Below are 56,641 nucleotides of genomic sequence, written 5' to 3' on the forward strand. Positions count from 1 at the left end.
GCCGGCTATGAGATGACGAAGGCCGCGATCGCGGCCGGCATCGACGTCGCGCGCATGAACCTGAGCCACGGTGACCACAGCGTCCACGAGGAGGTGTACGCGAACATCCGGAGGGCATCCGACGAGCTCGGCAAGCCCGTCGGCATCCTGGTCGACCTCCAGGGGCCGAAGATCCGCCTCGGCAAGATCCCCGGCGGGCCGTTCGAGCTCCGCGAGGGCGAGCGGTTCACCATCACCACCGACGAGATCGAGGGCGACGGCCGGCGCGCCGGCACGACCTTCAAGGGCCTCCCGGCCGACGTGAGCCCCGGCGACCCGCTGCTCGTCGACGACGGGCGCATCGTGCTGCGCGCGGTCGAGGTCACCGACACCGAGGTCGTGACCGAGGTCGAGGTCGGCGGACCGGTGAGCAGCAACAAGGGCATCAACCTGCCCGGCGTCGCCGTCAACGTGCCCGCGATGAGCGAGAAGGACGAGGACGACCTGCGCTGGGCGCTGAACCTCGGCGCCGACATCATCGCGCTCTCGTTCGTGCGCGACGCGAAGGACATCGAGCGCGTGCACGCGATCATGGACGAGGAGGGCCGCCGGCTCCCCGTCGTCGCGAAGATCGAGAAGCCGCAAGCGGTGCAGAACCTGCCCGACATCATCGACGCGTTCGACGCGATCATGGTCGCGCGCGGCGACCTCGGCGTCGAGCTGCCGCTCGAGCAGGTGCCGCTCGTGCAGAAGCGCGCGATCGAGCTCTCGCGCCGCTGGGCGAAGCCCGTGATCGTCGCGACCCAGGTGCTCGAGTCGATGATCGAGAACCCCCGCCCGACGCGCGCCGAGGCGAGCGACTGCGCGAACGCGATCTTCGACGGGGCGGATGCGGTGATGCTCTCGGGCGAGACGAGCGTCGGCAAGCACGCGATCACCACGATCGAGACGATGGCCCGCATCGTCACGGCGGCGGAGGAGCACGGCCTCGGCCGCATCCCGCCGCTCGGCACGAAGCCGCGCACGCAGGGCGGCGCGATCACGCTCGCCGCGCTCGAGGTCGCCGAGTTCGTGGAGGCGGCGGCGATCGTCGTCTTCACCGAGTCCGGCGACTCCGCGCGGCGCATGGCGCGGCTGCGCACGGCGATCCCGACGTTCGGCTTCACGCCCGACCCCGAGATCGAGTCGCGCATGCAGATGATCTGGGGCATGCAGACGCACCTCGTCGACCGCGTGATGCACACCGACGACATGATCGCGCAGGTCGACGACGTGCTGATCGGCAAGCAGCTCGTGCCGGTCGGCAAGAAGGTCGTCGTGATCTCGGGCATGCCGCCGGGCATCTCCGGATCGACGAACGACATCCGCATCCACGTCGTCGGCGATGTGCACGCCGAGGCCGCGCCCGCGTACCACGGCAAGCGCCGCATCGAGGTGCACCACCAGTCGGCGCCGCACCCCGCAGAGGGCTGAGCCCGCGACGCTCGAGAGCCCGGTCGATCCTCGGATCGCCCGGGCTCTCGCTCGTGCCGGTGGTGGGACTCGAACCCACACTCCTCGCGGAAGCGCATTTTGAGTGCGCCGCGTCTGCCGATTCCGCCACACCGGCTCACGGCCCGGACGATCGCCGGGTCGCTGCGAACACTAGGCTAGTGGCCATGACCGACGACCTCTTCGCCGAGCCCATCATCGACCAGGCTCCTGCCGAGCACGCGACGACCGCGCGCACCGTGCTCGTCGCGGAGGACGAGTCGCTCATCCGCCTCGACATCGTCGAGACGCTGCAGGCCGCGGGCTTCGAGGTCATCGGCGAGGCGGGCGACGGCGAGCGCGCCGTCGAGCTCGCGACCGAGCTCGAGCCCGACCTCGTCGTCATGGACGTCAAGATGCCGAAGATGGACGGCATCAGCGCCGCTGAGAAGATCAGCGCCGCGAAGATCGCGCCCGTCGTGCTGCTCACGGCGTTCAGTCAGAAGGAGCTCGTCGAGCGGGCCGGCGAGGCGGGCGCGCTCGCCTACGTCGTGAAGCCGTTCACGCAGAACGACCTGCTGCCCGCGATCGAGATCGCGCTCGCGCGCTGGGACCAGATCCGCGCGCTCGAGAGCGAGGTCGCCGACCTCGCCGACCGCTTCGAGACGCGCAAGCTCGTCGACCGCGCGAAGGGCCTGCTGAACCAGCGCATGGGCCTCGCCGAGCCGGAGGCGTTCCGCTGGATCCAGAAGGCCTCGATGGACCGCCGCCTGACGATGGCCGAGGTCGCGCAGGCCGTCATCGAGCAGCTGAGCGCCAAGAAGTAGCCCCCACCCCCGCTGAGTGGCGCCTCCCGCCGCTGAGTGGCGCCTCCTGCACCTGAGTGGCGCCTCCTGCACCTGAGTGGCGCCTCCCGCAGGTCAGTGGCGCCTCCCGCACCTGAGTGGCGCCTCCCGCGCCTGAGTGGCGCCTTCCGCAGATCAGTGGCGCTCTCCGCGCCTCAGTGGCGCCGCGGGCATCCGCTCGTCCTGACGTTCTCCACAGCCGATCGCTGCGGGGGAGCAGCGGCGGCCGGGCGGCGTCAGGATGCTCGCCATGCGCAGTCCACATGGCTTCACGGTCCGAGACGGACTCGAGCGCGGGTACTCCGCTGCCGAGCTTCGCTCCATGGCGTTCACGGCTCCTGCGCGAGGCGCGCGGATCACGGCGGCGATCGGCGACGAGAGCCAAGCGCTCCTCGAAGCGGTTCGTGTCGTCGCGCAGGACGACCAGTTCTTCTCGCACACCACCGCCGCGCGCGTCCATGGCATCCCGTTGCCCACGCGCTTCGAGCGCGAAGCTCGGATACACCTCGCGTCTCCGACGGGCCGTTCCCGCATGCAGCGTCCCGGCGTGGTGGGTCATCGGCTCAAGTCGGAGGTCGAGGAGGTCGACGGGATGCGCGTCGAGGCGAGGGCTGACACGTTCGTGCACCTCGCGCCGCTGCTGAGCCTCGAGGAGCTGGTCACCGTTGGCGACTGGCTCGTGTCGACGAAGCGCCGCGATCCGCTGACCGTCGAAGACCTGACCAATGCGCTGCGGCGCTACCCGGGAGTGCGAGGGCTCCACCGCGCACGACAAGCGGTCGCCCTCGTGAGGGTCGGGTCAGAGTCGCCACGCGAGTCTCTGGTGCGTCTGCTGATCATGGGAGCGCTGCCGGAACCAACGCTGCAGCACGAGGTGTTCGACGCGACCGGCCTGTTCGTCGCTCGGCTCGACGCGAGCTGGCCGCACCTCAAGCTCGCCGTAGAGTACGACGGCGAGCACCACACGGATCCGGCCCAGCAGGAGCGAGACCGCATCCGCCGCGGGAAGCTGCGTGCGCTCGGCTGGCAGGTCGTCGTGGTGACGAAGGATGACCTGGAGGACGGCGGCGAGGCGATCCTGCGCGAGATCGTCGCGGCGCACCGGCGCCTGAGCTCGTGGACGGCGGCCTGAAGGGCCCGCGGTGCTATGCGGGAGGCGCCACTCACGTGCGGGAGGCGCCACTCACGTGCGGGAGGCGCCACTCACGTGCGGGAGGCGCCACTCACGTGCGGGAGGCGCCACTCACGTGCGGGAGGCGCCAACCGACCTCGGGCGGGGCTGGGGCGGGCGGGGCGGGTCAGCGGGTCTTGATGAAGTTCGTGATGCGGAGGGTCGAGGCTCGGCGGCCCTCGTCGTCGGTGCAGACGATCTCGTGCACCGTCATGGACCGCCCGAGGTGGACGGCCGTGCACTCGGCCGTCACCCATCCGCTCGTGATCGAGCGCGTGTGGGTCGCGTTGATGTCGGTGCCGACGGCGTAGCGGCCCTCGCCCGCGTGGATGTTCGCGCTCACCGAGCCGAGCGTCTCGGCGATGACGCAGTAGGCGCCGCCGTGCACGAAGCCCGCCGGCTGCCGGTTGCCCTCCGCCGGCATGCGCGCGATCGAGTGCTCGGCCGAGAGCTTGAGGAACTCGATCTGCATGCGCTCGGCGAGCTCCCCCCCCGGCCGCTGCTCGAGCCGCGCGAGCACCGCTCGCGTCGCCTCGTCGACCTCGTGCTCGATCGGCTCCTGGCTCACGCGCGCTCCTCGCTCGGCTGGGGTGTCGGCAGCCCCGGCTAGGCTGACTGCCGTGTCGGATCCGAAGCCTACCCTCATGGTCATCGACGGCCACTCCCTCGCGTTCCGGGCGTTCTTCGCCCTGCCGCTCGAGAACTTCGTCAACAGCGAAGGGCAGCACACGAACGCCATCCACGGCTTCCTGTCGATGCTGCTCAAGCTGCTGCAGGACCACCGGCCCACCCACCTCGCGGTCGCGTTCGACATCTCCCGGTTCTCGTTCCGCACCCGCGAGTACGCCGAGTACAAGGGCACGCGCGACGAGACGCCGAAGGAGTTCAAGGGCCAGGTGCCGCTGCTCGAGGAGGCGCTCCACGCGATGGGCGTGCGCACCCTCTCGAAGGAGGACTACGAGGCCGACGACATCCTCGCGACCCTCTCGGTGCAGGGCGCGAAGGCCGGCATGGACGTCTACGTCGTCTCGGGCGACCGCGACACGATCCAGCTCGTCAACGACGACGTGACGCTGCTCTACCCCTCGGTGCGCGGCGTCTCCGAGCTCAAGCGCTACACGCCCGAGACGGTGCGCGAGCGCTACGGCATCGAGCCGGCGCAGTACCCCGAGATCGCCGCGCTCGTCGGCGAGTCGAGCGACAACCTCATCGGCATCGACAAGGTCGGCGAGAAGACCGCCGTCAAGTGGATCACGCAGTACGGCACGGTCGAGAACCTGCTCGCGCACGCCGACGAGATCAAGGGCGTCGTCGGCAACAACCTGCGCGAGCAGCGCGAGCGCGCCGAGCGCAACCGCCGCCTCAACCAGCTGCTCACCGACGTCGACCTCGGCGTCGAGATCGACGAGCTCGCGCGCGGGCAGGTCGACGAGGCGAAGCTGCGCGAGGTGTTCCAGCGGCTGCAGTTCCGCACGCTGCTCGACCGCGTGCTCAAGCAGGAGGGCAGCGGCGACTCGGCCGCCCCGCTCGAGCCCGACGTGCAGGCGCCCGCGGTGCAGAAGCTCGTCGACGAGGAGCTCGACCTGTGGCTCTCGCGCGCGAAGGGCACGGTCGCCGTCTCGATCGCGCCCGACGGCGCCGGCGGCATCGCGGGCTTCGGCGTCGCGACCGAGGGCGCGAGCGCCTACGTGCCGTTCAAGGCCGGCACGGCCGACTACGACGGATTCGTCGAGTGGCTCGCGTCGGACGCCCCGAAGGCGCTCCACGACGTCAAGGCGTCCATCAAGGTCCTCGAGCGCGCGGGGCTCCGCCTCGGCGGGGCAGCGCACGACACGCGCGTCGCCGCGTGGCTGCAGACGCCCACCGCGCCGCCCAAGACCTTCGAGCTCGACTGGCAGACCGAGGCGCTGCTCGGCGCGACACTCCCGGCGCCCGACCCCAACCAGCTCGTGCCCGAGGTCGAGCCCGAGCAGCTCGGCACCGTCGCGTGGCTCACGGGCGAGCTCTCGCGCGCGCAGCGACCGCGCCTCGACCCCGGCACGCTCGGCGTGCTCGACGACATCGAGCTGCCGCTCATGCCGGTGCTCGTGCGCATGGAGCGCCAGGGCGTGCGCATGGATCGCGACGTGCTGCAGCGCATCCTCGACGAGATGCGGGCGAAGGCCGCGGGGCACGCCGAGGCCGCGTACGCCGAGATCGGCCACGAGGTCAACCTCGGCAGCCCCAAGCAGCTGCAGACGGTGCTGTTCGAAGAGCTCGACATGCCGAAGACGCGCGCGACGAAGACGGGCTACTCGACCGACGCGCAAGCGCTCGCCGACCTGCAGGAGACGAACCCGCACCCGTTCCTCGGGCTGCTGCTGCAGCACCGCGAGACGTCGAAGCTCGCGCAGATCATCGAGGGGCTGCTGCGCGCGATCCAGGACGACGGCCGCATCCGCACCCGCTACGACCAGACCGGCTCGGCCTCCGGCCGCCTCTCGTCGAACGACCCGAACCTGCAGAACATCCCGGTGCGCACGGAGGTGAGCCGCGAGATCCGCTCGGCGTTCGCGCACGGGCCCGAGTTCGAGACGATGCTCACCGCCGACTACTCGCAGATCGAGATGCGCATCATGGCGCACCTCTCGGGCGACGAGGGACTCATCGAGGCGTTCCTCTCGGGCGAGGACCTGCACCGCTTCGTCGGCAGCCGCATCTTCGGCGTCGACCCGAGCGAGGTCACGGCGCTGCAGCGCGTCAAGGTCAAGGCGATGAGCTACGGCCTCGCGTACGGGCTGAGCGCCTTCGGGCTCTCGAAGCAGCTGCGCATCTCGCAAGCCGAGGCGAAGCAGCTCATGCTCGACTACTTCCAGCGCTTCGGCGGCATCCGCGACTACCTCCGCGGCGTCGTGATGCAGGCGAAGGACGACGGCTACACGACCACGATCTTCGGCCGCCGCCGCCCGTTCCCCGACCTGACGTCGTCGAACCGCGTGTTGCGCGAGAACGCCGAGCGGCAGGCGCTCAACTCGCCCATCCAGGGCTCGGCCGCCGACATCATCAAGCGCGCGATGATCGCGATCGACCGCCGCATCGCCGACGAGGGGCTCGGCTCGCGCATGCTGCTGCAGGTGCACGACGAGCTCGTCTTCGAGGTCGCGACCGGCGAGCGCGAGGCGCTCGAGGCGATCGTCCGCGCCGAGATGGGCGGCGCGGCCGAGCTCTCGGTGCCGCTCGAGGTGCAGGTCGGCGTCGGCCCGAACTGGGACGCCGCCGCGCACTGAGCCGCGACCTCCGTGCCCGCCGGGCCCACCGCATCCGTCCCCCAGGGGCCGACGCCTAGGCTGTCGGCATGAACGACTCCGCGCTCCGGTTCGGCCTCTTCGTCCCGCAGGGATGGCGCCTCGACCTCGTCGGCATCGAGCCCGCCGAGCAGTGGGGGCGGATGCTCGAGGTCGCGGAGCGCGCGGACGCCGGCCCCTGGCACTCGGTGTGGGTCTACGACCACTTCCACACCACGCCGCAGCCGACCGATGAGGCGACGCACGAGGCGTGGACGCTCATGGCCGCGCTCGCCGCGAGCACGAGCCGCGTGCGGCTCGGCCAGATGTGCACGTGCATGGGGTACCGGAACCCCGCCTACCTCGCGAAGGTCGCCGCGACCGTCGACGTCATCTCCGGCGGCCGGCTCGAGTTCGGCATCGGCGCCGGCTGGTACGAGCACGAGTGGCGCGCCTACGGCTACGGCTTCCCGGGCGTTGGCGACCGCATCTCGGCGCTCCGCGACGGCGTGCAGATCATCCAGCGGCTGTGGGCCGAGGGTCGCGCGACGCTCGAGTCGGAGTCGTTCTCGGTCGACGGCGCCATCTGCCGGCCGCAGCCGCTGCAGATCGGGCGCGACGGCCGTCCCCGCATCCCCACCTGGATCGCGGGCGGCGGCGAGCAGCGCACGCTCCGCTACGCGGCGAAGTGGGCGGATGCGACGAACTTCGGCGGCTCGCCCGAGCAGTTCGCGCGCAAGCGCGACGTGCTGCTGCGCCACCTCGAGAAGGAGGGGCGCGACCCCGCCGAGGTGCGGCTGACCTCCAACCTCAACATCGTCGTGCGCGAGCGCGAGGCTGAAGCGCGCCGCGTCGTCGACGAGGTCAACGCGCGCGCCGACTCGGCGCTGCCCGCCGAGCACGCCGGCACGGGCTTCTCGGCGCGCGGCGCCGTCGTCGGCACGCCGCAGATGGTCGTCGACCACGTCGGGGCGCTCCGCGAAGCCGGCCTCGGCACGCTCATCGCCTACATGCCGGAGGTCGCGTTCGAGCAGGACGGCATCGAGCTCTTCGAGCGGGAGGTCATGACCGCCCTCCGCTGATGCGTAGGCTTGCGGCATGACTGACGAGAGAGTCGGCGCGACGTCGCGCCAGCAGACCGAGATCGACCGGATCGCGGAGGACTACGTCCACCGCGCTGCCGCCATGAACCCCGAGATCAACGTGTACGTGGGCCTCGAGGGCGACAACGCCGGCTACGGCGACTACTCGCCGAGCGGCCGCGACGCCGACGCCGCGCTCGCGCGCGAGGTGCTCGCCGCCCTCGAGGCCGCCGAGCCCGTCGACGACGTCGACTGGGTGACGAAGACCGACCTCTCGCGCGAGCTGCAGCTCGAGCTCGACGTGCACGACTCCGGCTGGGGCGACCGCGACCTCAACAACCTCGCGAGCCCGGCCTCGGGCATCCGCGACATCTTCGACCTCATGTCGACCGGCAGCGAGGACGACTGGTCGACGATCGCGCAGCGCTTGCGCAACGTGCCCGCCGCGATCGACGGCTACATCGCCTCGCTTCGCAACGGCATCGCCACCGGCAACACGCCCGCGGCGCGCCAGATCGACAACGTGCTCGAGCAGTTCACCGACTACGCGCCAGGCAAGGGCTTCTTCCACGACTTCGCCGCCTCCGCGAAGGCGGGGGACCGGGAGCTGCCCGCCTCGCTCCGCGACGACCTCGCGAAGGCCGCAGGCGAGGCGACCGAGGCGCACGCGCGGTTCGCGGAGTTCCTGCGCACCGAGCTCGCCGCATCCGCCAACCCCGTCGACGCCGTCGGCCGCGACTTCTACTCGCTCATGTCGCGCCGGTTCCTCGGCGCCGCCGTCGACCTCGACGAGACCTACGCGTGGGGCATCGAGGAGCTCGACCGGATGCGCACCGAGCAGGAGGCGATCGCGAACGAGATCCTCCCGGGCGCGACCGTGCAGGAGGCGATCGCGCACCTCGACCAGGACGCGAGCCGCAAGCTCCACGGCACCGACGCGCTCAAGGCGTGGATGCAGGAGACGAGCGACCGCGCGATCGAGGAGCTCGGCCGCACCCACTTCGACATCGCCGAGCCCATCAAGGCGCTCGAGTGCATGATCGCGCCGACGCAGACCGGCGGCATCTACTACACCGGTCCCGCCGACGACTTCTCGCGGCCGGGGCGGATGTGGTGGTCGGTGCCCGAGGGCGTCACCGAGTTCGACACGTGGCGCGAGCTCACGACCGTGTACCACGAGGGTGTGCCGGGCCACCACCTGCAGATCGCGCAGGCGACGTACAACCGCGCGCAGCTCAACCTGTGGCGCCGCGCGTTCGCCGGCACCTCGGGCCACGCCGAGGGCTGGGCGCTCTACGCGGAGCGGCTCATGGAGTCGCTCGGCTACCTCGACGACCCGGCCGACCGGCTCGGGATGCTCGACGGTCAGCGGATGCGCGCGGCGCGCGTCGTGCTCGACATCGGCGTGCACCTCGGCAAGCCGCGCCTCGACGGCACGGGCGAGTGGGACTTCGACTACGCCTTCGAGTTCATGAAGTCGAACGTCAACATGAACGAGCCGTTCGTGCGCTTCGAGGTCAACCGCTACTTCGGCTGGCCGGGCCAGGCGCCGTCCTACAAGATCGGCCAGCGCATCTTCGAGCAGATCCGGGATGCCGCGAAGGAGGCCGAGGGTGACGCGTTCGACCTCAAGCGCTTCCACACCCGAGTGCTCAACATCGGCGGCGTCGGCCTCGACACGCTGCGCGAGGCCGTGCTCCGCAGCTGAGCGCTGGAGCTCCGGTTGTCCGGGATGCCCATCCGCGTATAGGATTGCCGGGCCACTCGTGTGGCGCGCAATCAATCCGAACCGCTGGATGGGCATTCCCATGCCCACAGCCCGACAGACCCCCATAAGGCACCTTGAACTCTATGACCACTGCAACGACCACGGCTCCCAAGCAGGTCGCTGTGAACGACATCGGCTCGGCCGATGACTTCATGGCCGCCGTTGAGAAGACCCTGAAGTTCTTCAACGACGGCGACCTCATCGAGGGCACCGTCGTCAAGATCGACCGCGACGAGGTCCTCCTCGACGTCGGCTACAAGACTGAGGGCGTCATCCCCTCGCGCGAGCTCTCCATCAAGCACGACGTCGACCCCTCCGAGGTCGTCGAGGTCGGCGACACCGTCGAGGCGCTCGTCCTCCAGAAGGAGGACAAGGAGGGTCGCCTGATCCTCTCGAAGAAGCGCGCGCAGTACGAGCGCGCCTGGGGCGATGTCGAGCGCATCAAGGACGAGGACGGCGTCGTCACCGGCACGGTCATCGAGGTGGTCAAGGGCGGCCTCATCGTCGACATCGGCCTCCGTGGCTTCCTGCCGGCCTCGCTCATCGAGCTGCGCCGCGTCCGCGACCTCACGCCGTACCTCGGCCAGGAGATCGAGGCGAAGATCCTCGAGCTCGACAAGAACCGCAACAACGTCGTGCTCTCGCGCCGCGCGCTCCTCGAGGAGACGCAGTCGGCCTCGCGCGGCCAGTTCCTGCAGTCGCTCCAGAAGGGGCAGGTCCGCAAGGGCGTCGTCTCGTCGATCGTCAACTTCGGCGCGTTCGTCGACCTCGGCGGCGTCGACGGCCTCGTGCACGTCTCGGAGCTCTCGTGGAAGCACATCGAGCACGCCTCGGAGGTCGTGGAGGTGGGCCAGGAGGTCACCGTCGAGATCCTCACCGTCGAGCTCGACCGCGAGCGCGTCTCGCTGTCGCTCAAGGCGACGCAGGAGGACCCGTGGCAGATCTTCGCCCGCACGCACGCGATCGGTCAGGTCGCACCGGGCAAGGTCACGAAGCTCGTCACGTTCGGCGCGTTCGTGCGCGTCGCGGACGGCATCGAGGGCCTCGTGCACATCTCGGAGCTCTCGGCGAAGCACGTCGAGACGGCTGACCAGGTCGTCGCGGTCGGCGACGAGGTCTTCGTGAAGATCATCGACATCGACCTCGAGCGCCGCCGCATCTCGCTCTCGCTCAAGCAGGCGAACGAGGGCGTCGACCCCGACGGCACCGACTTCGACCCGGCGCTCTACGGCATGCTCGCCGAGTACGACGAGCAGGGCAACTACAAGTTCCCGGAGGGCTTCGACCCCGAGACGAACGAGTGGAAGGAAGGCTTCGAGTCGCAGCGCGAGGCCTGGGAGGCCGAGTACGCGGCCGCGCAGGCGCGCTGGGAGGCGCACAAGGCGCAGGTCGCGGCGGCCCGCGACGCCGAGCTCACCTCGAACGACGTGCCCTCGGGCGCATCGTCGTTCGGCGGCAGCTCCGACGACTCGGGCGCCGGCACCCTCGCCGACGACGAGGCGCTCGCCGCGCTCCGCGAGAAGCTCACCGGCTCCTCGGAGTAGTCACCACCACCGGTGCGGGCCGTGCCTTCGGGCGCGGCCCGCTCTGCGTTCCCCGGTTGCGACGCCCGGGTTGCGATCCGGTGGCAGGATCGAGGCATGCCCACCGACGACGCGATCACGCACGCCCTCGACTACGCCGACCGCTGGCTCGCCTACCGCCGCTGGCGGCTGCGGGTGCCGGGCGTGCAGCTCGCCGTGCGCATCGGCGGCGAGCTCGTGCTCGAGCGCGCGATCGGTGTCGCCGACGAGGCGACGGGCGAGCCGCTCACGAACGAGCACCGCTTCCGCATCGCCTCCCACTCGAAGGCGCTCGCGGCGATCGCCGCGATGCGGCTCGTCGACGACGGCGCCCTCCGGCTCGACGATCCGCTCGGCGCGCTCGTGCCGGCGCTCACCGGCACCGACGCCGCTGGGCTCACGGTGCGCGAGCTGCTCTCCCACGGGAGCGGCGCGACGCGCGATGGCGACGACGTCGCCTTCTGGCAGCTCGCCGACGACTTCCCGGATGCCGACCGGCTGCGTTCGATCGCGACGTCCGGCGTCGCTCGGCTCGACGCATCCGCCGAGTTCAAGTACTCCAACATCGGCTTCGGCCTGCTCGGCCTCGCGATCGAGGCGGTGACCGCGGAGCCCTACGCCGACGCGCTCGCGCGCCTCGTGCTCGCGCCGCTCGGGCTCGAGGCCACGAGCGCCGACATCGAGGGCGCTTCGCAGCCGCTCGCGACGGGGCACTCCGCGCTGCACTCGAGCGACGTGCGGGCGCCGCTCGGCAGCCCTTCCTCGCGCGCGCTCGCCGCCGCGACGGGCGCCGTCTCGACGGCGGCGGAGCTCTCGGATGCACTCCGCACGATCGCGGACGCCGACGACCGGCTGCTGAGCGGCACGGCACGACGGCGGATGCGGCAGCGCCAGTGGTCGACGTCGGGCCGCGACGGCGCGGTGGCGGGGTACGGCCTCGGGCTCATGCTGCGCGAGATCGACGGGCGCACGTGGCACGGCCACGGCGGGGCGTGGACGGGACAGGCGACGCGCACGCTCGTCGACGCCGAGCGCGACATCGTCGTGAGCGTGCTCGCGAACGCGATCGACGCGCCCGCCGAGGAGCTCGCCGTCGGCGTCGCCCGCATCGTCCAGGCTGCGCTCGAGCCCACGGCCGAGCTCGCGGACGACGACCTCACGCTGGCGCGCTCGTTCGAGGGGTCCTTCGCGAGCATCTGGGGCCGACTCGACGTCGTCGAGCTCGGCGGACGGTTGCTCGGCATCGCGCCGACGGCGGCCGATCCGCTCGCCTCGGTCGACGTGCTCACGCCGCGCGGCACCGGCCGCGTGGTGATCGCCGCCGCGACCGGCATGGGCTCCGGTCACGAGGAGGCGATCGCCGAGCGCGACGAGTCGGGCCGCGTGGTGCGCTGGCGCGGCGCGTGGCACCAGCACGCGGTCGACCCCGTGCCCGCCGAGGCGGGGACGACCGCTTAGTCGGCGCCGTGCCTGTCGGTCGCCGGCCGCAGATCGGCGTTCCGCCGGCGGCGGGCCGAGCGCCACAGCGACCAGCCGAAGAGCCACAGCAGGAGCAAGCCGAGCACGACGAGGATCGGGGCGACGATCGCGAGCAGCGAGAGCCCGATCGCGCTCACGTCCTCGACCGTCGAGATGACCGGCGCCGCCGCGCCCGCGGTCGCGACGTTCGCTGCCGGGCGCACCGCGGTCTTGCCGACGTGGACCGCGAGCGCGATGACCGCGCCGACGACGATGGGCACCCACTGGTTCGAGGCGAAGAACTCGGCGGGGTCGCTGACCGCGACGGTCGAGGCGGTCGAGGACGAGCCGAACACGAGGCCGCCCGCGGCCGGGCGCACGAGCGACTGCAGCACGTCGTTCACGCTGTCGACGGCCGGCACCTTGTCGGCGACGACCTCGACGACGAGCAGCACCGCGACGATGCCGATCACCCACCAGCTCGAGAGCCACGCCCAGCCCTCGGGGAGCGCGAGCAGGCCGGGGAAGAGCCGATCGGCGACCCCGACGACGAGCAGGGGGATGTACGCGTTCATGCCCGCGGCCGCGGCGAGCCCGGCACCGGTCAGGGCCTCCAGCACGATCCCTCCTCCCGCGGCGAGGGGCCGCTCGCGCCGATCGTAGCCCGCTCCCGCACTGCGAGGCGGGGGAATCGCCCCGTGCGCGGTAGCGTCGGAGCATGATGGCGGCGGTCACGACTGCTCGCGCCGATGGCGCGCGCCCCGACCGTACTCGCGAGCGCGCGACGGCCGTCAACCAGCTGCTCTTCGGCGCCGCCGCGCTCGTGGCGTGCGCGCTCATCGTCGTCGTCGCCGACGTGCGCGAGGGTGAGCTGCTCTTCGGCGGCATGCTGCTCGTGTTCGCGCTCACGATCGCCGCGCTCGTCGTGCCGTGGAACCGCCTCCCGGTGCGCTGGAGCGGGATCGTGCCGGTCGGCGACCTCGTCGCGGTGCTGCTGCTGCAGCTCTCGTACCCGGACGGCGAGGCGTGGCTGCTGTGGACGGTGCCGGCGACCTGGCTCGCCACCGCGCTCGGCTGGCGCGGCCTCGTGCTCGGCGCGGGCGGCTCGACGGTGCTCTTCTGGACGGCGCGGCTCGTCACCGACGACCTCGGCGCGGGCATGCGCGACGTGCTCGGCCCGCTCGCGCTCGCCACCGCATCCGTCGTCGCCTTCATCGCCGCGCGCCGCTCCGCGGCGCAGCGGTCGCTGCTCGACGAGCAGGCCGACTACCTCGACCACGCCGTCGAGCGCGCCAGGCGGCAGGAGGACGCGGTGAGCGAGCTGCTCGACGCGGTCGACTTCGGCGTCGTGCGGATCGGCGCCGACGGCAGCATCTCGGTCGAGAACGACGCCCACGCGCGGCTCATGACGCCCGCGGACGACGCGCAGCTGTTCGAGGCGGACGGCGTGACGCCGACCGAGCCGGGAGCCGTGCCGGTCGCGCGCGCCCGGCGAGGCGAGACCTTCGAGAACCTGCTGCACTGGCAGGGGCCGTCCGGCGACCAGCGCCGCGCGCTGCTGTCGACCGCGCGCCGGCTGTTCGACATCAACGGCGCCGACGTGGGCGCGATCCTCGTCACCCGCGACGTGACCGCCGAGCAGCAAGCGGTGCACATCCGCGACGAGCTCGTCGCCTCCGTCTCGCACGAGCTGCGCACGCCGCTCACGAGCGTGCTGGGACATCTCGACCTCGCCCTCGACTCCGGCGACGTCGGGCCCGGGGCGCGGCGCAGCCTCGAGATCGCCGAGCGCAACGCCTCGCGCCTGCTCGTCATCATCGGCGACATCCTCGCCGCGACCGCCGACGGGCCCGGGCGCTTCGACGTGCGTCCCGTGCGCGAGGACCTCGCGCGCGTCGTGCTCGCGTCCGTCGAGGCGCTCGAGCCGCGCGCCGCCGAGCGCAACATCCGCATCGACAGCTCTGGCATCGAGCCGGCGGAGGCGGAGTTCGACCCCAACCGCATCCGGCAGGTGGTCGACAACCTCGTCGGCAATGCCGTCAACTACCACACGGGCGACGGCCTCATCGAGGTCGGCGTCACGGCCGACGACAAGCACGCGTGGCTCGTCGTGCGCGACGACGGGCCGGGCATCGCGGAGGACGCGCTGCCGCGGCTCTTCGAGCGCCGCTATCGAGCCCAGCCCTCCGGCAGGGCGACGGGCACCGGCCTCGGCCTGTCCATCAGCCGCGATCTCGTGCGCGCGCACGGCGGCGAGATCACCGTCCAGAGCGAGCCGGGCGGCGGCGCCACGTTCGTCGTCCAACTGCCTCGCCGCACCACGGGAGCGACCGCATGACCCTCGATCCAGACACCGTCATCCTCATCACCGCGATCGTCGTCCACGTCGCCGGCGGGCTCTTCGTGCTCGAGACGATGGTCCGCAAGGACGATCGCGCCGGCCGCGTCTGGGCGCTCGGCTTCCTCGCCGCGATGGTCGCGACCGAGGCGTTCGTCGTCGAGGCCGTCATCGACGTGGGCGAGTGGCCGGTCGGCATCGGCCAGGGCACGTGGGTCGCGAGCATGGGCCTGCTGTGGATCGGGTGCCGCGTCTTCAACGGCTGCCACAGCGGCCGCGCCTCGCTCGTCGTCACCCTCGTGTCGCTGCTCGCCTTCCTCGCGGTGCTGCTCGTCGGCACGGGCGAGGAGGGCTGGTCGGCGCGCTGGGTGATGTTCGCCGCGAACGCCGCCTTCTCGGGCCTCGGCGCCGCCGAGGCGCTCCGGGGGTCGCTGCGGCGCACGCGCACGGGCGTTGCGCTCGGCGGCGTGCTCGTCGCGGTCGCCGTCTTCCAGCTCGCGCGGCTCCTCGCCGGCGTGACGATGATGAGCGGTCGCGACACGCTGCGCGTGTGGGCGGATCCCGGGGTCGCCGGCATCGCGACGATCGCCCTCACGATCATCGTCGTCGTCGTCACCTCGGTGCTGCGCGCCGAGCAGGTGCGGCTGCGCGGCACCGAGGACTCCTCGCTCATGGCGATCGCGGCCGATGGCGTGCTGCTCGCACCGTCGTTCTCGCGCGTGCTCGGCGGTCGGCTCATGCGCGCGAACCGCCGGGGCGAGCTCTTCGCGGTGCTCGCGGTGCGCATCGACGCCCTCTCGCGCATCTCGACCGCGTTCGGCGTCGACGAGGCCGAGCACGTCCGGCAAGCCGCGCGCGCGGCCGTCCGCCGGCTCGCGCCGACGACCGCCGCGCTCGGCAGCGACGAGCGCGGTCTGCTGCTGCTCGCGTTCCAGCCGTCGTCGCCGGCGGACGCCCGGCAGCTCGCCGCGCGCATGCACCGCGCGATGCTCGACCAGCTCCGCACCGCCGGGGTGCCGGTCGTGCCGCCCATCGGCATGGGCGTCGCGCTCACGAGCATCACCGGCTACGACCGCGATGTGCTCGTCGAGGCCGCGCGCTCCGCCGCGCGGCGCGCGATGCGCAGCGACGACGTCTCGGTCGTCGTCGCCGGGGAGGACGGCGAGGGGGAGGACGCCGAGCGCGGTCAGGCGGTGCGGCGGTAGCCGACGCCGCGGACGGTCTCGATCCAGCGCGGCTCCGACGGCGACTCGCCGAGCTTCCGGCGGAGGTTCGCGACGTGCACCTCGATCGCTCGCGCGTCGTGCTCGCTCAGGAAGTGGTCCGGCTCGCCGCGCTCGCCGCGCAGCATGCCCGCGAGCTGCAGCTTGCTCACGACCCGGCGGCCGGAGCCCAGCAGCATCCGCAGGATGTCGAACTCACTCCGCGTGAGCTCGATCTCCTGGCCGTCGAGCTCGACGACCCGCGCCCCGGGCTCGAGCCGCAGCCCGCGGTGCTCGAGCATCGACTCGTCGGACTCGTCGTCGACCGGCGCGGGCTGCAGACCCGGAGCCGAGGGCGCGCGATGCGCGGCGGGAGCGGCCTGCGGGGGTAGCGGTGCCGACGGATGCGTCGACGCGAGCGCGCGCGGACGGCGCATCATCGCCTCGATCCGAGCGCGCAGCTCGCGCGGCCGGAAGGGCTTGACGACGTAGTCGTCGGCGCCGGCCTGCAGCCCGACGAGCGTGTCGATCTCGTCGCCGCGCGCCGTGATCATGACCATGTAGGCGGTCGTGAGGCTGCGCACCTGGCGAGCGGTCTCGAAGCCGTCCATGCCGGGCATGTTCACGTCGATCGTGACGACGATCGGGTCGTGCTGCCGGACGAGCTCCACACCGCTCGGGCCGTCGGCCGCCGTGTGCACGGTGAAGCCGCCCCGCGTGAGCACCTGCGCCAGCAGCTCACGGATGTCCTCGCCATCCTCGATGACCACCGCGACGTCCTCGTGCATCGGTTCTCCCGCATCCAGCACCGCGCGTCCCGGTGCGATCTCGCCCATGCTAGCGGGCACCGCCGACGTCTCCGGTGCCCCGCCGCCGAGCCGGCGCCCCGGGCGTGCGAGACTCGAGCCATGCCACTCGTCGCGCTCACCGGCGGCATCGCCTCCGGCAAGTCCACGATCGCCGGTCGGCTCGCGGAGCGCGGAGCGGTCGTCGTCGACGCCGATGCGCTCGTGCGCGAGCTCCAGCAGCCCGGCCAGCCGGTGCTCCGCGAGATCGCGGAGGCGTTCGGCGAGCACCTCCTGCTGCCCGACGGGTCGCTCGACCGAGCCGCGCTCGGCGCGCTCGTCTTCGCCGACGACGCCGCGCGGCGGCAGCTCAACGGCATCGTCCACCCGGCGGTCGGCCGCGAGTCCGCGCGCCGCTTCCGCGCGGCGCTCGACGCCGACCCTGAGGCGGTCGTCGTCTACGACGTGCCGCTCCTCGTCGAGTCCCGCGCGAGCGACCCGTGGGAGCTCGTCGTCGTCGCGCACGCCCCCGCCGACGTGCGGGTCGCGCGGCTCGTGGCGCTCCGCGGCATGGACGAGGCGGATGCGCGGGCTCGCGTCGCGTCGCAGGCGAGCGACGAGCAGCGGCTCGCGATCGCCGACGTCGTGATCGACACCGCGGGCGACCTCGAGCAGACGCTCGCGCAGGCCGACGCCCTGTGGGAGCGGCTGCGCGGCGACGCTCGCGGCGGCGGCCCCCACAGCCGCGATGTGGGTGGCCGCTCCTAGGCTGGAGGCATGGAACCCACGCGTGCCGTGCGGCCGTTCGAGGTCGTGAGCGAGTACGAGCCCTCCGGCGATCAGCCGAAGGCCATCCGCGAGCTCGCAGCCGCCCTGGAGCGAGGGGAGACCGACGTCGTGCTGCTCGGCGCGACCGGCACCGGCAAGAGCGCGACGACCGCGTGGCTCGTCGAGCAGGTGCAGCGCCCGACGCTCGTGCTCGCGCACAACAAGACCCTCGCCGCGCAGCTCGCGAACGAGTTCCGCGAGCTCATGCCGAACAATGCCGTCGAGTACTTCGTCTCGTACTACGACTACTACCAGCCCGAGGCGTACGTCCCGCAGACCGACACCTTCATCGAGAAGGACTCGTCGCTCAACGCCGAGGTCGAGCGGCTCCGGCACTCGGCGACGAACGCGCTGCTGTCGCGCCGCGACGTCGTCGTCGTCTCGACCGTCTCGTGCATCTACGGCCTCGGCACGCCCGAGGAGTACCTCGAGGCGATGGTCGCGCTCCAGGTCGGCATGCGCATCGACCGGCAGGCGCTGCTGCGCCGGTTCGTCGCGATGCAGTACCAGCGCAACGACGTCGCGTTCACGCGCGGCACGTTCCGCGTGCGCGGCGACACGATCGAGATCATCCCGATGTACGAGGAGCACGCGATCCGCATCGAGCTCTTCGGCGACGAGATCGAGGCGCTCTCGACCCTGCACCCGCTCACGGGCGAGGTGCTCTCGCGGCACGACGCGGTGTCGATCTTCCCCGGCAGCCACTACGTCGCCGGCACCGAGCGCATGCACCACGCCATGGAGCGCATCCGCACCGAGCTCGAGGAGCGGCTGAAGGTGCTCGAGCGCGAGGGGAAGCTGCTCGAGGCGCAGCGGCTGCGCATGCGCACGAGCTTCGACCTCGAGATGATGGAGCAGATCGGCTTCTGCTCGGGCATCGAGAACTACTCGCGGCACATCGACGGCCGCGAGCAGGGCGAGCCGCCGCACTGCCTGCTCGACTACTTCCCCGACGACTTCCTCGTCGTGATCGACGAGTCGCACGTGACCGTGCCGCAGATCGGGGCGATGTACGAGGGCGACGCGAGCCGCAAGCGCACGCTCGTCGAGCACGGCTTCCGGCTCCCGAGCGCGCTCGACAACCGGCCGCTCAAGTTCGACGAGTTCCTCGAGCGCACGCCGCAGAAGGTCTACCTCTCGGCGACGCCCGCGAAGTACGAGATGTCGCTCGCCGACACCGTGGTCGAGCAGATCATCCGCCCGACGGGGCTCGTCGACCCGAAGCTCGTCGTCAAGCCGACGAAGGGGCAGATCGACGACCTGCTCGAGGAGATCCGTGTGCGCGCGGAGCGCGACGAGCGCGTGCTCGTGACGACGCTCACGAAGAAGATGGCCGAGGAGCTCACCGAGTACTTCACCGAGGCGGGCGTGCGCGTGCGCTACCTGCACTCCGACGTCGACACGCTGCGCCGCGTCGAGCTGCTCACGCAGCTGCGGCAGGGCGTCTTCGACGTGCTCGTGGGCATCAACCTGCTGCGCGAGGGCCTCGACCTGCCCGAGGTCTCGCTCGTCTCCATCCTCGACGCCGACAAGGAGGGCTTCCTGCGCTCGTCGACGTCGCTCATCCAGACGATCGGCCGCGCGGCGCGCAACGTCTCGGGCGAGGTGCACATGTACGCCGATCGCATCACCGACTCGATGCGGAACGCGATCGACGAGACCGAGCGCCGCCGCGCGATCCAGATCGCCTACAACGAGGAGCACGGCATCGACCCGACGCCGCTCCGCAAGCGCATCGCGGACATCACCGACGTGCTCGCGCGAGAGCAGGCCGACACGGCAGAGCTGCTCGCGGGCGGGCGGCGCGGCGCGCCGACGCCGCGGCTCGCGAAGGACCGCTCGAGCCTCGACGGGCCGGCGCAGCTCGAGTCGATCATCGCCGACCTCACGGCGCAGATGACCGAGGCGGCCGCCGAGCTGAAGTTCGAGCTCGCGGCGCGGCTGCGCGACGAGCTCCACGACCTGAAGCGCGACTTGCGGCAGATCCGCGAGGCGAGCTGAGCGCCCGCCGGCCGCTCAGGCCCTGCCGAGCCGCGCGTAGGCGCCCAGGATGCGCCGCTCCGACTCGGTGAGGTAGCGCTCGAGCTCGGCGGCGGCGGCCTCGGGGCCCTCGTCGACGAGCGCATCGAGCACGACGCGGTTGCGGGTGACGAAGGGCCGGTGGAGCGACTCGAAGTCGGCGATGGCGAGGAACGCGAGCCGCAGCTCCGTCGTCCCCGGCGCGCCCGTCGCCCTCGACGACGGCGACGAGCTGCGGATCGGCGCGATCACCGCGGGCCTCCGCGCGCTCGTGACCGTGCGCGGCGGCATCGCACTCGAGTCCGCGCTCGGCAGCCTCGCGACCGACACCCTGGCCGACCTCGGCCCTGAGCCGCTCGCCGCGGGCGACGTGGTGCCGCTCCACGGCCCCGCGGCGGCGCCCTACGCCGTCGAGCCCGTGCCCGAGCCCCTCGCCTCGCCGCCCGCGCCGGGGCAGGAGGTGCGGCTGCGCATCGTGCTCGGCCCGCGGTCCGACTGGTTCACGCCTGCCGCGCTCGAGGCGCTCACGGCCCAGGCCTGGCTCGTCACGCCGCGCTCGGACCGCGTCGGCGTCCGGCTGGAGGGCACGCCGCTCGAGCGTGCGCGCGACGGCGAGCTCCCGAGCGAGGGCGCCGTGACGGGCGCCATCCAGGTGCCGCCCGACGGCCAGCCCGTGCTGTTCCTGCCGGACCACCCGCTCACGGGCGGGTACCCGATCGTCGGCGCCGTCGTCGACGCCGACCTCGACCTCGTCGGCCAGCTGCCGCCCGGCGCCCGCATCCGCTTCGTCCTCGCCGACGACCACCTGATCGACCTCGGAGCCTCCGCATGACCCGCATCCAGACCGTCCTCATCGCCAATCGCGGCGAGATCGCCGTTCGGGTCGCGCGCGCGTGCGCCGAGGCGGGCATCCGCTCGGTCGCGGTGTACGCCGACCAGGACGTCGATGCGATGCACGTGCGGGCGGCCGACGCCGCCGTCGCCCTGGGCGGCTCGACCGCGGCCGAGACGTACCTCGACATCCCCTCGCTGCTCGAGGCGGCGCGCGCATCGGGCGCCGACGCCGTGCACCCCGGCTACGGCTTCCTCTCCGAGAGCGCCGCGTTCGCGCGCGCTGTCGAGGAGGCGGGCCTGACCTGGATCGGGCCGGCGCCCGCGAGCATCGAGGCGCTCGGCGACAAGGTCTCCGCCCGGCGCATCGCGATCGAGGCCGGCGCGCCGCTCGCGCCCGGCATCGACCGCCCGCTCGAGGGTGCGCACGGGGCCGTCGCCTTCGCCGAGGAGCACGGCCTGCCGATCGTCGTGAAGGCGGCGTTCGGCGGCGGCGGGCGCGGCATGCGCATCGCCAGGACGCTCGAGGAGGTTCCGGAGGCCTTCGAAGCCGCCTCTCGCGAGGCCGTCGGCGCCTTCGGCCGCGGCGAGTGCTTCGTCGAGCGCTACCTCGAGCACCCCCGCCACGTCGAGGCGCAGGTGCTCGGCGACGGCGCCGGCCGCGTCGTCGTCGTGGGCGACCGCGACTGCTCGCTCCAGCGTCGCAGCCAGAAGCTGCTCGAGGAGGCGCCCGCGCCGGGCCTCACCGACGAGCAGCGCGCGCGCATCCACGCCGCCGCGCGCGACATCTGCGCGGCCGTCGACTACCGGGGCGCCGGCACGGTCGAGTTCCTGCTCGCCGCCGACGGCACGATCGCCTTCCTCGAGGTGAACACGCGACTGCAGGTCGAGCACCCGGTCACCGAGATGGTGACCGGTGTCGACCTCGTGCGCGAGCAGCTGCGCATCGCCGAGGGCCGCGGCATCTCGTTCGACGCGACGCCCGCGCCGTCCGGCCACGCGATCGAGCTGCGCGTCAACGCCGAGGACCCGGGCCGCGGCTTCCTGCCGAGCCCCGGGGTGGTGTCGGGCCTGCGGGTCCCCGGCGGACCCGGCGTGCGCTGGGACGCCGGCGTCGAGGCGGGCGACCGCGTCGAGGCGGCGTTCGACTCGCTCGCGGCGAAGCTGATCGTCCACGCGCCCGACCGCGACGCGGCCCTCGTGCGGCTCCGCCGCGCGCTCGGCGAGCTCGAGGTCGAGGGCGTCGCCACGGTCGCGCCGTTCGCGCTCGCCGTGCTCGACGAGCCCGCGTTCTCGACCGAGGGCTTCGCGGTGTCGACGCAGTGGATCGAGGCCGAGCTCATGCCGCGCCTCGAGCCGCAGCTGCGCCCGGCGCCCGCGCCCGCCGACGCGCTCCGCCGCGTCGCGATCGAGGTCGACGGGCGCCGCGTGGTGCTCGGCCTGCCCGACGCGCTCCTCGCGGCCGCAGCGGGAGCGGGCGGCGGAGCGCCCGCGGCGCCGGCGCGCGACGAGGCGGCCGTCGAGGCGCCGGTGCCCGGCACGCTCGTGCGGTGGCTCGTCGACGACGGCGCCGAGGTCGCCGAGGGCCAGGAGCTCGCGGTGCTCGACGCGATGAAGATGGAGACGAAGGCACTCGCGCACCGCGCGGGCACCGTCTCGCGGGTCCTCGAGGAGGGCGCGGCGGCCTCGGTGGGGGAGACGATCGCGCGCATCGGCTAGCGGATCCGAGTGCGCCCTGAGCGAAGCCGAGGGATGCGTGTCAGCGGCCGGTCGTAGGCTTCTTCGGTGACATCCACGACCACGAACACCGCCGAGCTGCACGTCCGCGGCGCCCGCGAGCACAACCTCAAGGACGTCGACCTGCGCATCCCGCGCGACTCGCTCGTGGTGTTCACCGGGCTGTCCGGATCCGGCAAGTCGTCGCTCGCCTTCGACACGATCTTCGCCGAGGGGCAGCGCCGCTACGTCGAGTCGCTCTCCGCCTACGCGCGCCAGTTCCTCGGCCAGGTCGACCGGCCCGACGTCGACTTCATCGAGGGCTTGAGCCCCGCCGTGTCGATCGACCAGAAGTCGACGAACCGCAACCCGCGCTCGACGGTCGGCACGATCACCGAGGTGCACGACTACATGCGCCTGCTGTGGGCGCGCATCGGTGTGCCGCACTGCCCGATCTGCGGCGAGCGCATCCAGCGCCAGACGGTGCAGCAGATCGCGGACGAGCTCATGGAGCTGCCGGAGCGCACGCGCTTCCAGATCCTCGCGCCGGTCGTGCAGCAGAAGAAGGGCGAGTTCGCCGACCTGCTGCGCAACCTCGTCGCAACCGGCTACTCGCGCGCCGTCATCGACGACGAGCTCGTGCAGCTCGCCGACGCGCCCGCGCTCAAGAAGCAGAACAAGCACGACATCTCGGTCGTGGTCGACCGCATGGTCGCCGAGCCCGGCATGCTCTCGCGGCTCACCGACTCGCTCGAGACCGCGCTGCGGCTCGCCGACGGGCTCGCGACGATCGACTACGTCGACCTCGAGTCGAGCGACCCCGAGCGCACCCGCACGTTCAGCGAGAAGCTCTCGTGCCCGAATCGCCACCCCGTCTCGCTCACCGAGATCGAGCCGCGCACCTTCTCGTTCAACGCGCCGTTCGGCGCGTGCCCCGAGTGCACCGGCATCGGCACGAAGATGTCGGCCGACCCGGAGCTCGTGATCGCCGACGAGGCGCTCTCGATCCGCGAGGGCGCGATCTTGCCGTGGACGCAGTCGGGCAAGGGCCTCTACACCTACTTCGAGCGGCTCCTCGGAGGCCTCGCGCGCGAGATGGGCTTCTCGCTCGACACCCCGTGGCGCGACCTCGAGACCGAGGTGCGCCAAGTGGTGCTGCACGGCACCGACGGCAACGTCATGGTGCAGTGGCGCAACCGCTACGGGCGCCAGCTGAAGTACGCGACGGGCTACGAGGGCGTCATGCCCTACATCCAGCGCAAGCACGAGGAGGCCGACAGCGACTGGGTGCGCGCGAAGCACGGCGAGTTCCTGCGCGAGGTGCCGTGCCCCGAGTGCGGCGGCGCGCGGCTCAAGCCCGAGGTGCTGAGCGTGCTCGTGCACGGCTCGTCGATCGCGACGGTCTCCGACATGAGCCTCGACGACGCGCACGCCTACATGGAGGGCCTCGACCTCGACGAGCGCGAGGCGACGATCGCGGCGGCGGTGCTGCGCGAGATCCGCGCGCGGCTCGACTTCCTCATCCGCGTCGGGCTCGGCTACCTCTCGCTCTCGCGCGCCGCCGCGACCCTCTCGGGCGGCGAGGCCCAGCGCATCCGCCTCGCCACGCAGATCGGCGCGGGCCTCACCGGCGTGCTGTACGTGCTCGACGAGCCGTCGATCGGCCTCCACCAGCGCGACAACCGCAAGCTCATCGGCACCCTCGAGGCGCTCCGCGACCTCGGGAACACCCTCATCGTCGTCGAGCACGACGAGGACACGATCCGCACCGCCGACTGGATCGTCGACATCGGCCCGGGCGCGGGGGAGCGCGGCGGCGAGGTCGTGCACTCCGGCGGTTTCGAAGAGCTGCTCGAGCACCCGACCTCGCTCACCGGCAAGTACCTCTCGGGTCGAGAGTCGATCCCGACCCCGACCGAGCGGCGAGCGGTCGACCCCGAGCGGATGCTGCGGGTCGAGGGCGCGCGCGCTAACAACCTCAAGCACCTCGACGTCGACATCCCGCTCGGCGTGTTCGTCGCCGTCACCGGCGTCTCGGGCTCGGGCAAGTCGACGCTCGTGAACGACATCCTCCACAAGGTGCTCGCGAACGCCCTCAACGGCGCACGGCAGGTGCCCGCGCGGCACACGCGCGTGACGGGCCTCCACCACCTCGACAAGGTCATCCACGTCGACCAGGGCCCGATCGGGCGCACGCCGCGCTCGAACCCCGCGACCTACACGGGCGTGTTCGACAAGATCCGCAACCTGTTCGCCGAGACTGCGGAGGCGAAGGCGCGCGGCTACCTCGCCGGCCGCTTCTCGTTCAACGTCAAGGGCGGGCGCTGCGAGGCGTGCATGGGCGACGGCACGCTGAAGATCGAGATGAACTTCCTCCCCGACGTCTACGTCGAGTGCGAGGTGTGCCACGGCGCGCGCTACAACCGCGACACGCTCTCGGTGCACTACAAGGGCAAGTCGATCGCCGACGTGCTGCAGATGCCGATCGAGGAGGCCGCCGACTTCTTCGCGCCCATCTCGTCGATCCACCGCTACCTCAAGACGCTCGTCGACGTCGGCCTCGGCTACGTGCGGCTCGGTCAGTCGGCGACGACGCTCTCGGGCGGCGAGGCGCAGCGCGTCAAGCTCGCGACCGAGCTGCAGCGGCGCACGTCGGGCCGCGCCATCTACGTGCTCGACGAGCCGACGACCGGGCTCCACTTCGACGATGTGCGCAAGCTGCTCGAGGTGCTCGACGGACTCGTCCAGAAGGGCAACACCGTGCTGACGATCGAGCACTCGCTCGACGTCATCAAGAGCGCGGACTGGGTGATCGACCTCGGCCCCGAGGGCGGCTCGGGCGGCGGCACGATCGTCGCGACGGGCACGCCCGAGCAGGTCGCCGAGGTCGAGGGCAGCCACACGGGAGCCTTCCTCAAGGAGATCCTGGGCGCGGGAGTGCGATGACCGCGGCACGCGCGCCGCGGACCGTGCCCTACAAGCCGGCGCCCGGGACGATCCCGACGGCGCCCGGCGTCTACCGGTTCCGCGACGAGCACGAGCGGGTGCTGTACGTCGGCAAGGCGAAGAACCTGCGCCAGCGCCTCTCGAACTACTTCCAGCCGCTCGAGGCGCTGCACGAGCGCACGCGCCGCATGGTGCTCACGGCCGTCCGCGTCGAGTGGACGATCGTCGCGAGCGAGTTCGAGGCGCTGCAGCTCGAGTTCACCTGGATCAAGGAGTACGAGCCGCCGTTCAACGTGCAGTTCCGGGACGACAAGTCGTACCCGTACCTGTCGGTGACGATGGGCGAGGACGTGCCGCGAGCGCTCATCACGCGCAATCGCGGCATCCGCGGCGCCCGATACTTCGGCCCCTACACGAAGGTGTGGGCGATCCGCGAGACGCTCGACCTGCTGCTGAAGGCCTTCCCGATGCGCTCGTGCAGCCAGTCGGTGTACGACCGCGCCGAGCGCTCCGGGCGGCCGTGCCTACTCGGCGACATCGGCAAGTGCTCCGCGCCGTGCGTCGGCCGCGTCACGCTTGCGGAGCATCGCGAGATCGCCCGCGACCTCGTCGCGTTCATGAACGGCGGCGACCAGGACTTCGTCGACCGCGTGCGGGAGGAGATGCAGCGCGCGAGCGCGCGGCTCGAGTTCGAGCGCGCCGCGCGGCTGCGCGACCAGCTCGTCGCCCTCGAGTCGGTGCTCGAGCGCACGAGCGTCGTGCTCTCCGATCGCGTCGACGCCGACGTGTTCGGGCTCGTGCATGACGAGCTGAGCGCCGCCGTGCACCTGTTCGCGGTGCGGGGAGGACGCATCCGGGGCACGAAGTCGTGGGTCGTCGACACCGAGATCGACCTCGACGACAGCGAGCTCGCGACGCAGATCCTGCGCATCGCGTACGACGAGGGCGACCCGCCCGCGCGCGAGGTGCTGCTGCCCAAGCAGCCCGACGCCGTCGCCGAGGTCGAGGCGTGGCTCACCGACCGCCGTGTCGACCACGGGCTGCCCGGGCGCGTCGAGGTGCGGGTGCCGCAGCGCGGCGAGAAGCGCAAGCTCGCCGACTCCGCCACCGTCAATGCCGCGCACGCGCTGCAGGTGGCGCGCACGAAGCGCACGAGCGACTACGTCACGCGCTCGCAGGCGCTGGCCGACCTGCAGGAGGCGCTCGGCATGGCCGAGGCGCCGCTGCGCATCGAGTGCTTCGACGTCTCGCACCTCGGCGGGCAGGGCGTCGTCGCCTCGATGGTCGTGTTCGAGGACGGGCTGCCGCGCAAGGACCAGTACCGCCGGTTCGGCATCGCGCAGACGACCGACGACACCGACTCCATCCACCAGGTCATCACCCGCCGGGCGAAGTACCTCGTCGAGGGCGATCCCGACGCGTCGTCGACCCGCTTCGCCTACGCGCCGCAGCTGATGCTCGTCGACGGCGGCCGGCCGCAGGTGCAGGCGGCGAAGCGCGCGCTCGACGAGCAGGGCGTCACGGGCGTCGCGCTCGCCGGCATCGCGAAGCGCCTCGAGGAGCTCTGGCTGCCGGACGACGAGTTCCCGGTGATCCTCCCGCGCTCGAGCGAGGCGCTCTACCTCGTGCAGCGGCTGCGCGACGAGGCCCATCGCGTCGCGATCAGCTATCAGCGGCAGAAGCGCTCGAGCGCGATCCAGTCGCAGCTGAGCGGCATCCCGGGGCTCGGGCCGTCGCGCGTACGCGCGCTGCTCAAGCACTTCGGCTCCGCGAAGCGCGTGCGCGCAGCGTCCCCCGAGGAGCTGCGCGAGGTGCCCGGCGTCGGGCCTGCGCTCGCGGAGGCCATCGCACGCGCTCTGCGCGCCGATACGATGGAGGCTGACACGCGAGGGTGAGGAACGGCAGGCTGTGAACGCGAGAGAGATCGTCATCATCACCGGCATGTCCGGTGCAGGACGCACGACGGTCGCGAACGCGCTCGAGGACCTCGGCTGGTTCGTGGTCGACAACCTGCCGCCGAGCATGCTGCGCGCGCTCGTGCGCACGGCTGCGGCGGGCGATGCGACGGAGGCGAAGCTCGCGATCGTCGTCGACGTGCGCGGCGGCGTGCTGTTCGACGACGCGAAGCGGTTCGTCGAGATGCTGCGCAACGAGCACTCCGTGCGCGTGCTGTTCCTCGAGGCGAGCGACGCAGAGCTCGTGCGCCGCTACGAGCAGGTGCGCAGGCCGCACCCGCTGCAGGGCGACGGCACGATCCTCGACGGCATCCGCATGGAGCGCCACCGGCTCGAGCAGCTGCGCGGCATGGCCGACCAGCTGCTCGACACCACGGGCCTCAACCCGCACCAGCTCACGACGCGCGTGGGGGAGAGCTTCGCGCCGGGCGGCGAGCTCGAGGTCGTGCTCACGGTCATGAGCTTCGGCTTCAAGTACGGGCTCCCGGTCGACGCCGACCTCATCGCCGACATGCGCTTCCTGCCGAACCCGTTCTGGAACCCCGACCTGCGCGGTCACAATGGCACCGAGGAGGTCGTCTCCGACTTCGTGCTCGAGCAGGAGGGTGCGCGAGAGTTCGCCGACCGCTACGTCGAGGCACTCGAGCCGGTGCTCTCCGGCTTCGCGCGCGAGAACAAGCTGCACGCCGTGCTGGGCGTCGGCTGCACCGGCGGCAAGCACCGATCGGTCGCGATGGCGCAGTACCTCGCCTCGCGCCTCTCGGAGCACCCGGGCGTGCGGGTCGCGGTCAAGCACAGGGATCTGGGACGCGAATGACGAGAGGAACCGGCGTGACATTGACCGACGACGTCAAGGAGGAGCTCGCGCGCGTGCGCGTGACGCGACCTCAGACGAAGGCGGCCGAGGTCGCGACCCTGCTGCGCTTCGCCGGCGGGCTGCACGTCATCTCGAACCGCGTCGCGGTCGAGAGCGAGCTCGACTCCGCGGCCGCCGCGCGCAGGCTCGCGCGCAGCATCCTCGAGCTCTACGGCGTCAAGGCCGAGATCGCCCGCATCTCGTCGTCGTCGAGCCGCTCGAGCGGCGCCTACCTCGTGCGCGTCATCGCCGAGGGCGAGACGCTCGCGCGGCAGACGGGGCTCATGGATGCGCGACGCAAGCCCGTGCGCGGACTCCCGAACAAGGTCACCACCGGCTCGCTCGAGGACCTCGCGGGCGTGTGGCGCGGGGCGTTCCTCGCGCAGGGCTCGCTGTCGGACCCGGGCCGCTCCGCCGCGCTCGAGATCGCCTGCCCGGGCAACGAGGCCGCGATGGCGCTCGTCGGCGCGGCCGGTCGGCTCGGCGTGCCGGCCAAGTCGCGCGAGGTGCGCGGCGCGCACCGCGTCGTCATCCGCGAGGGCGAGCCGATCTCGCGGATGCTCACGACCATGGGCGCGCTCGACACCGTGCAGGCGTGGGCCGAGCTGCGGCAGCGCCGCGAGGTGCGAGCGACCGCGAACCGGCTCGTGAACTTCGACGACGCGAACCTCCGCCGCAGCGCCCAGGCCGCCGTCGCGGCGTGCGCGCGCATCGAGCGGGCGCTCGACATCCTCGGTCCCGAGGTGCCAGAGCACCTCGCGTACGCGGGCCGACTGCGCCTCGAGCACCGCGACGCGAGCCTCGACGAGCTCGGCCACCTCGCGCAGCCGACGATGACGAAGGACGCGGTCGCGGGGCGGATCCGGCGACTGCTCGCGATGGCGGATCGCGCCGCGCAGGAGCGCGGCATCCCGAGCACCGAGGATGCGGTGCCGGCCGACATCGACGACGTCTGAGCCGGCCGTCGCGACCCTGCTCGCGATCAGGCCGCCGTGGATAGGATCGAGACGACCCATCGGCGCGCGCAGCGCGCGAGAGAGGAGCCAGCCATGGCCGTCTACACCCTGCCGGAGCTGCCGTACGACTACGCGGCGCTCGAGCCCCACATCTCGGCGAAGATCATGGAGCTGCACCACAGTAAGCACCACAAGACCTACGTCGACGGCGCGAACACCGCGCTCGACAAGCTCGCCGAGGCGCGCGACTCGGGCGACCTCGCGAACGTCAACAAGCTCGAGAAGGACCTCGCCTTCAACCTCGGCGGGCACACGAACCACACCGTCTTCTGGAACAACCTCGCAGGCGACGGCGGTGGCGAGCCCGAGGGCGAGCTGCAGGCCGCGATCGCCGAGTTCTTCGGCGACTTCTCGAAGTTCCAGGCGCACTTCACCGCGAACGCCACGGGCATCCAGGGCTCCGGCTGGTCGGTGCTCGCGTGGGACTCGATCGGCGCGCGCCTCAACGTCTTCCAGCTCTTCGACCAGCAGGGCAACGTGCCGGTCGGCACGCACCCCGTGCTCATGCTCGACATGTGGGAGCACGCCTTCTACCTCGATTACCTCAACGTCAAGGCCGACTACGTCGAGGCGTTCTGGAACATCGTCAACTGGCAGGACGCGCAGGCGCGCTTCGAGGCCGCCCGCTCGCAGACCTCCGGTCTGATCCTCCGCTAGCGAATCGTCACCCCGTGACCGGGACCCCGGGCACGCGCCCGGGGTCCCTCCACCCGACAGGCAGGAACCCCAAACCATGACACTGAAGGTCGCCATCAACGGCTTCGGCCGGATCGGCCGCAACTTCGTCCGTGCAGCGCTTGCCCAGGGCGCTGACATCGACATCGTCGCGGTCAACGATCTCACCGACAACAAGACCCTCGCCCACCTCCTCAAGTACGACTCCGTCGCCGGACCGATCGATGCTCCCGTCACCTTCGACGAGGGCACGATCACGGTCGGCGACGACCCGTTCCGCGTGCTCGAGGAGAAGGACCCGTCGAAGCTCCCGTGGGGCGAGCTCGACATCGACGTCGTCATCGAGTCGACCGGCCGCTTCACGAAGGTCGAGGACGCATCCGCCCACATCGCCGCCGGCGCGAAGAAGGTCCTCCTCTCCGCGCCCGCGAAGGGCCCCGCCCCGACGTTCGTGATGGGCATCAACCACGAGGACTACAACCCCGAGACCGACCACGTCATCTCGAACGCCTCGTGCACGACGAACTGCCTCGCCCCGCTCGCGAAGGTCTTCCACGAGTCCTTCGGCATCGAGCGCGGCCTCATGACGACCGTGCACGCCTACACCGCCGACCAGAACCTGCAGGACGGTCCCCACAGCGACCTGCGGCGCGCGCGAGCCGCGGCGCTCTCGATCATCCCGACGAGCACGGGCGCGGCGAAGGCGATCGGCCTCGTCATCCCCGAGCTCAAGGGCATTTTGGACGGCTACGCCCTGCGCGTGCCGACGCCGACCGGCTCGATCACCGACCTCACGATCACGACGCGCGACGGGCTCACGGTCGACGAGATCAACGCCGCCTACCGCGCGGCCGCGGAGTCGGGCCCGCTCAAGGGCTACCTCCAGTACACCGAGGACCCGATCGTGTCGGCCGACATCGTCGGCAACTCGTTCTCGTCGATCTTCGACTCCGGCCTCACGCGGGTGATCGGCGACCAGGTCAAGGTCTCCGCGTGGTACGACAACGAGTGGGGCTACTCCTGCCGCCTCGTCGACCTCGCCGAGCACGTGGGCTCGCAGCTCTGATGACCCTGCGCACGCTCGACTCGCTCGGCGACCTCGCCGGCAGGACCGTCCTCATCCGGTGCGACTTCAACGTGCCGCTGACGGACGGTCGGATCGCCGACGAGGGCCGCATCGTCGCGTCGCTGCCCACCCTTCGCGCCCTGCTCGAGCAGGGCGCGAAGGTGGTGGCGATGTCGCACCTCGGCCGGCCGAAGGGAGAGCCGGACCCGAAGTACTCGCTCGCGCCGGTCGCCGAGCGGCTCGGCGAGCTGCTGGGTGCGGAGGTCGCATTCGCCGCCGACACGGTGGGGGAGGACGCGCACCGCGTGCGCATCGCGCTGGAGGACGGGCAGCTCGCACTGCTCGAGAACCTGCGGTTCGACCCGCGCGAGACGAGCAAGGACGCGACCGAGCGGGCGACGTTCGCGGCGGAGCTCGCCGCGGGCGCCGACGCCTTCGTGTCGGACGGCTTCGGGGTCGTGCACCGAGAGCAGGCGAGCGTGTTCGAGATCGCGCAAGCGCTCCCGAGCGCCGCCGGCCTGCTCGTGCAGCGCGAGCTCGAGGTGCTCTCCCGCCTCACCGAAGCGCCCGAGCGCCCCTACGCGGTCGTGCTCGGCGGCTCGAAGGTGAGCGACAAGCTCGGCGTCATCGAGCACCTGCTGCCGCGCGTCGACCGCTTGCTCATCGGCGGCGGCATGCTTTTCACCTTCCTCGCCGCGAAGGGGCTCGGGGTCGCCTCCAGCCTCCTCGAGCGGGATCAGCTCGAGCGCGTGCGCGGCTACATCGCCGACGCCGAGCAGCGCGGCGTCGAGCTGCTGCTGCCGACCGACGTGGTCGTCGCGGAGCGCTTCGACGCCGACGCCGAGCACGAGGCGGTCGCCGCCGACGCGATCGAGTCGTCGCGCTTCGGGGGCTCGGGCATCGGTCTCGACATCGGCCCAGACACGGCAGCGGCCTTCGCGGATGCCATCCGCAGCGCGCGCACGGTGTTCTGGAACGGGCCGATGGGCGTGTTCGAGATGGATGCGTTCGCGGCCGGCACGAAGGCGGTCGCGCAGGCCCTCACGGAGACCGACGGCCTCGCCGTCGTCGGCGGCGGCGACTCCGCCGCCGCGGTGCGGCAGCTCGGCTTCGACGACGACGCGTTCGGCCACATCTCGACCGGTGGCGGCGCGAGCCTCGAGTTCCTCGAGGGATCCCGACTGCCTGGACTGGAGGTCCTCGGATGGTGAACCGCACGCCGCTCATCGCGGGCAACTGGAAGCTGCACAACGATCACCTGCAGGCGATCGCACTCGTGCAGAAGCTGGCATGGACGCTGCAGGACGCGAGGCACGACCACGCCGCGGTCGAGGTCGCGGTCTTCCCGCCGTTCACCGCCCTGCGCAGCGTGCAGACGCTCGTGTCGGCGGAGAAGTTCGAGCTGCGCTTCGGCGCCCAGGACGTCTCCGAGCACGACTCGGGCGCGCACACGGGCGAGGTCGCCGCATCCATGCTCGCGAAGCTCGAGTGCTCGTACGCGATCGTCGGGCACTCCGAGCGCCGCCAGGACCACGGGGAGAGCTCCGCGCTCGTCGGCCGGAAGGCGGCAGCGGCGATCCGCCATGGCGTGACGCCGATCATCTGCGTCGGCGAGACGGAGGCCGACCTCGAGCAGCACGGCGCCTCGGCCGTACCGGTGCAGCAGCTGCGCGAGGCGCTCGCCGAGCTGCCCGCGACCGGCGAGATCGTCGTCGCGTACGAGCCGGTCTGGGCGATCGGCTCGGGCAAGGCGGCGACGGCCGACCAGGCGCAGCAGGTCGCGCACGCTCTCCGGCAGGCGATCGCCGAGGTCCGCGGCGACGAGGCGGCAGCGAGCACGCGCATCCTCTACGGCGGCAGCGTGAAGTCGGGCAACATCGCCGGCTTCATGCGCGAGCCCGATGTCGACGGCGCGCTCGTCGGCGGGGCGAGCCTCGACGCGGCCGAGTTCGCTGCAATCGCGCGCTTCCAGCACCACGTCGGCACCTGACGCCGTCGCGTCGCCCGCCCGCCGCGGGAATCCCTGCGGTAGGATGCTCGTTGGACTTCTCGTGGATGGGCGATGCCCGGAACGCGAAACCGGAAAGAGGGCTAGTGGAGATTCTCCAGATCATCATGCAGGTGATCCTCGGCGTCACATCCGTGCTGCTGACGCTGTTCATCCTGCTGCACAAGGGCCGCGGCGGCGGCCTGTCCGACATGTTCGGCGGCGGGGTCGGCTCGTCGCTCGGTTCGTCGGGCGTCGCGGAGCGCAACCTCAACACCATCACCGTCGCCGTCAGCCTGACGTGGGTCGCATCCATCGTCGTGCTCGGCCTGATCACCAAGTTTGCAGGCATCTGATGGCTTCCGGAGGCAGTGCGATCCGTGGTTCGCGCGTCGGCGCGGGCCCCATGGGCGAGCAGGACCGGGGCTTCCACGCCGAGCGCGTGGCGGTCTCCTACTGGGACGCGATGGGCAACGAGACGGTCCGCTACTTCGCGGCCGACCTCCCCGAGGACGAGATCCCCGAGGTGATCGACTCGCCGTCGACCGGGCTCCCGGCCGGCCGCGACAAGGCCAGCCCGCCCCAGGTCGCCAAGAACGAGCCGTACAAGACGCACCTCGCCTATGTGAAGGAGCGCCGCACGCCGGAGGAGGCAGCCGAGCTGCTCGAGGAGGCGCTGCAGAAGCTCCGCTCCGCCGAGGGGCGCGGCTGACGCTCTGATCGAGCGGCGCCGACGGCGCACGCAGACCCCAGCGGCCGTCCTGCTCAGCAGGGCGGCCGCTCTCGCGTCGCCGCCCGCCGCAGGTGCGGCATCGCCAGCACGCCCGGGCGCCGCTCACGCACTGCGGGCGCCACTCAGGCGCGGGCGCCACTCAGCCGCTAGAGCCGCGAGGCGGCCTCGGCGTCGAGGTGCATGAGCGTCTCGAGCCGCCCCGCGACGCCCACCGCGGGCGCCTCGGCGAGGTCGGCTCCGCCGAGCACGCGGGCCACCGCATCCGCCTTGTCGGCGCCCGCGACCACGAGCCAGACCCGGTCGGATGCGTTGATCGCCTCGAGCGTGAAGCTCAAGCGCTCGGGCGGCGGCTTGGGGGAGTCGCGCACCGCGATCACGGCGGACCCGCCGGCGCGCACGCCCGGCAGCCCGGGGAAGAGCGACGCGACGTGCGCGTCGGGTCCCATGCCGAGCAGCGTCAGGTCGATGGGACCGAGCTCGCGCAGCATCGCGGTCGCGGCCTCCGCCGCGGCGTCGAGCGAACCGCCGTCGGCCGCCGGGAGCTCGCGCACCCGGTCGCTCGGGATCGCGACGCGGTCGATGAGCGCCTCGCGCGCCTGCGTCGCATTGCGATCGCTCGAGCCTGCTTCGACGAAGCGCTCGTCGCTCCAGGTGAGCACGAGGCGCTGCCAGGCGATCGTGCGATCGGCGAGCGCTGCGAGCAGCTCGGTGCCGACCGAGCCGCCGGTGAGCGCGATCGTCGCGCGGCCCTGCCGCTCGACGAGCTCCGCGATGAGGGATTCGATCGCGTCGGCGACGGTCGCGACGAGTGCCGCTCGATCGGCGTGGACGACCGGCTTCATGCTGCCTCCTCGAGGGTCGATGCGAGCACCTGGCGGTACATGTCGTCGGGCGCGAGCTTCCGCAGCTCCTCGGCGAGCTGATCCTCGAGGCCGCGCGTCGAGAGCGCGACGTGGTGCTCGGGCTGGCCGGGCTGGCGGAGGATGCCGACGGAGTCGCGCACGCGCGTGAGCGACGAGTCGCCGCTCGAGCGGTGCAGCTCGACGGCGTGGAGCCCGCTCGAGCCGGTCGGCGTGTCGCCGGCCTCGACCTTGTCGATCGGCACTCGCAGCCGCAGCTGCAGCCACGCCGCCATGAGGTGCACGCTCGGGTTCGTGAGGTCGCCGGAGACGACGCCCCCGTGCACCGGCTCGAAGGGCGGCTGGTCGAGGAGCGCCGCGAGGTGCGCGCGCCAGTTCGTCAGCCGAGTCCACGCGAGGTCGGTGTCGCCGGGCTGGTAGCAGCCGGCGAGCGTCATGATCGCGGCGTGCGGATCAGGCTGCTTGCCCGAGTCGGTGATGCGGCGCTGGGAGATCTGGCCGAGCTGCGACGCCGAGGGGGTCTCGGGCATGAAGCTCGGCCACCACGCGACGACCGGCGCATCCGGCAGCAGCAGGCCCTGCACGATGCCGAGCAAGTGGGAGCCGAGCTCGCCGTAGCACTGCAGTAGCACAACCTCGCTCGCGCCGGCGTCGGCGCCGACGCGCAGCTCGGCGTCGAGCCGCGGCTCCTCGTCGGCGTTCACGTGGTCGGGGTTGCGGGAGACGACGATGACCCGCATCGGGTGCTCGCGCGAGGCCTGGTTCGCGGCGCGGATCGCCTCCTCCTCCCCGCCGATCTGCGTGTGGATGACGAGTGTGAGCACGCGACCGAGGGCGACGACGCCGCCCTCCTCGCGGATCTCGAGCATCCGCCGCTGCACCTCGGCAGTCGTGGTGCGGGAGAGTCGGATGATCACGGTCGCCTCCAGTGCCGTCCGTCGCGGGCGAGCAGCTCGTGCGCGCTCCGCGGCCCCCACGAGCCGGGCTCGTACTGGTCGATCGGGCCGCCCTGCGCCTCCCAGTGCTCCTCGATCGGGTCGAGGATCTTCCAGGAGAGCTCGACCTCCTCGTGCCGGGGGAAGAGCGGCGGGTCGCCGAGCAGCACGTCGAGGATGAGGCGCTCGTAGGCCTCTGGGCTCTCCTCGGTGAAGGCATGGCCGTAGCCGAAGTCCATCGTGACGTCGCGCACGTGCATGCCGTGCCCCGGCACCTTCGAGCCGAAGCGCATCGAGACGCCCTCGTCGGGCTGCACGCGGATGACGAGCGCGTTCTCGCTCATCGTGCGGATGTCCGACTCCTCGAAGAGGTACTGCGAGGCGCGCTTGAAGACGATCGCGATCTCGGTGACGCGGCGGCCGAGGCGCTTGCCCGCGCGGAGGTAGAAGGGCACGCCCGACCAGCGCCGGGTGTCGACCTCGAGCTTGATCGCCGCGTAGGTCTCGGTCGCCGAGTCGGGCCGCATGCCGTCCTCCTCGAGGAAGCCCTTCACGTGCGTGCCGCCGTGCCAGCCGGCGTCGTACTGCCCGCGTGCGCTCGAGTGCTCGAGGGGGAGCGGCACGCGCGCGGCGCGCAGCACCTTCTCCTTCTCGACCCGCAGGTCGGCGGCGTCGAACGAGACGGGCTCCTCCATCGCGGTGAGCGCGAAGAGCTGCAGCAGGTGGTTCTGGATGACGTCGCGCGCCGCGCCGATGCCGTCGTAGTAGCCGGCCCGGCCGCCGACGCCGATGTCCTCGGCCATCGTGATCTGCACGTGGTCGATGTGGTTGGCGTTCCAGATCGGCTCCCACAGCGCGTTCGCGAAGCGCAGCGCGAGGATGTTCTGCACCGTCTCCTTGCCGAGGTAGTGGTCGATCCGGAAGACGCTGTCGGCCGGGAACACCGACTCGACGACCTGGCCCAGCTCGCGCGCCGACTCGAGGTCGTGCCCGAACGGCTTCTCGATCACCACGCGTCGCCAGCGGTCGCCCTCGCCCTCGGCGAGGCCGGAGCGCTTGAGCTGCTGCGTGACGACCGGGAACGCGTTCGGCGGGATCGACAGGTAGAAGGCGTGGTTGCCCATCGTGCCGCGCGTGCGGTCGAGCTCGGCGAGCACCTCGGCGAGCCGGTCGAAGGCCGCGTCGTCGTCGAAGTCGCCCTGCACGAAGCGGATGCCCTCGGCGAGCTGCCGCCACACCGACTCCCGGAAGGCCGTGCGCGCGTGCTGCTGCACCGATTCGCGCACCATGCGCGCGAAGCCCTCGTCGTCCCAGTCGCGACGGCCGAAGCCGACGAGGCCGAAGCCCGGCGGCAGCAGGCCGCGGTTCGCGAGGTCGTAGACCGCCGGCAGCAGCTTCTTCCGCGCGAGGTCGCCCGTGACGCCGAAGAAGGTCATCGCGTTCGGACCCGGGATGCGCGTGAGGCGCTGGTCGGAGGGGTCGCGCAGCGGGTTCCGGCCCGCCGCGATCGTGACGGCCGGAGCCGGCGCCACGGTCATCGCCGGGCGGCCGCGAGGAGCCGGTCGAGCCCCTCGTCGAGGTCGTCGAGCGTGAGGGTGAGCACGGGCCTGCCGTGCTCGGCGAGCACGCTCGCGTCGCCCGACGCCTGCGCCTGCAGCAGCTGCCCGAACGTGAACGAGCGGCCAGGGATCTCGAGGTCCTCGTGCGGCTGGCCGAGCAGCTGCAGGAACACGCCGTTCGGCGTGCCGCCCTTGTGGTACTGCCCCGTCGAGTGCAGGAAGCGCGGGCCCCAGCCGAAGGTGACGGGTCGGCCGGTGCGCGCGGCGAACGCCTCGCGCAAGCGCTCGAAGCGAGGCTGCCCGATGCGGTCGAGGTACGCGTGGATCGCGAGGTAGCCCTCGCCCGTGAGCCGGGCGAGCAGGGCGTCGACGGATGCCTCGAGCGAGCCGTGCACGACGCCGGCGGTGCCGCGCAGCTCGATCCCCGCGTCGACGTGCTCGGCGGCCGCGGGCGGCTCGAGCGCGTCGAGCAGGCCGCGCGCGGCGACCTTCGCCGACTCGACGTCGGGCTGGTCGAACGGGTTGATGCCCAGCAGCCTGCCGGCGACGGCGGTCGCGAACTCCCAGACGAGGAACTGCGCCCCGAGCGTGCCGGCGACCTCGATCTCGCCCGGCTCGACGTGCTGCGCCTCGCGGGCGGAGCCGACGAGGCGCACGACCTGCAGGTCCGGCAGCTCGGCGGCGAGCTCGGGGGCGTGCTTCTCGAGCACGACCGGCAGGATGCCGACGCCGTCCTTGCCCGTCGACTCGGCGATGAGCTGCTCGGCCCAGTCGCCGAGGCCGACGATGTGGGTGCCGTCCGCGACGAACGCGAGCTTGTCGCGCAGCGGCCGCGTGCCCGCGATCGCGGCGGCGAGCCGGAGCCCCGGGTTGTCGTCGGCGTCCTCGGAGATCTCGGGCAGCGCCGCGATCGCCTCCTCGAGCAGCGAGCGCACGTCGACGCCCGCGAGGCCCGAGGGCACGATGCCGAAGGCGGTGAGCGCGGAGTAGCGGCCGCCCACGTTCGGGTCGGCGTTGAACACGCGGTAGCCCGCGCGACGCGCATCCTGGTCGAGCGGCGAGCCCGGATCGGTCACGACGATGATGCGCTCGACCGGGTCGATGCCCGCATCGCGGTACGCCTGCTCGAAGGCGCGGCGCTGGCTGTCGGTCTCGAGCGTCGAGCCCGACTTCGATGAGACGACGAGCGCCGTGCGTGCGAGCCCGTCGCGCAGCGCTCGCCGCACCTGGCCCGGCTCGGTCGAGTCGAGCACCGTGAGGTGCACGCCCGCGGTGCGCGTGATAACCTCGGGCGCGAGCGAAGAGCCGCCCATGCCGGCGAGCGCGATGCGGTCGACGCCGCGCTGCCGCAGCTGCTTGCGCAGCGCCTCGATGTCGTCGACGAGCCCCGCCGTCGAGGCGGCGGCGTCGACCCAGCCGAGCCGCACGGAGGCCTCGGGCTCGGCCGCCTCGCCCCACAGCGTCGCGTCGCCCGAGACGAGCCGCCCGGCGACGCCGTCGACGACGAGCTGCGGCACGACCCGCTCGATCGCCTCCTGCGCGGCGCCCGAGGCCGTGATCGTGAACGTCATGCCTCCGCTCCCGCCTGCTCGAGGTGGCCGCGCACGGTCTCGACGAGCTCGGCCCACGACGCGTCGAACTTCTCGAGGCCCTCGGTCTCGAGCAGCTCGACGACCTCGGTGTAGGAGACGCCCACGCGCTCGAGCGACTCGAGCACCGCATCCGCCTCGCCACCGCGGCCCGAGACCCGGTCGCCCTCGATGCGGCCGTGGTCGGCGAGCGCCTCGAGCGTCTTCTCCGGCATCGTGTTGACCGTGTGCGGAGCGACGAGCTCGGTCACGTAGAGCGTGTCGGGCAGCGACGGGTCCTTGACGCCCGTCGACGCCCACAGCGGCCGCTGCGTGTTCGCACCCGCGTCGAGCAGCGCCTTCGCGCGCTCGGAGTCGAACGACTCCTGCCAGACGCGATAGGCGAGGTGGGCGTTCGCGAGGCCGGCCTTGCTCTTGAGCGCGAGCGCCTCGTCGGTGCCGATCGTCTCGAGCCGCTTGTCGATCTCGGAGTCGACGCGCGAGACGAAGAACGACGCGACCGAGTGGATCTTCGACAGGTCGAGCCCCGCCTGCTGCGCGCGCTCGAGCCCCGTGAGGTAGGCGTTGATGACGTCGCGGTAGCGCTCGAGCGAGAAGATGAGCGTGACGTTGACGCTGATGCCCGCCGCGATCGTCGCGGCGATCGCCTCGAGGCCCTGCTGCGTCGCGGGGATCTTGATGAGCACGTTCTCGCGACCGACGAGGCGGTGCAGCTCGGCGGCCTGCGCGACGGTGGCCTCGGTGTCGCGCGCGTGGCCGGGGTCGACCTCGATCGACACGCGCCCGTCGAAGCCGTCGGTGGATGCGTAGAGGTCGGCGAAGAGGTCGCACGCGTCGGCGACGTCACGGGTCGTGAGCGCCGTGATCACCTCGTCGACGCTCGCGCCGTCCGCCGCGAGCTCGTGGATCGCCGCCTCGTACGACTCGCCCTGGGCGATCGCGTTCGCGAAGATCGTCGGGTTCGTCGTGACGCCGACCACGTCGCGCTCGGTGATGAGCGCGGCGAGCGTGCCGCTCTCGATGCGCTGCCGCGAGAGGTCGTCGAGCCAGATGCTGACGCCCGCGTCGGAGAGCGCCCGGGTGTTCTCGTTCATGTCCTTGCCTCCTGCCGGCCCGCTCAGCGGGCCGCTTCGATGGATGCGCGAGCGGCCTCGACCACGGCTTCCGCCGTGATGCCGAACTCGCGGAACAGGGTCTTCCAGTCGGCGCTCGCGCCGAAGTGGTCGATCGCGACCGAGCGACCGGCGTCGCCGACGATCGGGTGCCACGTGAGCGGCGAGCCGGCCTCGACCGAGACCCGCGCGCGCACCGCGGCCGGCAGCACCGACTCGCGGTACTCGTCGGGCTGCTCGGCGAACCACTCGAGCGACGGGGCTGCCACCACGCGGGCGGCGACGCCGTCGGCCTGCAGCTGCTCGCGCGCCTGGAGGGCGAGCTGCACCTCGGAGCCCGTCGCGATCAGGATGACGTCGGGGGAGCCGCCCGCCGCCTCGACGAGCACGTACGCGCCCTTCGCGACGTTCGAGGCGTGCGCGAGGGTCTCCTCGGTCGCCTCGCCGTCGCCGCGCTCGAGCACCGGGATGTTCTGGCGGGTGAGGGCGATGCCGACCGGCTGATCGCGCCGCTCGAGGATCGTCTTCCACGCCCACGCCGTCTCGTTCGCGTCGGAGGGTCGCACGATCTCGAAGCCCGGGATCGCGCGGAGCGTCGCGAGCTGCTCGATCGGCTGGTGGGTCGGGCCGTCCTCGCCGAGCGCGACGGAGTCGTGCGTCCAGACGTGGATGGGGTGCACCCCCATGAGCGCCGCGAGCCGCAGCGCCGGGCGCTGGTAGTCGCTGAAGATCAGGAACGTGCCGCCGTACGCGCGCGTCGGGCCGTGCAGCGCGATGCCGTTGAGGATCGCGGCCATCGCGTGCTCGCGGATGCCGAAGTGCATCGTGCGGCCGCGGGGCGATGCCTCGGGCCACGACGTCGTCGAGCGCTCGGCGGGCGCGAACGAGCCCTTGCCCTCGAGCGTCGTGTTGTTCGACTCCGCGAGGTCGGCCGAGCCGCCCCAGAGCTCGGGCAGCACGTCCGCGAGGGCGTTGAGCACCTTGCCCGACGCGGCCCGGGTCGAGACCTCGGTGCCCGCCTCGAACGTGGGCAGCGCATCCTCGATGCCGTCCGGCAGGCTCCCGGAGAGCAGCCGGTCGAGCAGCGCCTTCCGCTCGGGATTGGCGCTCGCCCACAGGTCGAAGCGGCGCTGCCACGCGTCGCGCGCGTGCTCGGCGCGCTGCGCGGCGTGCTGCCGCGTGTACTCGAGCACGGCGTCGTCGACGTGGAAGGAGCGCTCGGGGTCGAAGCCGAGCACCTCCTTGACCGCCGCGATCTCGTCGGCGCCGAGCTTCGCGCCGTGCGCCTTGCCGGTGCCCTGCTTCGTCGGCGCGGGCCAGCCGATGATCGTCTTGAGGATGATGAGGGAGGGCTTGCCCGTCTCGGCCTTCGCCTCCTCGATCGCGGCGTGCAGCGCCTCGACGTCCTCGACGTACTCGTCGGCCCTCGGCGCGTCGCCCTGCCGCCACGCGACCTCGAGCACCTGCCAGCCGTAGGCCTCGTAGCGCGCCCGCACGTCCTCGCTGAAGGCGATGTCGACGTCGTCCTCGATCGAGATCGCGTTCGAGTCGTAGATCGCGATGAGGCGCCCGAGCTGCTGGTGGCCCGCGAGCGAGCCGGCCTCGCTCGTGACGCCCTCCTGCAGGTCGCCGTCGCCGGCGATCACGTAGGTGTAGTGGTCGAAGGGGCTCTCGCCGTCGGGCGTCTCGGGGTCGAGCAGCTCGCGCTCGAAGCGCTGCGCGTAGGCGAAGCCGACCGCGGATGCGAGGCCCTGGCCGAGCGGGCCGGTCGTGATCTCGACGCCCTTCGTGTGGCGGTACTCCGGGTGCCCCGGAGTGAGGGAGCCCCACGTGCGGAGAGCCTCGAGGTCGCTCTTCTCGAGGCCGGAGCCCGTGAGGTAGAGCTGCACGTACTGCGTGAGGGACGAGTGGCCCACCGAGAGGATGAAGCGGTCGCGACCGAGCCAGCGGTCGTCGGCCGGATCGCGGTCCATGACGTGCTGGTACAGCAGGTGCGCGACGGGCGCGAGGCTCATCGCCGTGCCCGGGTGGCCGTTGCCGACCTCCTCGACGGCGTCCGCCGCGAGCAGGCGGGCGGTGTCGACGGCACGCTGGTCGTCAGTGGTCCATTCGAATGCCAAAGCGGCTCCTTCTTCCGGCGGCGCGGAGCCGCGGCGATGCGGGCGGTGGGCGTCCTCCCCAGCATAGTGAGCGAGCGCATGCGGGTCCCGGGCGATTCCCGCGAGCGACGTCGCGAGTCAGATAGGATGGCCGTTGGCCCTCGCCCGCTCCCGATCACTCGAACAGGACTCCGCTGCATGTCGAATGCGACCTCGTCAGGCGTCTCGGCCCCCGCGGCGCCGGAGGCTCCCGGACGGGCGACCCTGAAGGTCAAGGCCGGCGCGTACGTCGCGCTGACGAAGCCGCGCGTGATCGAGCTGCTGCTCGTCACCGCCCTCCCGACGATGTTCCTCGCCGCCGGCGGCGTGCCCCCGCTCGGAGCGCTCGTCGCGACCCTCGTCGGCGGCTTCCTGAGCGCCGGGAGCGCGAACGCGTTCAACATGATCCTCGATCGCGACATCGACCGCGTCATGCACCGCACGCAGCACCGGCCGCTCGTGACCGGCACCCTCTCGGTGCGCGAGGCGCGCGTGTTCGCGTGGACGCTCGCGGTCGTCTCGACGCTCGTGCTCGGCCTCTTCGCGACCTGGCTCGCCGCGGCGCTCTCGGTCGCCGCGATCGCCTTCTACGTGCTCGTCTACACGATGCTGCTCAAGCGCCGCACCGAGCAGAACATCGTCTGGGGCGGCATCGCCGGCTGCTTCCCGGTCGTCATCGGCTGGGCCGGCGTCACGGGCACGCTCGACTGGCCCGCGTGGATCCTCTTCACGCTCGTCTTCCTCTGGACCCCAGCGCACTACTGGCCGCTGTCGATGAAGTACCGCGACGACTACGAGGCGGCCGACGTGCCGATGCTCGCGGTCGTGCGCGGCCGGCCGATGGTCGGCATCCAGGTGATCCTCTACGCGTGGGCCTCGCTCGCGTGCACCCTGCTGCTCATCCCGGTGGGTGGGATGGGCTGGCTCTACACGGGCGTCGCGGTCATCGCGGGCGCGTGGTTCGTGGGGGAGTCGCACGGCCTCTACCACCGCGCGATCAAGGGCGAGCGCGAAGTGCGCGCGATGCGCGTCTTCCACGCCTCGAACACCTACCTGACGCTCATCTTCCTCGCGGTCGGCGTCGACCCGCTGCTGCCCTTCTGACCCGCGCGGTGGAGCTGAGGGCAGCGTCGGGTCAGACGCGGTCGAGCATCTGCAGCAGGCGTCCCTCGCGGAGCGCCCACGGGCTGACGTCGAGCTCCTTGACGCGGAACGCGCGCATGGCCTCCGACAGCACGATGCCGCCCGCGACGATCTGGAACGTGCGATCGGTCGTGATGCCGGGCAGCGCCGTGCGCGACGCCGCGTCCATGCGCGCGATGCGCGGCACCCAGTCGTCGAGCTGGCGGCGCGTCAGCACGGCACGGTCGCCGTCGCCGACCCCCGGGAGCGCGTTGCCCGCGAGCCGCGCGAGCGAGCGGATCGTCTTCGACGACCCGATCACGTGGTCGGGGCGCCCGAACGGCTGCACCTGCGCGACCGCGTCGTCGAGCACGGCCTTCGCGTAGATGCGCAGCGCCCGCTGGTCGGCGAGCGACGGCGGGTCGGAGCGGAAGAAGCCGACCGTCGACCGCCCCGCCCCGAGCGGCGCCGAGAGCGCGATCGCCGGCTCCTCGTCGTCGCCCATGGCGATCTCGAGCGAGCCGCCGCCGATGTCGAGCAGCAGGATGCGCCCGGCCGCCCAGCCGAACCAGCGCCGCACCGCGAGGAACGTCAGCCGCGCCTCGTCGGGCCCCGAGAGGATGTCGAGGGTCACCTCCGCCTCGCGCTCGATGCGCGCGACGACCGCCTCGCCGTTCGCCGCCTCGCGCAGCGCGCTCGTGGCCATCACGACGAAGTCGTCGAGCGGCTCGCTGCGCGCGATCGTGACGCACTCGCGGATCGCGGCGAGCAGCGCCTCGACGCCCTCGTCGGTGATCGCGCCGTCCTCGTCGAGGTAGCGCATGAGCCGCAGCGTCAGCCGGTGCGAGCGCGTCGGCACCGGCCGGCCGCCGAGGCGCATGTCGACGAGCAGCAGGTGCACGGTGTTCGAGCCGATGTCGAGCACCCCGAGCCTCGCGCCGTGCTGCACGTCGCCGAGCGAGCCGTCGACCGGGCGGTCGCCGCTCATGCGCGCACGACGGCGGATGCGTCGGCGCGCGTCGTCTGCGCGTCCGTCGTCTGCGGCGGGCGGAGCGAGAGCACCACGGCAGCGCCGATCGCGGCCGAGACGACCGAGAGCACCATGTGGATGCCGACGAGCATGATCGGCAGGCCGAGTCGCGACTGGACGATGCCGACGACGACCTGGACCAGGATGACGCCGAGCAGGGCGAGCGACCAGCGCAGGTGGAGTCGCGGGCCGCGCCGCCAGGCGACGGCCGCGACGGCGACGGTGAGCGCGAGCAGCGCGTAGCCGGGCCAGGCGTGCACGTGCTGCATCACCGCGGGGTCCAGGCCGTTCCGGGCCGCGCCCCCGTCGCCCGCGTGCGGACCGGAGCCCGTCGTGAGCACGCCCACCACGACGACGACGACGAGCGCGAACGTCATGAGGTGCACGAGCGCCGACTGCCAGCGGGGCACGACGCGCGGGCCCGGGCGGCCGACGACGACCTTCCAGACCAGCACCGCCGAGAGCGCGACGAGGATGACCGAGAGGAAGAAGTGCACGCCGACGGTGTCGGGTCGCAGCTCCATCCACACGACGACGGCGCCGATGAGCGCCTGCGCGACGCTCAGGCCGAGCACGAGGCCCGCGAGCCACACGATGGAGCGGTCGGCGCGGCGGCGGATCGCCATCACGAGCATGACCACCGCGATCGCCACGACGACCGCGCCCCAGACGCGGTTCGTGAACTCGATGACCCCGTGGATGCCCTGCTCGGGCACGGGCACGAACGACTCCGGTTCGCAGTTGGGCCAGGTCGTGCATCCGAGCCCCGAACCCGTCAGGCGCACGGCGCCGCCCGTGCCGACGATGACGATCTGCGAGACCAGGGTGGCCCAGGCGGCGGCCATCAGGCTGCGCGAGCGCTCCAGCACAGTGCACCTCTCATGCCGTTCGCGGTAGGATCGTGGGGAGCCCATCGGCTCCGAACCCCTGCGCCGGTCTTCGGCGAGGCGTGTGCGACGGCCCTTCAAGTATGGCCGAACGCGGCGGTTCGCGAGTCGCGCGGAATGCCGAGGAGCACCGCTGGGTTGCAATCCGTGGATGGAAGGGGGAGCGATGTCCGATGTCCTGATCGACCGGCCCGAGCTCGAGAGCCTGGGTCAGTACGAGTTCGGCTGGCACGACTCCGACGAGGCTGGAGCCACGGCGAAGCGTGGTCTGAACGAGCAAGTCGTGCGCGAGATCTCCGCGCTCAAGAACGAGTCCGAGTGGATGCTCGAGCGCCGCCTCAAGGGGCTGCAGCTGTTCGAGCGCAAGCCGATGCCGACGTGGGGTGCCGACATCTCCGGCATCGACTTCGACAACATCAAGTACTTCGTGCGCTCGACCGAGCGCCAGGCGCAGTCGTGGGAGGACCTCCCCGAGGAGATCCGCAACACCTACGACCGGCTCGGCATCCCCGAGGCCGAGCGCTCGCGCCTCGTCGCCGGCGTCGCCGCGCAGTACGAGTCGGAGGTCGTCTACCACCAGATCCAGGAGGACCTGGAGCGGCAGGGCGTCATCTTCATGGACACCGACACGGCGCTCAAGGAGCACCCGGAGTTCTTCGAGGAGTACTTCGGCACCGTGATCCCGACGGGCGACAACAAGTTCGCCGCGCTCAACACGGCGGTGTGGTCGGGCGGCTCGTTCGTCTACGTGCCGAAGGGCGTCCACGTCGAGATCCCGCTGCAGGCCTACTTCCGCATCAATACGGAGAACATGGGCCAGTTCGAGCGCACGCTCATCATCGCCGACGAGGGCTCGTACGTGCACTACATCGAGGGCTGCACCGCGCCGATCTACTCGAGCGACTCGCTGCACTCCGCCGTGGTCGAGATCGTCGTGAAGAAGAACGCCCGCGTTCGCTACACGACGATCCAGAACTGGTCGAACAACGTCTACAACCTCGTCACCAAGCGCGCCATCGCCGAGGAGGGCGCGACGATGGAGTGGATCGACGGCAACATCGGCTCCAAGGTGACGATGAAGTACCCGTCAATCTACCTCGTGGGGGAGCGCGCGAAGGGCGAGACCCTCTCGGTCGCGTTCGCCGGGCCCGGCCAGCACCAGGACGCCGGCGCGAAGATGATCCACATGGCGCCGTACACGACGTCGTCGATCGTCTCGAAGTCGATCGCGCGCGGCGGCGGCCGCTCGGGCTACCGAGGTGAGGTGCGGGTCGACGCGAACGCGCACCACTCGGCGAACAGCGTCGTCTGCGACGCCCTGCTCGTCGACACGATCTCGCGCTCCGACACCTACCCCGCCATCGACATCCGCGTCGACGACGTCGTCCTCGGCCACGAGGCGACGGTGTCGAAGGTGAGCGAGGAGCAGCTGTTCTACCTGATGTCGCGCGGTCTCGAGGAGACCGAGGCGATGGCGATGATCGTGCGCGGCTTCATCGAGCCCATCTCCCGCGAGCTGCCGATGGAGTACGCGCTCGAGCTCAACAAGCTCATCGAGATGAGCATGGAAGGATCCGTCGGCTGACATGACCGCGACCGAGACCACCCCCGCCCACCTCGCGACGGAGGACCGCTTCGTCCCGATCCAGACCCGATCGGAGCGGCCGACCTCGTTCGACCCGGCCGACTTCGGCACGCCGACCGGCCGCGAGGTCAACTGGCGCCTCTCCGACCTCAAGCGGCTCGCGCCGCTGCTGGTCGATGAGGAGACCGAGACGGGTGCCGAGCACGCGATCGAGTACGCCCTCGCCGAGCTCGAGGCAGCCGGCATGCTCGTCGCGTCGACCGGCCACGACGCCGCCCCACGCGGCGAGATCTTCCGCCCCGAGGACGTCGTGAGCGCGATCGCGTGGAAGCGCTGCGAGAACGCCCTGCACATCCGCCTCCCCGAGGGGAAGGTGCAGGAGGAGGCCGTGATCGCCCGCCTCCACGGCACGGGCGCCGACCGCCACGCGAACGCGCACATCGTCGTCGAGGCGATGCCCGGCTCGGTCGGCACGATCGTGCTGCACCACTCGGGGTCCGCGCGCTACGCGCAGAACGTCGAGGTCATCGTGCGCGAGGGCGCGCGGCTCACGCTCATCTCGGTGCAGGACTGGCAGGACGACGCGGTGCACGCGGCCGCCCACCAGGCGGTCGTCGGCGACGGGGCGTACCTGAAGCACATGGTCGTCTCGTTCGGCGGCGGCGTCGTGCGGGTCAACCCGTCGATGCGCCTCGCTGGCCACCGCGCCGAGGGCGAGATGTTCGGCCTGTCGTTCTCCGACAGCGGCCAGCACATCGAGAGCCAGGTCTTCATGTTCCACGAGGGCGTCGAGACCCGCGGCGACGTGCTCTACAAGGGCGCGCTGCAGGGCGAGGGCGCGCGCTCGGTGTGGATCGGCGACGTGCTCATCGGGCAGGACGCGACCGGCACCGACAGCTACGAGAAGAACCAGAACCTCGTGCTGACCGACGGCGCGCGAGCCGACAGCATCCCGAACCTCGAGATCAAGACCGGCGACATCGCCGGTGCCGGCCACGCCTCGGCGACCGGCCGCTTCGACGACGAGCAGCTCTTCTACCTGCAGTCGCGCGGCATCGAGGAGGAGGAGGCCCGTCGCCTCGTCGTGATCGGCTTCCTCATGGAGATCGTCCAGAAGATCGGCGTGCCCGAGATCGAGGAGCGGCTCGCCGACGCGATCGAGGAGGAGCTCCGCCGCGGTGCCGGCCTCGCTCCGGCCTCGAAGGCGGGGGCATGACCGCCCAGCGAGCATGCGGCGTGGATGACGTCGCCGTGAGCGCGGCCGTGCGGGTCGAGCTCGACGGCATCGCGATCGCGATCGTCAAGGACTCGGCCGGCGCGATCCACGCGATCGGCGACACCTGCACCCACGGCGAGATCTCGCTCTCGGAGGGCTTCGTCGAGGACGACGCCATCGAGTGCTGGGCGCACGGCTCGCAGTTCGAGCTGCGCACCGGCAAGCCGAAGAACCTGCCGGCCTACGAGCCGGTGCCGGTCTTCCCCGTGACCATCGACGGCGACGACGTGCTCGTCGACGTCCAGAACCCCGTGAAGCTGTAGCGCGGCGGCAGCCGCGAAGGAAGGAAGCGCGATGAGCGTCCTGGACATCAAGGACCTGCGTGTCTCGATCGAGACCGAGCAGGGCAGCAAGGAGATCCTCCGCGGAGTCGATCTCACCATCAACTCCGACGAGATCCACGCGATCATGGGCCCGAACGGCTCCGGCAAGTCGACCCTCGCGTACACGCTCGCGGGCCACCCCCGCTACACCGTCGACGGCGGCTCCATCACGCTCGACGGCGAGGACGTCCTCGAGATGAGCGTCGACGAGCGCGCTCGCGCGGGCCTCTTCCTCGCGATGCAGTACCCGGTGGAGATCCCCGGCGTGACCGTCTCGAACTTCCTCCGCACCGCGAAGACCGCCATCTCGGGCGAGGCCCCGCGCGTGCGCGAGTGGATCGGCGACGTTCGCGGCGCCATGGAGAAGCTGCGCATGGACTCGTCGTTCGGCGAGCGGAACGTCAACGAGGGCTTCTCGGGCGGCGAGAAGAAGCGCCACGAGATCCTCCAGATGGAGCTGCTCCGCCCGCGCTTCGCGGTGCTCGACGAGACCGACTCGGGCCTCGACGTCGACGCGCTGCGCGTCGTCTCCGAGGGCGTCAACCGCATCAAGGGCGAGACGGGCCTCGGCGTGCTCCTCATCACGCACTACACCCGCATCCTCCGCTACATCCAGCCCGACCACGTGCACGTGTTCGTGAACGGCCGGATCGCCGAGCAGGGCGGCCGCGAGCTCGCCGACCGGCTCGAGGAGGAGGGCTACGACCGCTACCTCAAGGCAGGCGTCTGATGGCACTCGTCGAGATCGACGCGGCGAAGTTCGACGCGGTCACCGACGCGCTCAAGGACGTCGTCGATCCCGAGCTCGACGTCAACATCGTCGACCTGGGCCTCGTCTACGACCTCGCGTGGGATGACGAGCAGGACGCGCTCGTGATCTCGATGACGCTCACGTCGGCGGGCTGCCCGCTCACCGACGTCATCGAGTCGGAGATCGCCGAGAAGCTCGACGGCATCGTGCAGCAGTTCCGCATCAACTGGGTGTGGATGCCGCCGTGGGGCCCGGAGCGCATCACCGAGGACGGCCGCGAGATGATGAGGGCGTTGGGTTTCACCATCTGAGGCTCGCTGCCTCAGGCAGCAGTCGTGGATCGGGACCCGGACGGTCCTGCGGACCGTCCGCCCCAACGCCGTCGCGAGCGCAAGCGAGCGAGCTCGGCTTCACTGCCCCAACGCCGTCGCGAGCGCAAGCGAGCGAGCTCGGCTTCACTGCCCCAGCGCCGTCGCGAGCGCAAGCGAGCGACCCCGGCTTCACTGCGCACGAGGGGGACGACCACGACGGTCGTCCCCTTTGTCGCGCTCCGGGGCAGTTGAGCGGTCTTCAACCGGATAGCCGGTAGGGCGAGCCGATATGTGTCGCGCTCCACCGGCTATCCGGTTGAAGATTCCTCCAGAGGGCGGGCGGCGGCGGTCACGCGGCGTCGCGCCGCACGCGCGGCGTCCACGCCCGCTCCGGCTCGGCCGGCTCGAGCATCGACCAGACGGTCGGCGCGAGCTGCGGGTAGTCGTCGACGATGCGCCGGAGCACTCGGTCGCTCACCTCGTGACCGGGGCGCACGGCGTGCGGCGGGAGGATCCGCTCGGATCGCAGGAGCAGCACGACGATCTCGTCGACGCTCGGCAGCTGCGACATGAAGTCCCAGGGATCCTCACCGGAGCGCAAGCGCTCCGCGACGAGCACCGAGCGCTCGTCCGCGGCCTCGGCGCGCAGCACCTCGAGGCTCGCCCGCCTGCGGGGCGAGGGGTCGGCGGTGGCCTCCGGAGTCACCGATCGCGCCCGTGGCGCGGCTTGCGCGGCGGCCGCTCGTCGCGCTCCCGGCGGGGCGCCCGATCGTCGCGGTCGCGGCGAGGACCGCGCTCGTCGCGCTCGCGACGGCCGGTGTCGACGCGGATGTCGATCGGCACGCCGAGGATGCGCGTCTGCGAGAGCCGCTCGAGCTGACCGGGGGAGAGCTCCGGCAGCTCGACGAGCGTGAAGTCGTAGCGGATCGTGATGCGCCCGAAGTCGTCGCGGCCGAGGCCGCCCTCGTTCGCGAGCGCGCCGACGATCTGCCGCGGTTCCACGCCGCGCTTGCTCCCCACGGCGAGCCGGTAGGTCGTCGCGTCCGACGGACCGCGGCGCGAGCTGCGCTCGGGACGGTCGCCGCCCGCGTCGCGATCGCGGTCGCGCTCCTTGGGAGCCTGGAGCGCGCGGTCCGCCTCGGCGTCGAGCAGCAGCGGCGTGTCGCCCTGCGCGACGACGGCGAGCGCGGCGGCGACGTCCTCCTGCTGCGCGTCGTGGTGCGCGACGTAGTGCGCGATGATCTCGCGGAAGCGCTCGATGCGCTCCGTCTCGCCGAGGGCGGCGGTGATGGCCTCGTCGAAGCGCGTGAGCCGCGTGGCGTTCACCTCGCCCGCGCTCGGCATCGGCATGATCTCCACCGTGCCGCGCGTCGCCTTCTCGATCGCGCTCAGCATCCGCCGCTCGCGCGGCGTGACGAAGCTGATCGCGTCGCCCGTGCGGCCCGCGCGGCCGGTGCGGCCGATCCGGTGCACGTACGACTCCGTGTCGATCGGCAGGTCGTAGTTGATGACGTGGCTGATGCGCTCGACGTCGAGGCCGCGCGCGGCGACATCGGTCGCGACGAGCACGTCGAGGTCGCCCGAGCGGAGCTGATCGATCGTCTTCTCGCGCTGCGGCTGCGCCACATCGCCCGAGATGGCGGTCGCCGCGTAGCCGCGCGCGCGCAGGCGCTCCGCGACCGTCTCGGTCTCGTTGCGCGTGCGGGTGAAGACGATCGCCGCCTCGAACGGCTCGACCTCGAGCACGCGCGTGAGCGCCTCGAGCTTCTGCTGGTACGAGACCATGAGCGCTCGCTGGGTGATGCTCGGGGCCGTCGTCGTGCTCGCGCGCACCGTGACCTCGGCGGGCTCGCGGAGGTGCTGCTGCGAGATCGCCCGGATCTGCCGCGGCATCGTCGCCGAGAACAGCGCCACCTGCTTCTCCACGGGCGTCTGCTGGAGGATCTCGTCCACGTCCTCGGCGAAGCCCATCCGGAGCATCTCGTCGGCCTCGTCGAGCACGACGTGGCTGAGGCTCGAGAGGTCGAGGGTGCCCTTCGCGAGGTGGTCCATGATGCGGCCCGGGGTGCCGACGACCACGTGCACGCCGCGGCGCAGCGCGGAGAGCTGGACGCCGTAGCCCTGGCCGCCGTAGATCGGCAGCACGTGCACGCCGCCGAGATGCGCCGCGTAGCGCTCGAATGCCTCGCACACCTGCACCGCGAGCTCGCGTGTCGGGGTGAGCACGAGCGCCTGCGGCTCGCGCCGGGCGACGTCGATCGCCGAAAGCACCGGCAGCGCGAAGGCGGCCGTCTTGCCCGTGCCCGTCTGGGCGAGGCCGATGATGTCGCGTCCCTCGAGCAGGAGCGGGATCGTCTCGGCCTGGATCGCGGAGGGCGTCTCGTAGCCGACGTCGTCGAGGGCGCGCAGGATCTCGGGCGGCAGGCCCAGTGCGGCGAACGTCGCGCGATCGCCCTCGTCGTCGGTGGCGGGCGCGGTCTGCGTGTCGGTCATGCCTCCAACGCTACGCGCTGCGCGAGCCTCGCGCGGACCTACGCTGGTGGGATGGACCTCGACTGGCTCGCCGCGATCTACGGCGCGACGATCCCCGTGGGCGGAGGGCAGGAGCTGCTGCTGCGCGAGGTCGTGGGGAACGCCTTCGGCCTCGGGAGCGCGGTGGGCGGCATGCTGCGGCGCGTCTGGGCATGGCCCGTGGGCATCGTCGGCAACGTGCTGCTGCTCACGGTGTTCCTCGGCGCGATCCTCGACCCGGAGCACACCCTGCCAACGCTGCTCGGCCAAGCCGGCCGGCAGGTGATGTTCATCGCGGTCGCGGTCTACGGCTGGGTGCGCTGGCGGCAGGCGCGCGCCGCCGACGGGCAGATCGTGCCGCGCTGGGCCACGTGGCGGCAGCGCACCGGACTCGCCGTCGTGCTCGTCGTCGGCACGGTCGCCCTCACGCCGCTCTTCGCGGCCCTCGGCTCCTACGAGCCCGTGTGGGCCGACGCCTGGACCTTCGTCGGCTCGCTCCTCGCGACCTACGGGATGGCACGCGGCTGGACGGAGTTCTGGCTCATCTGGGTGCTCGTCGACCTCGTCGGCGTGCCGCTGCTGCTCTCGGCCGGCTACTGGGCGACGGCGGCGATGTACGCCTTCTACGGCGGGTTCACCGTGTGGGGCTTCGTCGTCTGGGCACGGGCGCGCCGGAAGCCCTCGGTCGAGGTGCTGCTGCCGGATCCGCGGGTCGAGCGCGCCGACCGCTGACGCTGCGGCGTCGAGCCGGGGCGGTCGTCGTCAGTCGATCGAGCGGTCGATGCGGCGCGCGCCGGCCCATGCGGCGGGCATGATCGCCGCCGCGAGCGCCCACTTCACGATGCCGCCGACGATGAACGGCACGAAGCCGAGCTGCAGCGCGCCCGCGATCCCGACGGGCGTCCCCATCGCCGCGAGCACGGCCGCCATGTAGGGGATGCCGAAGGCGAAGGGGATGAGGCTCGCGAGGCCGAAGAGCGCGATCGCGAGCAGCGGGCGGCGGTCCCAGCGCCGCTCGGCGAGCCAGCCGACGACCGCCGCGGTCGCGATGAAGCCGATGATGAAGCCGAAGCTCGGCTTGCCGACCGCGAGCAGGCCGCCCGTGAAGCCGGCGAAGATCGGCGCCCCGGCGACGCCGAGCGCGAGGTAGCCGACCATCGCGGCGACGCCGCGGCGGAAGCCGAGCGACGCGGCGACGAGCATGACCCCGAGCGTCTGCCCCGTGATGGGCACGGGCCACATCGGGATCTCGACCTGCGCGAGCGCCGCGACGACGGTGATGCCGGCGGCGACGAGCAGCACGTCCTTGACGAGCGAGCGGTGCCCGACGAGCGCGTCGGCGAGGACGGTGCGGCGGGGGAGCGGGAGAGCGACAGCGGTCATGGAACCACCATAGGGCCGCGGCTCGTAGGATCCCGGCATGAGCGATCTCGCAGGCAAGGCCACCGCCCTCCTCACCATGCACGACGACTTCGTCGTGCTGCCGACCGCCTGGGACTCGTGGTCGGCCCGCACCCTCGTCGACGCCGGCTTCGAGGCGCTCACGATCGGCAGCCACCCGCTCGCGGAGTCGCGCGGTCAACGCGACAACGAGGGCATGAGCCTCGACGACGCGCTCGAGGGCATCACGCGCATCACCGCATCCGTCGATGTGCCCGTGAGCGCCGACATGGAGTCGGGCTACGGCGCGGAGCCCGCCGAGCTCATCGAGCGGCTGCTCGAGGCCGGAGCCGTCGGGCTCAACGTCGAGGACACCGTGCACGCCGAGGGCCGCATGCGCGAGCCGCAGGAGCACGCCGACTACATCGCGGGGCTGCGCGCCGCCGCGGACGCCTCGGGCGTCGACGTCGTCATCAATGCACGCACGGATGCGTTCGCCCGCCCCGAGCTGCACGGTCGCGATCCGCTCGAGGAGGCGATCGCGCGCTGCGAGCTCATGGAGCAGGCCGGCGCGCGCTGCCTCTACCCGGTCAAGCCGACGGATCGCGCGGCGCTCCGCGCGATCCTCGAGCGCGTCTCGCTCCCGGTCAACGTCACGGCGCACCCCGTGCGCGGCTCGCTCCTCGGCGACCTCGCCGCCACGCGCGAGGGCGGCGCGCGCCGCGTGAGCTTCGGACCGCTGCTGCAGGCGGCGCTCACCGACCTGATCGGGGAGCTCGCGCGCCCCTGGCGCTGAGCCAGGGCGCTGTGACCGGGCGCTGTGGCCGGGCGCTGAGCCCTGGCACCGGTCGCTGGTAGGCTGGTGGGCTGGCCCGCTCGTCGGGCCCGCCCCCATCCCCATCCAGAGAGGCTCCCGCGCGCATGATCGCCGTGTCAGGCTTCGAGCTCTCGGTGGGCCCCCGCACCCTCATGAGCGACGTCTCGTTCCGCATCGACGCGGGCGACAAGATCGGCCTCGTCGGCCGCAACGGCGCCGGCAAGACCACCATGACGAAGGTGCTCGCGGGCGTGAGCGACGACCGCGACGGCCACACCTTCTCGGGCCGCATCGAGCGCTCGGGCGAGATCGGCTACCTGCCGCAGGACCCGCGCTCCGGTGACCCGAAGCAGACCGCGCGCCGACGCATCCTCGACGCCCGCGGCCTCGGCGAGCTCGTCGAGGGCATGCGCCTCGCGACCGAGCAGATGGGCGAGGGCGGCTCGGTCGCCGACGAGGCGATGCGCCGCTACGGCCGCCTCGAGGACCGCTTCCTCGCGCTCGGCGGTTACGCGGCAGAGGCCGAGGGCGCCGCGATCGCGTCGAACCTGCAGCTGCCCGACCGCATCCTCGACCAGCCGCTCGAGACGCTCTCGGGCGGCCAGCGCCGCCGCATCGAGCTCGCGCGCATCCTCTTCTCGGGCGCCGACACGATGCTGCTCGACGAGCCCACGAACCACCTCGACGCCGACTCCGTGACGTGGCTGCGCGAGTTCCTGAAGGGCTACTCCGGCGGCCTCATGGTCATCAGCCACGACGTCGAGCTCGTCGAGGAGACGGTGAACCGCGTCTTCTACCTCGACGCGAACCGCCAGGTCATCGACATCTACAACATGTCGTGGAAGCTCTACCTCCGCCAGCGCGAAGCCGACGCCGAGCGTCGCAAGCGCGAGCGCGCGAACGTCGAGAAGCAGGCGACGCAGCTCGAGCTGCAGGCGGCGAAGATGGGCGCGAAGGCGACGAAGGCCGTCGCGTCGAAGCAGATGGCGAGGCGAGCAGAGCGGATGCGCTCCGGGCTCGAGGACGTGCGCGCGGTCGACAAGGTGGCGAAGCTGCGCTTCCCGAAGCCGGCCCCGGTGGGGAAGACCCCGATCGTGGCGCGCGACCTGTCGAAGTCGTACGGCTCGCTCGAGATCTTCACCGCCGTCGACCTCGCCGTCGACCGCGGCTCGCGGGTCGTCATCCTCGGCCTCAACGGCGCGGGCAAGACGACGCTGCTGCGGATCCTCGCGGGCGTCTCGGAGAGCGACACGGGCGAGATCGAGCGCGGCCACGGACTGCGCGTCGGCTACTACGCGCAGGAGCACGAGACGCTCGACGTCGAGCGCTCGGTGCTGCAGAACATGCTCTCGGCGTCGCCCGAGATCACCTCGACCGAGGCGCGCCGCGTGCTCGGCTCGTTCCTGTTCACGGGCGACGACGCCGACAAGCCCGCGCGAGTGCTCTCGGGCGGCGAGAAGACCCGACTCTCGCTCGCGATGCTCGTCGTCTCGAGCGCCAACCTGCTGCTGCTCGACGAGCCGACGAACAACCTCGACCCCGCGAGCCGCGAGGAGATCCTCGGCGCGCTCGGCGCGTACGAGGGCGCCGTCATCCTCGTGAGCCACGACGAGGGCGCCGTCGAGGCGCTCGACCCCGAGCGAGTGCTGATCATGCCCGACGGCACCGAGGACCTCTGGAGCCCCGAGTACCTCGACCTCATCGGCCTGGCCTAGCGTGACGGCAGGTCGCGAGGGAGGCCCGCATGCTCGATGAGCCGATCGGCTGGCTGTCGGCGGTCGGCGGCGCGCTCAACGCGATCGGCATCGTCGCGTTCGCGATCTCCGGCGCGCTGCTCGCGGTGCAGAAGCGCATGGACCTCGTCGGCATGGCCGGGCTCGCGGTCGTCACCGCCACCGGCGGCGGCATGCTGCGCGACCTGCTGATCGGCGCGACGCCCGTCGCCGTCCTCCAGGAGTGGTGGATGATCGGCGCCGCGCTGCTCGGCGCACTCGCAGTCTTCCTGCTCCACCGATGGATGGACCGGCTCGACCGGCCCGTGCTCATCTTCGACGCGATCGGCCTCGGCATCTTCGTCGTCGCGGGCGCGACCAAGGCCGTGCACCACGGCGTCGACCCGGTCGGCGCGGCGTTCGTCGGCATGCTCACGGGCATCGGCGGCGGCATCCTGCGCGACGCCCTCGCGAACGACATCCCCGCGGTCTTCCGGCGCGACTCGCGGCTCTACCTGCTGCCGGCGCTGCTCGGCTCGAGCGCGGCGGCGACTGCCGAGTGGCTCGGCTGGGGGCACTGGGCCGTGCTCACGGGCATCGCCATCGTCGTCTGCGCGCTCCGCATCGCGAGCGAGCTGCTCGACTGGCGCGTGCCGTCGCTGAAGACGCAGGCGATCTCGACGGTCCGCGACTGACGCCGCGATGATCCGGAGCGCTCAAGCGCGGTCGAGGATGTCGTCCTCGACGTCGGCGTCGGAGCGGCGCTCGCGCTTCGGCCTCGGCGGAGGAGCATCGCCCCGCAGCTCCTCGCGCATCCCCCACGCGACCGCGGCGTAGCCGAAGAGCGCGAAGACGAACCACTGCAGTGTGTAGGAGAGGTGCGGGCCCTCGTCGAGCACGGGGCGCGTGGCGATCGCGACGTCGGCGGGCGCGGCGCCGTCCTCGCTCACGAGCAGCCCGTAGGCGCCCACGTACGTCTCGCCATCGATGCCCTCCGCGAGCGCGGGGAGGTTGACGGATGCGATCTGGCCTGCGGGAGCGCCGCGGCCGGGGATGTCGCCCTCGTTCGGGCGCAGCCGGGCGACGACCGTCGTCGGCCCCGCGGGGGTCTCCGGGTCGGTCACGGGCCGCTCGGCGCCGGAGGCCTGGTCGATCCAGCCGCGGTCGACGACGAAGACGGCGCCCTCGGTCG

The 56,641-nt window shown here is 71.9% G+C and carries 49 protein-coding genes and 1 tRNA gene (2 of these 50 only partly in view); 34 read left to right on the forward strand and 16 right to left on the reverse strand.

Annotated elements, in window-relative coordinates; translation table 11 throughout:
* A protein-coding gene (gene pyk, locus JSQ78_RS02340) for a pyruvate kinase (protein WP_211449101.1) crosses the window boundary here: on the forward strand, positions 1 to 1,452 show its 3' portion. It extends 42 nt beyond the left edge of the window; 1,452 of the gene's 1,494 nt are visible here — the last part of the coding sequence; its start codon lies beyond the left edge, outside the window; its stop codon occupies positions 1,450 to 1,452.
* A 54-nt stretch (positions 1,453 to 1,506) separates the two neighbouring features.
* Here the strand turns inward: pyk and JSQ78_RS02345 are convergent.
* A tRNA-Leu gene (locus JSQ78_RS02345) sits at positions 1,507 to 1,588 on the reverse strand.
* A 49-nt stretch (positions 1,589 to 1,637) separates the two neighbouring features.
* On the opposite strand from JSQ78_RS02345, the gene JSQ78_RS02350 reads away from it, so the two are divergent.
* Positions 1,638 to 2,276, forward strand: coding sequence for an ANTAR domain-containing response regulator (locus tag JSQ78_RS02350; protein WP_035254593.1), 639 nt, complete (start codon positions 1,638 to 1,640; stop codon positions 2,274 to 2,276).
* A gap of 259 nt (positions 2,277 to 2,535) precedes the next feature.
* A complete protein-coding gene (locus JSQ78_RS02355) occupies positions 2,536 to 3,426 on the forward strand; it encodes an endonuclease domain-containing protein (protein ID WP_211449103.1) in 891 nt (296 codons plus the stop codon).
* Positions 3,427 to 3,592: 166 nt separating this feature from the next.
* Here JSQ78_RS02355 and JSQ78_RS02360 read toward each other — a convergent pair whose 3' ends face one another.
* Positions 3,593 to 4,033, reverse strand: coding sequence for a PaaI family thioesterase (locus JSQ78_RS02360; RefSeq protein WP_502756130.1), 441 nt, complete (start codon positions 4,031 to 4,033; stop codon positions 3,593 to 3,595).
* A 76-nt stretch (positions 4,034 to 4,109) separates the two neighbouring features.
* Between JSQ78_RS02360 and polA the strand changes: the two genes are divergently transcribed.
* The 5 genes from polA (at position 4,110) to JSQ78_RS02385 (ending at position 12,598) form a co-directional block, all read left to right on the forward strand.
* Positions 4,110 to 6,731 (forward strand): DNA polymerase I, encoded by a 2,622-nt coding sequence (gene polA, locus JSQ78_RS02365; RefSeq protein ID WP_211450462.1) that lies wholly within the window; start codon positions 4,110 to 4,112, stop codon positions 6,729 to 6,731.
* A 68-nt stretch (positions 6,732 to 6,799) separates the two neighbouring features.
* A complete protein-coding gene (locus JSQ78_RS02370; RefSeq protein WP_211449106.1) occupies positions 6,800 to 7,810 on the forward strand; it encodes an LLM class F420-dependent oxidoreductase in 1,011 nt (336 codons plus the stop codon).
* Between the two features lie 16 nt (positions 7,811 to 7,826).
* The gene (locus JSQ78_RS02375; RefSeq protein ID WP_211449108.1) at positions 7,827 to 9,518 is read left to right on the forward strand and encodes a DUF885 domain-containing protein; all 1,692 of its coding nucleotides are present in this window, start codon (positions 7,827 to 7,829) and stop codon (positions 9,516 to 9,518) included.
* Between the two features lie 143 nt (positions 9,519 to 9,661).
* Complete coding sequence (gene rpsA / locus JSQ78_RS02380) at positions 9,662 to 11,122, forward strand: 30S ribosomal protein S1 (protein ID WP_211449110.1); 1,461 nt, start codon at positions 9,662 to 9,664, stop codon at positions 11,120 to 11,122.
* A 96-nt stretch (positions 11,123 to 11,218) separates the two neighbouring features.
* On the forward strand, positions 11,219 to 12,598 hold the full coding sequence (locus JSQ78_RS02385; RefSeq protein WP_211449112.1) for a serine hydrolase domain-containing protein: 1,380 nt from the start codon (positions 11,219 to 11,221) through the stop codon (positions 12,596 to 12,598).
* On the opposite strand, the gene JSQ78_RS02390 is transcribed toward JSQ78_RS02385, so the two are convergent.
* Entirely contained in the window at positions 12,595 to 13,218 is a 624-nt protein-coding gene (locus JSQ78_RS02390; RefSeq protein WP_211449114.1) for a DUF4126 domain-containing protein, read from the reverse strand. The two genes, JSQ78_RS02385 and JSQ78_RS02390, sit on opposite strands and share 4 nt — an antisense overlap.
* Before the next feature lie 98 nt (positions 13,219 to 13,316).
* Between JSQ78_RS02390 and JSQ78_RS02395 the strand changes: the two genes are divergently transcribed.
* Complete coding sequence (locus JSQ78_RS02395) at positions 13,317 to 14,936, forward strand: sensor histidine kinase (RefSeq protein WP_211449116.1); 1,620 nt, start codon at positions 13,317 to 13,319, stop codon at positions 14,934 to 14,936.
* Entirely contained in the window at positions 14,933 to 16,141 is a 1,209-nt protein-coding gene (locus JSQ78_RS02400; protein ID WP_211449117.1) for a diguanylate cyclase domain-containing protein, read from the forward strand. The genes JSQ78_RS02395 and JSQ78_RS02400 overlap by 4 nt, the downstream gene beginning before the upstream one ends.
* Here the strand turns inward: JSQ78_RS02400 and JSQ78_RS02405 are convergent.
* A complete protein-coding gene (locus JSQ78_RS02405; RefSeq protein ID WP_349305129.1) occupies positions 16,123 to 16,986 on the reverse strand; it encodes a response regulator transcription factor in 864 nt (287 codons plus the stop codon). The genes JSQ78_RS02400 and JSQ78_RS02405 overlap by 19 nt on opposite strands.
* A gap of 60 nt (positions 16,987 to 17,046) precedes the next feature.
* Here JSQ78_RS02405 and coaE point away from each other — a divergent pair, with 60 nt between their 5' ends.
* From coaE to JSQ78_RS02475, 14 genes are all read left to right on the forward strand, one after another.
* Complete coding sequence (gene coaE / locus JSQ78_RS02410; RefSeq protein ID WP_211449119.1) at positions 17,047 to 17,691, forward strand: dephospho-CoA kinase; 645 nt, start codon at positions 17,047 to 17,049, stop codon at positions 17,689 to 17,691.
* Between the two features lie 9 nt (positions 17,692 to 17,700).
* Positions 17,701 to 19,752 carry an excinuclease ABC subunit UvrB gene (gene uvrB / locus JSQ78_RS02415; protein WP_211449121.1) on the forward strand — a complete coding sequence of 684 codons (2,052 nt, stop codon included), beginning with the start codon at positions 17,701 to 17,703 and terminating at the stop codon, positions 19,750 to 19,752.
* A 145-nt stretch (positions 19,753 to 19,897) separates the two neighbouring features.
* Positions 19,898 to 20,602 (forward strand): 5-oxoprolinase subunit C family protein, encoded by a 705-nt coding sequence (locus JSQ78_RS02420; RefSeq protein WP_249295829.1) that lies wholly within the window; start codon positions 19,898 to 19,900, stop codon positions 20,600 to 20,602.
* Positions 20,599 to 22,320 (forward strand): acetyl/propionyl/methylcrotonyl-CoA carboxylase subunit alpha, encoded by a 1,722-nt coding sequence (locus tag JSQ78_RS02425; RefSeq protein WP_502756131.1) that lies wholly within the window; start codon positions 20,599 to 20,601, stop codon positions 22,318 to 22,320. Before JSQ78_RS02420 ends, JSQ78_RS02425 begins: the two co-directional genes overlap by 4 nt.
* Before the next feature lie 66 nt (positions 22,321 to 22,386).
* The gene (gene uvrA / locus JSQ78_RS02430; RefSeq protein ID WP_211449123.1) at positions 22,387 to 25,263 is read left to right on the forward strand and encodes an excinuclease ABC subunit UvrA; all 2,877 of its coding nucleotides are present in this window, start codon (positions 22,387 to 22,389) and stop codon (positions 25,261 to 25,263) included.
* Positions 25,260 to 27,158 carry an excinuclease ABC subunit UvrC gene (gene uvrC / locus JSQ78_RS02435; RefSeq protein WP_211449125.1) on the forward strand — a complete coding sequence of 633 codons (1,899 nt, stop codon included), beginning with the start codon at positions 25,260 to 25,262 and terminating at the stop codon, positions 27,156 to 27,158. The genes uvrA and uvrC overlap by 4 nt, the downstream gene beginning before the upstream one ends.
* A gap of 46 nt (positions 27,159 to 27,204) precedes the next feature.
* Complete coding sequence (rapZ, locus tag JSQ78_RS02440) at positions 27,205 to 28,035, forward strand: RNase adapter RapZ (RefSeq protein WP_211449127.1); 831 nt, start codon at positions 27,205 to 27,207, stop codon at positions 28,033 to 28,035.
* Between the two features lie 14 nt (positions 28,036 to 28,049).
* Positions 28,050 to 29,030 carry a DNA-binding protein WhiA gene (whiA, locus tag JSQ78_RS02445; protein WP_211449129.1) on the forward strand — a complete coding sequence of 327 codons (981 nt, stop codon included), beginning with the start codon at positions 28,050 to 28,052 and terminating at the stop codon, positions 29,028 to 29,030.
* 93 nt (positions 29,031 to 29,123) lie between these two features.
* Positions 29,124 to 29,747: a superoxide dismutase gene (locus JSQ78_RS02450; RefSeq protein ID WP_211449130.1), complete on the forward strand. Its 624-nt coding sequence runs from the start codon at positions 29,124 to 29,126 to the stop codon at positions 29,745 to 29,747.
* A 76-nt stretch (positions 29,748 to 29,823) separates the two neighbouring features.
* Positions 29,824 to 30,831 carry a type I glyceraldehyde-3-phosphate dehydrogenase gene (gap, locus tag JSQ78_RS02455; RefSeq protein ID WP_211449132.1) on the forward strand — a complete coding sequence of 336 codons (1,008 nt, stop codon included), beginning with the start codon at positions 29,824 to 29,826 and terminating at the stop codon, positions 30,829 to 30,831.
* Positions 30,831 to 32,042, forward strand: a complete 1,212-nt coding sequence (locus tag JSQ78_RS02460; protein WP_211449134.1) for a phosphoglycerate kinase — start codon at positions 30,831 to 30,833, stop codon at positions 32,040 to 32,042. Before gap ends, JSQ78_RS02460 begins: the two co-directional genes overlap by 1 nt.
* The gene (gene tpiA / locus JSQ78_RS02465; protein WP_211449136.1) at positions 32,036 to 32,821 is read left to right on the forward strand and encodes a triose-phosphate isomerase; all 786 of its coding nucleotides are present in this window, start codon (positions 32,036 to 32,038) and stop codon (positions 32,819 to 32,821) included. Before JSQ78_RS02460 ends, tpiA begins: the two co-directional genes overlap by 7 nt.
* 104 nt (positions 32,822 to 32,925) lie before the next feature.
* The gene (gene secG, locus JSQ78_RS02470; protein WP_021009476.1) at positions 32,926 to 33,174 is read left to right on the forward strand and encodes a preprotein translocase subunit SecG; all 249 of its coding nucleotides are present in this window, start codon (positions 32,926 to 32,928) and stop codon (positions 33,172 to 33,174) included.
* On the forward strand, positions 33,174 to 33,530 hold the full coding sequence (locus JSQ78_RS02475) for an RNA polymerase-binding protein RbpA (RefSeq protein ID WP_211449137.1): 357 nt from the start codon (positions 33,174 to 33,176) through the stop codon (positions 33,528 to 33,530). Before secG ends, JSQ78_RS02475 begins: the two co-directional genes overlap by 1 nt.
* Before the next feature lie 167 nt (positions 33,531 to 33,697).
* Here the strand turns inward: JSQ78_RS02475 and pgl are convergent, their stop codons facing one another.
* The 6 genes from pgl to tkt are packed head-to-tail and all read right to left on the reverse strand — an operon-like array spanning position 33,698 to position 41,726.
* Entirely contained in the window at positions 33,698 to 34,393 is a 696-nt protein-coding gene (gene pgl, locus JSQ78_RS02480) for a 6-phosphogluconolactonase (protein ID WP_211449139.1), read from the reverse strand.
* Positions 34,390 to 35,328 carry a glucose-6-phosphate dehydrogenase assembly protein OpcA gene (locus JSQ78_RS02485; protein ID WP_211449141.1) on the reverse strand — a complete coding sequence of 313 codons (939 nt, stop codon included), beginning with the start codon at positions 35,326 to 35,328 and terminating at the stop codon, positions 34,390 to 34,392. Before JSQ78_RS02485 ends, pgl begins: the two co-directional genes overlap by 4 nt.
* Positions 35,325 to 36,878, reverse strand: a complete 1,554-nt coding sequence (gene zwf, locus JSQ78_RS02490) for a glucose-6-phosphate dehydrogenase (RefSeq protein ID WP_249295830.1) — start codon at positions 36,876 to 36,878, stop codon at positions 35,325 to 35,327. Before zwf ends, JSQ78_RS02485 begins: the two co-directional genes overlap by 4 nt.
* 2 nt (positions 36,879 to 36,880) lie before the next feature.
* Entirely contained in the window at positions 36,881 to 38,476 is a 1,596-nt protein-coding gene (locus tag JSQ78_RS02495; protein ID WP_211449145.1) for a glucose-6-phosphate isomerase, read from the reverse strand.
* Complete coding sequence (gene tal / locus JSQ78_RS02500) at positions 38,473 to 39,588, reverse strand: transaldolase (protein WP_211449147.1); 1,116 nt, start codon at positions 39,586 to 39,588, stop codon at positions 38,473 to 38,475. Before tal ends, JSQ78_RS02495 begins: the two co-directional genes overlap by 4 nt.
* A gap of 23 nt (positions 39,589 to 39,611) precedes the next feature.
* On the reverse strand, positions 39,612 to 41,726 hold the full coding sequence (tkt, locus tag JSQ78_RS02505) for a transketolase (RefSeq protein WP_211449149.1): 2,115 nt from the start codon (positions 41,724 to 41,726) through the stop codon (positions 39,612 to 39,614).
* Between the two features lie 177 nt (positions 41,727 to 41,903).
* On the opposite strand from tkt, the gene JSQ78_RS02510 reads away from it, so the two are divergent.
* The gene (locus JSQ78_RS02510; protein WP_211449150.1) at positions 41,904 to 42,848 is read left to right on the forward strand and encodes a heme o synthase; all 945 of its coding nucleotides are present in this window, start codon (positions 41,904 to 41,906) and stop codon (positions 42,846 to 42,848) included.
* A gap of 31 nt (positions 42,849 to 42,879) precedes the next feature.
* On the opposite strand, the gene JSQ78_RS02515 is transcribed toward JSQ78_RS02510, so the two are convergent.
* Both JSQ78_RS02515 and JSQ78_RS02520 read right to left on the reverse strand, forming a co-directional pair.
* Positions 42,880 to 43,854 carry a Ppx/GppA phosphatase family protein gene (locus JSQ78_RS02515; protein ID WP_211449152.1) on the reverse strand — a complete coding sequence of 325 codons (975 nt, stop codon included), beginning with the start codon at positions 43,852 to 43,854 and terminating at the stop codon, positions 42,880 to 42,882.
* Positions 43,851 to 44,765 carry a COX15/CtaA family protein gene (locus JSQ78_RS02520; protein ID WP_211449154.1) on the reverse strand — a complete coding sequence of 305 codons (915 nt, stop codon included), beginning with the start codon at positions 44,763 to 44,765 and terminating at the stop codon, positions 43,851 to 43,853. Before JSQ78_RS02520 ends, JSQ78_RS02515 begins: the two co-directional genes overlap by 4 nt.
* A gap of 184 nt (positions 44,766 to 44,949) precedes the next feature.
* Here JSQ78_RS02520 and sufB point away from each other — a divergent pair, with 184 nt between their 5' ends.
* From sufB to JSQ78_RS02545, 5 genes are read left to right on the forward strand one after another with little or no spacing between them, the layout of a single operon-like run.
* Positions 44,950 to 46,368 carry a Fe-S cluster assembly protein SufB gene (gene sufB, locus JSQ78_RS02525; protein WP_211449155.1) on the forward strand — a complete coding sequence of 473 codons (1,419 nt, stop codon included), beginning with the start codon at positions 44,950 to 44,952 and terminating at the stop codon, positions 46,366 to 46,368.
* A 1-nt stretch (position 46,369) separates the two neighbouring features.
* Entirely contained in the window at positions 46,370 to 47,584 is a 1,215-nt protein-coding gene (gene sufD / locus JSQ78_RS02530; RefSeq protein ID WP_211449157.1) for a Fe-S cluster assembly protein SufD, read from the forward strand.
* Positions 47,581 to 47,907, forward strand: coding sequence for a non-heme iron oxygenase ferredoxin subunit (locus JSQ78_RS02535; RefSeq protein WP_211449159.1), 327 nt, complete (start codon positions 47,581 to 47,583; stop codon positions 47,905 to 47,907). The genes sufD and JSQ78_RS02535 overlap by 4 nt, the downstream gene beginning before the upstream one ends.
* A 31-nt stretch (positions 47,908 to 47,938) precedes the next feature.
* Positions 47,939 to 48,697 carry a Fe-S cluster assembly ATPase SufC gene (gene sufC, locus JSQ78_RS02540; RefSeq protein ID WP_211449161.1) on the forward strand — a complete coding sequence of 253 codons (759 nt, stop codon included), beginning with the start codon at positions 47,939 to 47,941 and terminating at the stop codon, positions 48,695 to 48,697.
* Positions 48,697 to 49,029 (forward strand): metal-sulfur cluster assembly factor, encoded by a 333-nt coding sequence (locus JSQ78_RS02545; RefSeq protein WP_211449163.1) that lies wholly within the window; start codon positions 48,697 to 48,699, stop codon positions 49,027 to 49,029. Before sufC ends, JSQ78_RS02545 begins: the two co-directional genes overlap by 1 nt.
* A 349-nt stretch (positions 49,030 to 49,378) precedes the next feature.
* Here JSQ78_RS02545 and JSQ78_RS02550 read toward each other — a convergent pair whose 3' ends face one another.
* Together JSQ78_RS02550 and JSQ78_RS02555 are read right to left on the reverse strand one after the other, a co-directional pair.
* Positions 49,379 to 49,735, reverse strand: coding sequence for a tryptophan synthase subunit alpha (locus JSQ78_RS02550; RefSeq protein WP_211449164.1), 357 nt, complete (start codon positions 49,733 to 49,735; stop codon positions 49,379 to 49,381).
* Positions 49,732 to 51,522 carry a DEAD/DEAH box helicase gene (locus tag JSQ78_RS02555; RefSeq protein WP_211449166.1) on the reverse strand — a complete coding sequence of 597 codons (1,791 nt, stop codon included), beginning with the start codon at positions 51,520 to 51,522 and terminating at the stop codon, positions 49,732 to 49,734. The genes JSQ78_RS02550 and JSQ78_RS02555 overlap by 4 nt, the downstream gene beginning before the upstream one ends.
* Positions 51,523 to 51,573: 51 nt before the next feature.
* On the opposite strand from JSQ78_RS02555, the gene pnuC reads away from it, so the two are divergent.
* Positions 51,574 to 52,272, forward strand: coding sequence for a nicotinamide riboside transporter PnuC (gene pnuC / locus JSQ78_RS02560; RefSeq protein ID WP_211449167.1), 699 nt, complete (start codon positions 51,574 to 51,576; stop codon positions 52,270 to 52,272).
* Between the two features lie 30 nt (positions 52,273 to 52,302).
* Here the strand turns inward: pnuC and JSQ78_RS02565 are convergent, their stop codons facing one another.
* Positions 52,303 to 52,923, reverse strand: a complete 621-nt coding sequence (locus tag JSQ78_RS02565; protein WP_211449169.1) for a biotin transporter BioY — start codon at positions 52,921 to 52,923, stop codon at positions 52,303 to 52,305.
* A 37-nt stretch (positions 52,924 to 52,960) separates the two neighbouring features.
* On the opposite strand from JSQ78_RS02565, the gene JSQ78_RS02570 reads away from it, so the two are divergent.
* The 3 genes from JSQ78_RS02570 to JSQ78_RS02580 all read left to right on the forward strand — a co-directional run bounded on the left by JSQ78_RS02570 (position 52,961) and on the right by JSQ78_RS02580 (position 56,144).
* Positions 52,961 to 53,716, forward strand: coding sequence for an isocitrate lyase/PEP mutase family protein (locus JSQ78_RS02570; RefSeq protein WP_211449171.1), 756 nt, complete (start codon positions 52,961 to 52,963; stop codon positions 53,714 to 53,716).
* Positions 53,717 to 53,841: 125 nt separating this feature from the next.
* Entirely contained in the window at positions 53,842 to 55,452 is a 1,611-nt protein-coding gene (locus tag JSQ78_RS02575; protein WP_211449173.1) for an ABC-F family ATP-binding cassette domain-containing protein, read from the forward strand.
* 29 nt (positions 55,453 to 55,481) lie between these two features.
* Entirely contained in the window at positions 55,482 to 56,144 is a 663-nt protein-coding gene (locus tag JSQ78_RS02580; RefSeq protein WP_211449175.1) for a trimeric intracellular cation channel family protein, read from the forward strand.
* Positions 56,145 to 56,165: 21 nt separating this feature from the next.
* Here the strand turns inward: JSQ78_RS02580 and JSQ78_RS02585 are convergent, their stop codons facing one another.
* Positions 56,166 to 56,641, reverse strand: the 3' portion of a protein-coding gene (locus tag JSQ78_RS02585; RefSeq protein WP_211449177.1) for an SURF1 family cytochrome oxidase biogenesis protein. The gene runs 322 nt beyond the window's last position; only the last 476 of its 798 coding nucleotides appear in the window; its start codon lies off the right edge, out of view; the stop codon is at positions 56,166 to 56,168.

This window comes from Agrococcus sp. Marseille-Q4369 (assembly GCF_018308945.1).
Classification (GTDB): Bacteria; Actinomycetota; Actinomycetes; order Actinomycetales; family Microbacteriaceae; genus Agrococcus.

What these genes read in the sequence shown, in the direction of transcription:
- JSQ78_RS02570 (WP_211449171.1), top strand. Translation starts at nt 52,961, where the DNA reads ATGAGCGATCTCGCAGGCAAGGCCACCGCCCTCCTCACCATGCACGAC.
- sufB (WP_211449155.1), top strand. Translation starts at nt 44,950, where the DNA reads ATGTCCGATGTCCTGATCGACCGGCCCGAGCTCGAGAGCCTGGGTCAG.
- JSQ78_RS02450 (WP_211449130.1), top strand. Translation starts at nt 29,124, where the DNA reads ATGGCCGTCTACACCCTGCCGGAGCTGCCGTACGACTACGCGGCGCTC.
- sufC (WP_211449161.1), top strand. Translation starts at nt 47,939, where the DNA reads ATGAGCGTCCTGGACATCAAGGACCTGCGTGTCTCGATCGAGACCGAG.
- JSQ78_RS02355 (WP_211449103.1), top strand. Translation starts at nt 2,536, where the DNA reads ATGCTCGCCATGCGCAGTCCACATGGCTTCACGGTCCGAGACGGACTC.
- JSQ78_RS02495 (WP_211449145.1), bottom strand. Translation starts at nt 38,476, where the DNA reads ATGACGTTCACGATCACGGCCTCGGGCGCCGCGCAGGAGGCGATCGAG.
- uvrB (WP_211449121.1), top strand. Translation starts at nt 17,701, where the DNA reads ATGGAACCCACGCGTGCCGTGCGGCCGTTCGAGGTCGTGAGCGAGTAC.
- JSQ78_RS02515 (WP_211449152.1), bottom strand. Translation starts at nt 43,854, where the DNA reads ATGAGCGGCGACCGCCCGGTCGACGGCTCGCTCGGCGACGTGCAGCAC.
- sufD (WP_211449157.1), top strand. Translation starts at nt 46,370, where the DNA reads ATGACCGCGACCGAGACCACCCCCGCCCACCTCGCGACGGAGGACCGC.
- pnuC (WP_211449167.1), top strand. Translation starts at nt 51,574, where the DNA reads ATGGACCTCGACTGGCTCGCCGCGATCTACGGCGCGACGATCCCCGTG.
- JSQ78_RS02370 (WP_211449106.1), top strand. Translation starts at nt 6,800, where the DNA reads ATGAACGACTCCGCGCTCCGGTTCGGCCTCTTCGTCCCGCAGGGATGG.
- coaE (WP_211449119.1), top strand. Translation starts at nt 17,047, where the DNA reads ATGCCACTCGTCGCGCTCACCGGCGGCATCGCCTCCGGCAAGTCCACG.
- polA (WP_211450462.1), top strand. Translation starts at nt 4,110, where the DNA reads ATGGTCATCGACGGCCACTCCCTCGCGTTCCGGGCGTTCTTCGCCCTG.
- JSQ78_RS02400 (WP_211449117.1), top strand. Translation starts at nt 14,933, where the DNA reads ATGACCCTCGATCCAGACACCGTCATCCTCATCACCGCGATCGTCGTC.
- tpiA (WP_211449136.1), top strand. Translation starts at nt 32,036, where the DNA reads ATGGTGAACCGCACGCCGCTCATCGCGGGCAACTGGAAGCTGCACAAC.
- JSQ78_RS02535 (WP_211449159.1), top strand. Translation starts at nt 47,581, where the DNA reads ATGACCGCCCAGCGAGCATGCGGCGTGGATGACGTCGCCGTGAGCGCG.
- JSQ78_RS02375 (WP_211449108.1), top strand. Translation starts at nt 7,827, where the DNA reads ATGACTGACGAGAGAGTCGGCGCGACGTCGCGCCAGCAGACCGAGATC.
- uvrC (WP_211449125.1), top strand. Translation starts at nt 25,260, where the DNA reads ATGACCGCGGCACGCGCGCCGCGGACCGTGCCCTACAAGCCGGCGCCC.
- tal (WP_211449147.1), bottom strand. Translation starts at nt 39,588, where the DNA reads ATGAACGAGAACACCCGGGCGCTCTCCGACGCGGGCGTCAGCATCTGG.
- JSQ78_RS02575 (WP_211449173.1), top strand. Translation starts at nt 53,842, where the DNA reads ATGATCGCCGTGTCAGGCTTCGAGCTCTCGGTGGGCCCCCGCACCCTC.
- JSQ78_RS02350 (WP_035254593.1), top strand. Translation starts at nt 1,638, where the DNA reads ATGACCGACGACCTCTTCGCCGAGCCCATCATCGACCAGGCTCCTGCC.
- JSQ78_RS02475 (WP_211449137.1), top strand. Translation starts at nt 33,174, where the DNA reads ATGGCTTCCGGAGGCAGTGCGATCCGTGGTTCGCGCGTCGGCGCGGGC.
- JSQ78_RS02385 (WP_211449112.1), top strand. Translation starts at nt 11,219, where the DNA reads ATGCCCACCGACGACGCGATCACGCACGCCCTCGACTACGCCGACCGC.
- JSQ78_RS02555 (WP_211449166.1), bottom strand. Translation starts at nt 51,522, where the DNA reads ATGACCGACACGCAGACCGCGCCCGCCACCGACGACGAGGGCGATCGC.
- JSQ78_RS02395 (WP_211449116.1), top strand. Translation starts at nt 13,317, where the DNA reads ATGATGGCGGCGGTCACGACTGCTCGCGCCGATGGCGCGCGCCCCGAC.
- JSQ78_RS02580 (WP_211449175.1), top strand. Translation starts at nt 55,482, where the DNA reads ATGCTCGATGAGCCGATCGGCTGGCTGTCGGCGGTCGGCGGCGCGCTC.
- pgl (WP_211449139.1), bottom strand. Translation starts at nt 34,393, where the DNA reads ATGAAGCCGGTCGTCCACGCCGATCGAGCGGCACTCGTCGCGACCGTC.
- JSQ78_RS02510 (WP_211449150.1), top strand. Translation starts at nt 41,904, where the DNA reads ATGTCGAATGCGACCTCGTCAGGCGTCTCGGCCCCCGCGGCGCCGGAG.
- JSQ78_RS02565 (WP_211449169.1), bottom strand. Translation starts at nt 52,923, where the DNA reads ATGACCGCTGTCGCTCTCCCGCTCCCCCGCCGCACCGTCCTCGCCGAC.
- JSQ78_RS02425 (WP_502756131.1), top strand. Translation starts at nt 20,599, where the DNA reads ATGACCCGCATCCAGACCGTCCTCATCGCCAATCGCGGCGAGATCGCC.
- gap (WP_211449132.1), top strand. Translation starts at nt 29,824, where the DNA reads ATGACACTGAAGGTCGCCATCAACGGCTTCGGCCGGATCGGCCGCAAC.
- JSQ78_RS02545 (WP_211449163.1), top strand. Translation starts at nt 48,697, where the DNA reads ATGGCACTCGTCGAGATCGACGCGGCGAAGTTCGACGCGGTCACCGAC.
- rpsA (WP_211449110.1), top strand. Translation starts at nt 9,662, where the DNA reads ATGACCACTGCAACGACCACGGCTCCCAAGCAGGTCGCTGTGAACGAC.
- rapZ (WP_211449127.1), top strand. Translation starts at nt 27,205, where the DNA reads ATGTCCGGTGCAGGACGCACGACGGTCGCGAACGCGCTCGAGGACCTC.
- JSQ78_RS02460 (WP_211449134.1), top strand. Translation starts at nt 30,831, where the DNA reads ATGACCCTGCGCACGCTCGACTCGCTCGGCGACCTCGCCGGCAGGACC.